Source organism: Muriventricola aceti (assembly GCF_025567565.1).
Classification (GTDB): Bacteria; Bacillota; Clostridia; order Oscillospirales; family Oscillospiraceae; genus Lawsonibacter; species Lawsonibacter aceti.
The window spans coordinates 150561-206445 of record NZ_JAOQKF010000002.1; the positions used below are offsets into that span (position 1 = coordinate 150561).

Genomic DNA, 55885 nt, shown 5'->3' on the forward strand with positions numbered 1-55885 from the left:
TCTGGGTGACCTCCAGGTGATACTCCCGCCGGTCCTCGGGGGACTGAACCTTGCGGATATACCCCTTCTTGACCAGGCTGTTAATCTTATAGGCCGCATTTGGAGGCGAGATGCGCATAAAGGTAGCAAACTCGTTGATGGTGGGACGGCCCAGGGCCTGGATAGTCTCCATGGCGAAGGTCTCCACCGTGGTCAAACTGGCCTCCCGGTCCTGAAAGCGCCGAAAGATCTCCTGGTAAAAATGGAGCTTGAATTTGGTATACACGTTAAAAAAAGCTTGGTCCAGCACAACATCGCCCGCTTTCCCGCAATGAGCGTATCAATCATTTTTGGGCTCTAAAAACCACTATTACTATATACCAGATAGGAGAAAAGGGCAACAGTTTCGCTGATCTATCGCGCCGCATCGGTGATGGCAAAGGTGAGCTCCGCCACACAGGCCACCTGTCCATCCACCAGTGCTTTACATTCCCCGATGCCAACAGGCCCCCGCCGCTTGGTCAGAACACACTCCATCTCCAGCACATCGCCGGGGACCACCTTCCGCTTAAAGCGGGCGTTTTTGATCCCGCCGAAGAGGGCCAGCTTGCCTCGGTTCTCCGGCAGAGCGAGGATGGCCACCGCCCCCACCTGGGCCATAGCCTCCAGAATGAGGACACCGGGCATCACATGCTCCTGGGGGAAGTGGCCGCAAAAATAGGGCTCCCCTACGCTGACGCACTTGCGGCCTTTGGCCCACTGGCCCGGCTCACAGTCCAGGATGCGGTCTACCAGGGCGAAAGGGTACCTGTGGGGCAGAAGCTGGGCGATCTGATCAGAATTAAGTTCCATCTCTTATTCCTCCCACTTTTTGAAGAGAATGCTGCCGTTGTGCCCGCCGAAGCCCAGAGAGTTCGACAGGGCGTACCGAATGTCTGCCGTCCGGCCGGTATTGGGCACTACATCCAGGTCACACTCGGGATCGGGGACCTGGTAGTTGATGGTGGCGGGGACGTAGCCATGATGAAGGGACAGGGCGGTGAAGATGGCCTCGATTGCCCCCGCCGCCCCCAGGGTATGGCCAGTCATGGACTTGGTAGAGCTCATCATCAGATGGTAGGCGTGGTCCCCAAACACCGTCTTGACAGCGGTGGTCTCACCCGAGTCATTGAGATGGGTCGAGGTGCCGTGGGCATTGATATAGTCTACCTGTTCTGGAGATACTCCCCCATCGGCCAGGGCCAGCGCCATGGCCTTGGCCCCGCCAGAGCCGTCGGGCCTGGGGGCGGTCATGTGATAGGCGTCACAGGTGGCTCCATAGCCCAATACTTCAGCGTAGATCTTAGCGCCCCGCGCTAAGGCGTGGTCCAGCTCCTCCAGCAGGAGGATGCCGCAGCCCTCCCCCATAACGAAACCGCCCCTCTCCTGGTCAAAGGGGATGGAGGCCCGGTTGGGGTCTTCGTTCTGGCTCAGGGCCTTCATAGAGGTAAAGCCGCCTACGGCCAGGGGGGTGATGGACGCCTCTGTGCCGCCGCAGAGCATGACCTCGGCGTAGCCGTCCCGGATATAGTGGAAGGCGTCGCCCACAGCGTTGGTGCCGCCCGCGCAGGCGGTGACGGGGCAGGTGCACATCCCCCGGAAGCCGGATCGGATAGCTACCTGGCCGGCGGCCATGTTGCAGATGCCGGTGGGAATGTAGAAGGGGGACACGCGGTCCCACCCCCGCTCCAGCCCGCGGCTGTGCTCCGCCTCGGTGATGGACAGCCCGCCGATACCGCTGGACACACTGACGCCGCAGCGGTCCGGGTCGGCGGAGGAGACATCAAAGCCAGCATCGGCCAGCGCCTCCTGGGCCGCCACGGCGGCAAACTGGGTAAAGCGGCCCATCCGTTTGGCGTCCGCCTTTCCCAGCAGCTCCTCCGGGGCGAAGCCCTTGACCTCGGCGGCCAGCTTCACCTTCAGCTCCGAGGCGTCGAATTGTGTGATGGGGGCGATGCCGCACACGCCCTCCCGGACCGCCTGCCAGCTGTCGGGACAGGTAAGGCCCAAGGGGGTAACGGCCCCCATTCCAGTGATGACTACTCTACGTCGTTCCATGTTATCTCCCCCTCTCACATGGACATGCCGCCGTCCACCGCCAGGACCTGGCCGGTGATATAGGCGGCCTGGTCGCTGGCCAGGAAGGCGACCGCCTGAGCCACTTCCTCCGCCGCGCCCAGACGCTGGGTAGGAATGGTGGGCAGCAGAGCGTCGCGGGCCGCCTGGGGCAGGGCGGCGGTCATATCCGTGTCAATAAATCCGGGGGCAACGGCGTTGACTGTGACGCCTCTGGAGGCCAACTCCTTGGCCAGGGATTTGGTCATGCCGATCACGCCGGCTTTGCTGGCAGCGTAGTTTACCTGTCCGGCGTTGCCGTGGAGCCCCACCACCGAGCTGAGGTTGACAATGCGCCCATAGCGCTGCTTCATCATGGTCCTGGCCACCGCCTTCATGGTCAGGAAGGCTCCCTTCAAATTGGTATCTAGCACCTGGTCCCAGGCGTCCTCCTTCATAGTCATGAGCAGGCCGTCCCGGGTGATGCCGGCGTTGTTGACCAGGATGTGGACGGCTCCAAATTGCTGCAGGGCGGCATCCACAAGGGCCTTGACCTCATCCGTCTTAGATACGTCGCAGCGCATGGCGGCCGCCTTAGCGCCCAGAGCCTCGCAGGCGGCTACCGTATCCAGGGCGGCCTGCTCGTTGCCGGCGTAGCACAGCATGACATTGGCCCCGCCCCGGGCCAGCTCCAGACAAATGGCCCGGCCGATGCCGCGGCTGCCGCCTGTGACGACGGCGGTCTTTCCGGTAAAATTCATTGATCTTTCTCCTTCATCAGCTGTTCCAGAGTGTTTTTCAGTCCTTCCACGTCCGCTGTACTCTCTACGGCGCAGACAGGGAGTCCAGGTACTGTCTTGCGGACAAAGCCGCTGAGGGCTTTGCCCGGACCGATCTCCACGATGGCATCCACGCCCTGGTCGGCCATGGATCGGATGGAATCCTCCATCCAAACGCTGCTCTGGACCTGTCGGACCAGCAGTTCGGGGATGGAGGGATCGTCCTCCTGGCGGGCCCGGCCCAGACAGTTGAACAGAACTGGGAACTGGGGCTGGCCGAAGGCGATCGTTTGGAAATAGTCTGCCAGCTCCTCCCCGGCGGGGGCCATCAGGGGGGTGTGGAAGGGACCGCTTACCTTGAGAGGCATGGTCCGCTTGGCCCCCAACTCCTTGGCAATGAGGGCTGCCTGTTCCACTGCGGCCCGGTTGCCGCCGATGACCATCTGGCCGGGACAGTTGTAGTTGGCGATGACCACCGTGCCCAGGGCGGAGGCCCGCTGGCAGGCATCCTGGAGGGGCGCGCGGTCCAGGCCCAGGACCGCGACCATGGCGCTCTCTCGACCGCCTGCCGCCCGCTCCATGGCCTTGCCCCGGAAGGCCACCAGCCGGATGGCGGCAGCGGCATCAAAGACTCCGGCGGCGTGGAGGGCGGAGTATTCTCCCAGTGAGAGGCCGGCGGCCAGTTCGGGGAGGATACCCCGCTCCCGCAATACCGCCGTCAGACCGGCCGCGAAGGCCACCATGCAGGGCTGGGTGTACTGGGTCTGGTTCAGCACTCCGTCGGGGTCCTGAAAGCAGACCTGCTTTAAGTCAAATTCTACGGGGGCGCTGTCAAAGACAGCGCGAAAGGCGGGATATGCCTCATAGAGGTCAGCACCCATTCCTGGGTGCTGGCTGCCCTGTCCGGCGTAAAGAAAGCCAAGCTTCATTGAGCGGCCCTCCATTCTTCCATGATTTGGTCCATCTGCCGGCTGACAGTGGATAATTGTGTGATTTCTCCGGCGTTGGAGCCGCAGAAAAACAGCCCGTTTTCCCAATCCCCCTGGACGGCGGCGATCAGGGCTCCGGAGATACAGTAAGGGGTGGTCTTGGGGTTGCAGGGCACCAGGCAGTCGATACACCGCTTTGGGCTGGGTTGAAGCCCTGCCTCCACCCGGCGGATCAAAGGACTGTGCAGAGCGCGGCCCGGCATCCCCACAGGGCTCTGGACGATGGTGATGTCCTCCGGTCTGGCCCGCAGGAGGGCCTCCTTATAGCCCTGACTGGCATCACATTCCTGGGTGGCGATAAAACGGGTGGCGAACTGGGCCCCGGCGGCCCCCTCTCTCATATAGCGGGCCATCTCGGCCCCATCCTTCACCCCGCCGGCCACAAAGACCGGGATGTCCCGCTGGTATTTCTCCCGGAAGGGGGCCAGCGCCTCCAGCACCTCCCGAAGCAGCTCGGAGAGCGGCCTGGGGCTTCCCTCCTGTGCCTGAAGGGCCTCCTCCTTGGTGAAGCCCAGATGCCCGCCGGCGAGGGGGCCCTCCAGCACCACGAAGTCGGGAATACGCTGGAAGTGGCGGTCCCAGAGCCGGCTGATGACCGAGGCTGAACGCCCGCCGCTGACCACAGGGGCCAGGGCGGCGTTGCTCTCCGGAACCTCGGCGGCGATGGCTGGCAGGTCCCTGGGCAGGCCGGCCCCGCAGACCACAGCGTCCACCCCAGCCTTCAGGGCGGTGCGGACGCTGTCGGCGTACTGGGTAGTAGCGACCATGGCGTTGATAGCCACCATGCCGGCTCCGCGGGCCAGCTCTTTGGCCCGCTTGACCTGGCGTGCCAGGGCCCGAAGATTGGCCTCCTGGGTATTGCGGTAAAAATCAGGCTCCTGGAAGCCGCAGGCCGCTGTAGAGATAGTGCCCATCCCGCCTTTGGCGGCCACCGCCCCGGCCAGCCGGTCCAGGCTGACTCCAATGCCCATCCCGCCTTGAAGGATGGGTAGAGAGAGGGTCCTCCCTCGGATCGTTACCGCCATTGCTGACCTGTCGCTTCCAGAACGGCCTTTCCGCCGGCATACAGCTCCTCAAAAATCTGGCGTAGGGGCCGGATCTCATGGAGCATACCCGCCACTTGGCCGGACATGACGCTGCCGGTCTCTACGTCGCCGTCAAAGACCGCCCGGCGCAGGCCGCCCAGGGTAACCTTCTCCAGCTCCTCCAGAGAGGCTCCCCTCTTTTCCAGAAGCAGATACTGTCTGGCCATCTTGTTCTTCAGCACCCGGACCGGACCTCCGATGGACCGGCCGGTGACGGTGGTGTCGCTGTCCTTGGCCTTGAGCAGAGCCTGCTTGTAGTTGTCGTGGATGGGACACTCCTCGCTGACCAGAAGGCAGGTGCCGATCTGGACGCCGCAGGCCCCAAGGGCGAAGGCGGCGGCCAACTGGCGGCCGTCGGCCACGCCGCCGGCGGCGACCACGGGCACGTCCACCGCGTCGATCACCTGGGGGACCAGGGCCATGGTGGTCATCTCTCCCACATGGCCGCCGGATTCCGTGCCCTCGGCGATGATGCCGTCCACCCCGTACCGGGACAGCCGTCGGGCCAGGATGGTGGCCGCTACCACGGGGAACACCTTGACCCCGGCCTCCTTCCAGGCGGGGATATACTTGCCGGGGTTGCCCGCTCCGGTGGTCACTACCTGTACCTTCTCCTGGGCGATGATTTGAGCCATCTGATCGGCGGCAGGATTCATCAGCATCAGGTTGACGCCGAAGGGCTTGTCCGTGAGGGAGCGGCACAGGCGGATCTGCTCCCGCAATTCCTCCGGCTCCCGGATGCCGCCGGCGGCGATGACACCCAGGGCGCCCGCGTTGGAGCAGGCGGCGGCGAACTGGGGAGTGGCGATGTTGGCCATGCCCCCCTGGATAAAGGGAAACTCCGTTCCCAGGATCTCGTTCAGCTTTTTCATAGTCCTTCTCCTCAAGCAAATTCCACCAGGGCTCCGCCCCAGGTAAGTCCGCCGCCGAAGCCGACCACCAGGACCCGGCTGCCGGGGCCGACGGTGCCCGCCTCCTCCAGCTCGCTGAGGACCAGGGGGATGCTGGCCGCGGAGGTGTTGCCGTATTCGGCGATATTTTTATAGTATTTTTCCGGCGGAATATGGTATTTCCGGACCACCAGGTCGATGATCCGGGCGTTGGCCTGGTGAAAGACGAAGAAATCCACATCGTCCATAGTCTTTCCAGTCCTGGCTAGTACCTGGTCCACGCACCAGGGCACCGCCTCCACGGCGAATTTAAAGACTCGGGTCCCCTCCATTTGGATAACCGAGGGCTCCCCAGTACCTGGGCCGGCGATACGCAGGATATGCTCATCCCCGTGGCAGCCCAAAACTGCGCTGATAGAGGGCCAGTCCTGCCGGCACTCTACCACAGCGGCTCCAGCCCCGTCCCCAAAGAGGATACAGGTGCTCCGGTCATTCCAGTCCACCATGCGGCTGAGTACCTCGGCTCCCACCACCAGGCCGTATTTTCTGGGGGAGGAATTGAGCAGGCACTCCATGGTGTGCAGGGCAAAGAGGAATCCGGTGCAGGCGGCGTTCAGGTCAAAGCAGATGATGTCGTTGGGCAGCCCCAGCTCCCGCTGAAGGGCGCAGGCAGCGGAGGGCACGATGGTATCCGGGCTGACGGTGGCCACGATGCAGGCCCCGATTTCCTCCGGGGCCACCCCCGCTTTGTCCAGCGCCTGCCGGGCGGCGGCGGCGCACAGGCTGTTGTGGCTCTCGGTCTCACAGTGGTGCCGCCGGCGGATGCCGGTACGGCTGCTGATCCACGCGTCGTTGGTATCCATGATCTTGGACAGATCATCATTGGTCACTACATGGGCCGGGACACACCGGCCCATGCCTTTGATCTTGATCCCGTTCATTGGCTCTCCTTCTGGGGAGCGGCCGCCCCCATTTTTCTGAATTTCTGATAGCGGTTGGCGGCCAGATCGGCGGGCTTTTTCTTCAAAAGCTCCCCCAGATGGCGGCTGATAGCCTGGTCCACCTGCTCAAAAGTGATGGCAGGGGCCAGATGGGCGCCGCCCTGGGGCTCGGGGATGACGCTGTCCACCACCCCCAGCTCCAGCAGGTCCGGGGCGGTGAGCTTCATCAGCTGGCAGGCCTCCTCATGGCGGGCGGCGTCTTTCCACAGGATGGAGGCAAATCCCTCAGGGGACAGGATGGCGTACACCGCGTTCTCCAACATAAGGACCCGGTCGGCCACCCCTAAAGCCAGAGCGCCGCCGCTGTTCCCCTCGCCGGTGATCAGGGCGATGACCGGGACAGTGAGCTGGCTCATCTCCATCAGGTTCCGGGCGATAGCCTCCCCCTGCCCTCTGGCCTCGGCCTCCAAACCGGGGTAGGCCCCGGAGGTATCAATAAAGGTGAGGATGGGGCGGCCAAATTTTTCCGCCTGCCTCATCAGGCGCAGGGCCTTACGGTAGCCCTCCGGGTTGGGCATGCCAAAGTTACACTTCAGGTTTTCCTCCAGGTCCTTCCCCTTCCGGGTGCCGATGACCGTGACAGGCCGGCCGTGGTACAGGGCGATACCGCCCAGAATGGCCGGGTCCTCACCGCACAGCCGGTCCCCTTTCTGCTCAAAAAAGTCGGTGAACAGAGCCTGGATATAGTCGTTGATATTGGGCCGCTGGGGGTGCCGGGCGATGGCGACCCGCTGGGCGGCGGTCAAGGTATCGCTCATGGGCGGCCTCCCTTCTGGTGGAGAAGGAGCAGTTGGGAGATGGTGTCCCTCAGCTTCGACCGGGGGACCACCTGGTCCACAAAGCCATGCTCCTCCTGGTACTCCGCCCGTTGGAAGCCCTCAGGCAGAGTTTGGCCAATGGTCTGCTGGATAACCCGGGGACCGGCAAAGCCAATGAGGGCTCCGGGCTCCGCCAGAATGATGTCCCCCAGGGAGGCAAAGCTGGCGGTGACCCCGCCGGTGGTGGGGTCGGTGAGGACGGAGATATAAAGCAGGCCCTTTTGTGAAAAGCGAGCCAGAGCCGCGCTAGTCTTGGCCATCTGCATCAGAGACAGGATGCCCTCCTGCATCCGAGCGCCGCCGCTGGCGGCAAAGAGGATGAGGGGCAGCTTGTTTTTAGTTGCATACTCGATGCCCAAAGTAATCTTTTCTCCCACAGCGGCGCTCATGGAGCCCATCAGAAACCGGCTGTCCAACACCCCCACCACGCACTTGCGGCCATCCACAGTGCCGGTGGCGATGACGGCAGCTTCATTGAGGCCGGTTTTTCGCCGGCTCTCCTCCAGCTTGGACTTGTAGCCGGGGAAGGATAAGGGATCGCCGGCGGGCAACTTTTCAAACAGCTCCCGAAAGGAGCCGGAGTCCAAAATGGTGCTGAGGCGGTAATAGGCTCCGATGGGGAAGTGGTAGCCGCACAGAGGACAGACAAAGAGATTCTGGGACACGGCCTGCCGCTCGCTGATCTGGGAACATTTGGGGCAGGTCATGGCCTTCTCATTGGGCACATAGCGTTCCCGCAGGGCCTTCATGGCCAGCAGGCGGGACCGGCGCTGGGCAAAGATGTTGTTCACTGGGCCCCCTCACTTTCTTCCAGCCGGCGGCTGAAGTCCAGCAGCTCGGCCAGATTCTCGTCCAAAAACGCTGTGGTGCAGCTTCCCCGAACAAAGGCCGGGTGGTACAGGATCTGATAGGACAGCTCCGCGTTGGTGGCAAAGCCCTCCAGGGCAAACTCCTCCAGACAGCGGCGCATCCGCTTGATTGCCTCCAGACGGGTGGGGGCGTGGACCAGCAGCTTGGCCGCCATGGAGTCGTAGTAAGGAGACAGGGTACATCCGTTATACAGGCAGGAGTCCACCCTAACGCCCGGCCCGCCAGGGAAGTGGAGAAACTCCACAGTTCCGGGACAGGGCTGAAAGTTTTTCCCAGGGTCCTCAGCGTTAATGCGGCATTCGATGGAATGCCCGGTGAGGCACACCTCCCGCTGGTTCACATCCAGGGGCAGGCCGGAGGCGATTCGCAGCTGCTGACGGACCAGGTCTACCCCGGTAATCAGCTCAGTGATGCCGTGCTCCACCTGGATGCGGGTGTTCATCTCCATAAAATAAAAGTGAGTCCCGTCCGAGTCCAGCAGAAATTCCACCGTACCCGCGTTCTCATAGTCCACCGCCTGGGCGGCCCGGACGGCGGCGGCTCCCATCTCTGCCCGCAATTCAGGGGTGAGGCACCAGGCGGGGGCCTCCTCGATCAGCTTCTGGTTGCGGCGCTGAACCGAGCAGTCCCGGTCCCCCAAGTGGATCACATTTCCCTGACGGTCAGCCAGGATCTGGAACTCAATGTGGCGGGGCCGCAGGATCAGCTTTTCCAGATACATCTGGTCGTCGCCGAAGCAGGCCCGGGCCTCCGCCTTGGCAGCCTGAAAGGCGGCGGGCAGCTCCTCCGGAGAGTTGCATCGGCGGATGCCCCGGCCGCCCCCGCCGGCGGAGGCCTTCAGCAGCACCGGATAGCCGACCTGCTCCGCCCAGGCCAGCGCCTGCTCCACCGTATCCACCGGCCCATCCGAGCCGGGGGTCACCGGCACGCCGGCCCGCCGCATAAGATCCCGCGCGGCGGATTTTGAGCCGGCCTTACGGATGGTGTCGCCGGAGGGCCCGATGAAGGTGATCCCCTCCCGGACACACAGGTCGGCGAAGTCGGCGTTTTCTGACAGGAAGCCATAGCCGGGATGGATGCCATCGCACCCCGTGGCTTTGGCGGCGGTGAGCAGGGCGGACTGGTTAAGGTAGCTGTCCGCGGCCTTAGCCGGTCCAATGCAGAGGGACTGGGTTGCCAGCTGGACATGGAGGGCCTCTTGATCCGCCTTGGAATAGACGGCTACGGTTTCAATACCCGCCTCCCGGCAGGCCCGGAGGATGCGCAGGGCGATCTCTCCCCGGTTGGCGATGAGCACCCGCTTCAGCATGGCTGATAGCGGAAGAGGGGCTCGTCAAAGGCCGCCAGCTGTCCGTCGGCCTTCAGCGCCTCCTCAATGACGCAGTCACAGGGAGCGGGGATCTCGCTCATCATCTTCATAGCCTCGATGAGGCACAGGGGCTGGCCCTTCTTCACCCGGTCGCCCACGGATACAAAGGGGGGCTGGCCGGGAGCCGGCGCAGCGTAGTAGGTGCCCACCAGGGGGGCGTTGACAGTGGGCCCGCTGTTCCGGTCGGGGCGAGACTCCCCCCCGGTGGGACGGAGCGCGGGGGCAGAGGGGGCTGCAGAGGCGGTGGAGACAGGCGCCCCTCCCCGGCTCAACTCTATGGAAAAGTCCTGGGTGGACAGCTTTAAGGTGTGGAGAGAGCTGTCCTCAAACCGGGAGATCAGATCAAAAATTTCTTGGTTGGTCATGAAAATTCCCTTTCATAGAAAGTGGTCCCGCCGGAAAAGAGATTGTCTTCCGGCGGGAGCCTGTCAGTTGCTGTGGTCCTTGAGGTAGTTCATGATGTCGCCGACGACCTTCATCTGGGCCAGGGAGTCGTCGTCGATGGAAACGCCGGTGGCCTCCTCCAGCGCCATGGCCAGCTCCACAGAGGCCAGAGAGTCGGCGCCCAGGTCATCCACCAAGGCGGCCTCCAGGGTCACCTGCTCCACGTCGCAGCCCAGAGATTCGGCGATGATATTACGTACCTGCTCAAAGTCCATACGGATTCTCCTCATTCTTGAAATTCAATTATTTTATTTAAAAAATTTTAACTAAAATAATTTAAACACATTGTATGCAGAGAAGGGGCGATTGTCAAGCAAAATTTTGTCGGGGGAAAAATATTTCCATCTATGCGGAAAATCCATCTGGGGATAAAGAAGGCTTTTTTGGCGCATCTATACAAGGGTAAGAAACAAAAAGAGAGGGGTGGCGTGATGTCGTCCATTTGGGAGCAGACCGTCCGGAGAGAAGATCGGCCTCCCCTGGCGGGAGATATCCAGGTCCAGGCGGTAGTGATTGGGGGCGGGATGGCAGGTATCCTGACTGCCAAAGAGCTGGCTGGGCGGGGAGTGCACACCGTAGTGTTGGAGGCTGGACGGCTGGGCGGCGGTCAGACCGGCAGGACCACCGCCAAGATCACCGCCCAGCATGGCATGATATATCAGGGCCTGATCCTCCATTTTGGAAAGGAAAAGGCTAGGCAGTATGCCCTGGCCAACCAGCGGGCGGTGGAGCGATACCGGGGGATGATAGAGCAGGCGGGTGTGCTCTGTGATTTTCAGACCTGTCCGGCCTATCTCTACTCCCGTTTGGCGGCGGAACCGCTGGAGCGGGAGGAGGAAGCCTGCCGCCGGCTGGGCCTGTCAGTGGGATTTACAACCCAAACGACTCTCCCTTTCCCAGTAAAGGCAGCGCTGCGGATGGAGGGGCAGGCCCTGTTCCATCCGCTAAAATTTCTCCACTGGGCCGCCGAGGGTCTGACTGTGTACGAGGACACTCCAGTGACGGCGGTGCGGGGGGACGAAGTATTGACGCCGAAAGGTAAAGTGAGGGCCGAACATATCGTCTTTGCCACCCACTATCCCTTTGTCAACCTGCCCGGCTTCTATTTTACCCGGCTCCACCAGGAGCGCAGCTATGCGGTCGCCCTAAAAGGGACGGGAGAACTGGACGGGGCCTATTATGGGGTAGACCCGGGCGGCCTGTCCCTTCGGCCCTTCGGCTCCATGGTGCTGCTGGGGGGCGGCGGACACCGGACCGGGGACAACCGGGCCGGGGGACAGTACCAGATGCTGGAGGACAGTGCCGAACGGCTGTGGCCAAACTGCCAGGTGGCAGCACGCTGGTCGGCCCAGGACTGCATCACACTGGACGGAGTGCCATATATCGGCACCTTTAGCCCAACCAGGCCGCGGTGGTATGTGGCCACCGGCTTTGGCAAGTGGGGAATGACATCCTCTATGGTAGCCTCAGAGCTCATCGCAGACCAGATCTGCGGCAAGGAGAATGCTCTGGCTCCTATTTTTTCTCCCCGTCGCTTCAGTATGCTGGCGGCCAGAACCATGGCGAAAGAGGGGGGCCAGGCCGCACGGGGGCTGGCCAGGGCGGTCTTTGCCCAGGGAGAGGGCTCGCTGGACGGGCTCCCTCCGGGCCACGGCGGCCTGGTATCCTGGCAGGGGAAAAAGGTAGGCGCCTACCGGGATAAGGAGGGGCAGCTCTACCTAGTGGACCCACGCTGCCCCCACATGGGCTGCCAGCTGGAGTGGAACCCAGAGGAACGGAGCTGGGACTGCCCCTGCCATGGCTCTCGGTTTGACTATGAGGGCCGCCTTCTGGACGGACCAGCCCAGACGGGACTATAAAATAAAATCCACCCGGCGCTGATGCGTCCGGGTGGATTTTTATAATGTGAAATGGCTTACAGGCCGGCAGACCGGGGTGCCTCATGGATATTGTGCTTCTTGGCGTAGCCGGTAAGCATGAGGGTCAGGGCCCCATCGCCAGTGACATTACAGGCGGTGCCAAAGCTGTCCTGGAGGGCGAAAATGGTCATCATCAGGCCCGTACCAGTATCGTCAAAGCCCAGGACACTGATGATGAGTCCCAGAGAAGCCATGACCGTACCGCCAGGAACACCAGGAGCGCCCACGGCGAAAATGCCCAGCAAAAGGCAGAACAGAACCATGGTCAGGGGCTCAGGCAGCTTTCCATAGAGCACCTGGGATACCGTCATCACGAAGAATACCTCGGTCAGCACCGATCCGCACAGGTGGATGTTGGCGAACAGAGGGATACCAAAGTCCACCATATCACGGCGCAAAACGGAGGACTTTTGGGCGCAGCGCAGAGCCACAGCCAGGGTGGCGGCGGAGGACATAGTACCCACAGCGGTGAGGTAGGCGGGGCCGTAGTGCTTCACAACCTCCATAGGATTGGAGCCGGAATAGGCACCGGCCAGGCCGTACAACACGGTCATCCAGATGAAGTGACCCACTATGACGATGAGGATAACAATGAGGAATACAGGCAGCTGTTTGGTAATGGAGCCCTCAAAGGCCAGGCCACAGAAGGTGGCGGCAATGAAGAAGGGCAGGATGGGGATGACCACCTTGGTCACGATGGAAAGTACAATCTGCTGAAACTCCTCCAGGACCTGGGTAGTGGTACGGGCGTGTGTCCAGGTGGCAGCCAGCCCTACCAGCACCGAGAAGATCAGAGCGGACATGACAGTCATAATGGGGGCGATCTCCAGGTCGAAGAGCAGTTCAGGGAGCTCCCGCAGCCCCTCGGCCGCGGACTGGATGGACAGGCTGGGGATAATAGCGTAGCCGGCCCCCATGGACATCAGCGCGGCGCACACAGAGGACGCATAGGCCAGGATCAGGGCCAGGCCCAGCATCTTAGAGGCGTTGGACCGAAGCCGTGTGATGGAGGGGGCGATAAAGCCAATGATGATGAGGGGAACACAGAAATTGATCAGAGAGCCCAGCAGGCTCTTGACTGTGAGGACCACCTGCATAATCATGCTGCCCACATCGGTCTCTCCGATATACAGATTGGCGGAGAACAGGCCCAGAGCGATACCGACGATCACGCCGATGATGAGCCGTGCGGGAAGACTGCCCAAAAATTTTTTCATAGGGAACACGTCCTTTCCGATACTTACGGCACAGCCGCAGGGGAAGCTATACTTATGCCGGAAAAATCGCTTTTATGCCTGTACGTCGGCCAGAAGCTGTGCGGCCAGAGCCGGGTCCACGTTGCCGCCCGACAGAACAAAGGCCACCTTCTGGCCCTTCTCCACAGGCAGCCGGCCAGCCAGAGCGGCGGCCACAGGGAGGGCGCCGGAGGGCTCCACCATCAGCTTGGCCTTTGTCATCAGCAGCACCATCGCCTGACGGATATGGTCGTCGTCCGCCGTGCAGAGCTCATCCACCTTATCCTGGATCATCTCAAAGTTGAACAGGGTCGCGTGGTCCGTGCGGGTACCGTCGGCGATGGTGTCCACTTTATCCAGGGTGACAGGCTGTCCGGCAGCCCGGCTGCGGGCATATCGGTCCGCCCCAGCGGGCTCTACACCAATGGTCTTGACCTGGGGAGCCAGGCCCTTGACGGCGGTAGCAACGCCGGAAATAAGTCCGCCGCCGCCAATGGGGACCGCCACAGCGTCCAAAGCGGGCTGGTCCTCGATGATCTCCAGTCCAATGGTGCCCTGTCCGGCGGCCACATAGGGGTCGGCATAGGGATGGACGTTCACCATGCCCTCCTGCTCCACCAGCTGGGCAGCTCTTCCCTCCCTCTGGGAGCCCAGAGTGCCCACCAGCTCCACCTGGCCGCCGAAAGCCTTGACACCGGCCAGCTTGACCGGGTTGGCATTGGTAGGCATAACGATGACCGCCCGGGCTCCTAGACGGTGTGCGGCACAGGCCACCCCCTGGGCGTGATTGCCAGAGGAGGCGCACACGATACCCCGGTCCAGTTCCTCCTGAGTCAGAGACAGGGCCTTGTTCATGGCGCCCCGGAGCTTAAAGGCACCCATCACTTGGAAGCCTTCAAATTTCAGATACACCTCGCAGCCCAGCGCCTCGTCCAGGGCGGGCACTCGGAGCAGTGGTGTGCGGGTAATATACGGAGCGATGCGGCTCTGGGCCGCCTGGACATCTTGAAGTGAAATCATAAAAGTTTTCCTCCTTTTTATGGTACTTTAATTAAAGCACACTATGGCGGAAAGAGCAAGGTATAACAGAGAAAAGGCAGAGAAAAACCCCGGACCCAGAGGGTCCGGGGCGGAGAGAAATCATTTTCCAGGCTTGAAACCGTCCTTTAGGCTGACAGCCCGGTTGAATACCAACGCTCCGGGCTTGGAGTCCTTGGAGTCGGCGCAGAAATAGCCCAGGCGGAGGAACTGGAACCGGTCGGCAGGCTGGGCGGCAGCCAGAGAGGCCTCCAGCTTGCAGCCCTCCAGCACCTCCAGAGAGCCGGGGTTCAGGCAGTCCAGGAAGTCCTTGTCCCCGCCGTCTGGATTCTCGTCAGCAAAGAGGTTATCGTACAGCCGGACCTGAGCGTCCACGGCGGTGGAGGCGTCCACCCAGTGGATGGTAGCCCCCTTCACCTTCCGGCCGTCAGCGGGATTCCCGCCGGAGCTGTCCGGGTCATAGGTGGCCAGGATCTCTACCACCCGACCGCTCTCGTCCTTGACACAGCCGGTGCAGGTAATCAGATAGGCTCCCTTCAGGCGGCACTCCGGGCCCTCGGGATACAGCCGCTTATACTTGGGGATGGGCTGTTCCATAAAGTCCTCCTCCTCCACATACAGGTGGCGGGAGAAGGTGACAGAGCGGGTGCCGGCGGCGGGATCGTTGGGGTTGTTCTCCACCTGGAAGGTCTCAGACTGGCCCTCAGGGTAGTTGGTGATGGTCAGCTTAATGGGGCGCAGCACGGCCATGGCCCGCTGGGCGTGGTCGTTCAGGTCCTCCCGCAGACAGTGCTCCAAAAAGCCGTACTCCACGGTGGAGGTGTTCTTGGCCACACCGATGCGGTCGCAGAAGTTCCGAATGGCGGCGGGGGTGTAGCCCCGGCGGCGCAGGCCACACAGGGTGGGCATCCGGGGGTCATCCCAGCCGGACACATAGCCCTCCTCCACCAGCTTGCGCAGCTTCCGCTTGCTCATGACAGTATAGTTGATGCCCAGGCGGGCGAACTCGATCTGCCGGGGGCGGCTGGGCACGTCGGTGTTGTTGATGACCCAGTCGTACAGGGGGCGGTGGTCCTCATACTCCAGGGAACACAGGGAGTGGGTGATGCCCTCCAGGGCATCCTGGATGGGGTGGGCAAAGTCGTACATAGGGAAGATACACCACTTGGTGCCCTGGCGGTGGTGCTCAATATACCGGATGCGATAGAGCACCGGGTCCCGCATATTAAAGTTTCCGCTGGCCAGGTCGATCTTGGCCCGGAGGGTGTACTTGCCTTCAGGGAACTCGCCGGCCCGCATCCGCTGAAACAAATCCAGGGACTCCTCAATGGGGCGGTCCCGCCAGGGGGAGCGGGCTGGGGTGTTCACATCGCCCCGGTACTCCTTAAACTGCTCCGGGGTGAGTTCACACACGTAGGCCAATCCTTTTTTGATCAGGCCGATGGCCAGCTCATAGGTCTTCTCAAAGTAGTCGCTGCCGTAAAAGAACCGGTCTCCCCAGTCGAAGCCCAGCCAGTGGATGTCCTCCTGGATGGCGTCCACGAACTCCGTGTCCTCCTTGGCGGGGTTGGTGTCGTCCATGCGCAGATTGCAGATGCCGCCGAATTTTTCAGCGGAGCCAAAGTCGATGATCAGCGCCTTGCAGTGGCCGATGTGAAGATAACCGTTGGGTTCGGGAGGGAAACGGGTGTGGACCTGCATCCCGGCGAACCGCCCTCCTTCGGAGATATCCTCCTGGATGAACTGGTGGATAAAGTTCTGGCTCTCGCCAGATTCCCCATCCGTGCCGCCGGCGGCAATCTTGATCTCTTCCGACATATGTGTCCCTCCTGTTTCTTTTCCAGGTATGAAGGTCTGGCAGACCGACATAGCATTAACTGGTTCATTCTACACCATTCTTGATATGGATTGCAAGGGTTTCCTACGGATATTCTGTCCTTCCGGGGGGAAGTTAAAAAACTTTTGGAAAAATTTGTCCCTGTGTGACAAGGTTACGGAAGAAACCGGGGGTGGCAGATAGAATCATAGCAGAAAGGGGGCCACGGAAATGACTGGGAGAAAAGCGGTAGTAGACCGGCGGCTGTGCGTAGCCTGCGGCACCTGTGTCAAGGTATGTCCCAAGGAGGCGATTGCCGTGCGCAAGGGGCTGTACGCGGAGGTTTCCCTGCAACAATGCGTAGGCTGTGGTCTCTGCGCCAGAGCCTGTCCGGCAGACATTATTCAGATTAGGGAGGTAGCAGCCGGATGAATCGGCAAAAGCGTTGGTATGATTATCTCTGGGTGGCGTCCCTGCTCTATCTGATCCTGGGATTTTTTAATATCTTGTTTGCCTGGCTGGGTCTACTGTGTTTCGCGATCCCACTGATCATGGCGGCAGCGGGCAAGGACAAGGGGTACTGCAACCGCTACTGCGGCCGGGGGCAGCTGTTTGCCCTGCTGGGAGGAAAATGGAAGCTGTCCCGCGGACTCCCGATCCCCCATTGGCTCAAGTCCAAATGGTTTCGATATGGTTTTCTAACCTTCTTCATGGCCATGTTTCTCAATATGCTCTACGTCACCTGGCTGGTGTTTGCCGGAGTCGGGGAGCTAAGGCAGGCGGTTACACTGCTGTGGACCTTCAAGCTGCCCTGGCACTGGGCCTATCCGGTTCAGGTCACTCCTTGGATCGCGCAGTTTGCCTTTGGTTTTTACAGCGTTATGTTTACCTCTACGGTGCTGGGCCTGGTCACCATGTTCCTGTTCCGCCCCCGAACCTGGTGTGTCTACTGTCCGATGGGTACCATGACACAGATGATCTGCACGGTCAAGCACGGAAGAAAGGAATAGTTTTTTCTCTTTGCAAGAACGAAAAAATGGATATAATATAGAATATATAGAAAGAAGGTGGCTCCATGACCTATGATATCATCATATTGGGCAGCGGCCCGGCGGGGCTGGCTGCCGCTGTTGGGGCCAGGGGCCGGGGCAAGCGCGTGCTGGTCATTGGCAATCGGTGGCAGGACAGCCCCCTGGCCCGGGCGGAGCAGGTAGACAACTACCTGGGCCTGCCCGGTCGGACTGGGCATGAGATGCTGGAGGAATTCCAGCGCCACGCCGAGCAGCTGGGGACCGAGTTTCTGACCGGAAAAGCCATCTCCCTCATGGCTTGGAAGGGGTTTATGGTCACGGTGGGCAGCCAGGTGTACGACAGCCGGGCCCTGATCCTGGCCCCTGGGGTCATCCGCCAGGCCAAATATCCCGGCGAGGAGGAGTATCTGGGCCGGGGTGTGAGCTACTGTGCGACCTGTGACGGAATGCTCTACCGGAACAAGCCCGTCGTGGTGGTGGGGCGTTCCCCGGACGCCCCACATGAGGCCAACTATCTGAAAAGCCTAGGGTGCCAGGTCACCTATGTCGCCGCCAGAGAGCCCCAGGGACTGGATCAGGAGATTCCCTTTGTCCGGGCCGGTCGGCTGGCGGTCAAGGGGGAGCAGGCCGTCACCGCCCTGGAGGCGGACGGAGCCTCTATTCCCTGCGCCGGCATTTTTATCCTGCGCCAGGCGGTGGCCCCCACCGATCTGCTCCCCGCCCTGGAGACGGAGGAGGGCTACATCAGGGTGGACCGCCGGATGGCCACCAATGTAGAGGGTGTGTTCGCTGCCGGCGACTGTACTGGCGGGCCCCTTCAGGTGGCCAAAGCGGTCGGAGAGGGCCACGTGGCCGCACTATCTGCCTGTGAATATCTAGACCAGATAAAATAAAGTGGTCGATATCCCCCCGCTGATGATAGGGGACAAAAAACTAATATTAAAAAATACAGGAAAGGAAGTATACAAATGACTCATTTCAACAAAGAGAGCTTCGATAAGGCCTTGGACCAAGGCAAGCTGATGATGGTGGACTTCTGGGCTGACTGGTGCGGCCCCTGCCGTATGCTGGGTCCTGTCATCGAGGACCTGGCTGACCGGTACGAGGGAAAGGCCGTAGTCGGCAAGGTAAATGTGGATGATGAGCAGGAGCTGGCTATCCGATATGGCGTCATGTCCATCCCCACTGTCATCTTCTTCAAGGATGGCAAGGAGATTGACCGGAAGGTGGGCGTCATGCCAGAGAGCGCCTTCACCGAGGTGCTGGACAAGGAGCAGTAAGAGCTCTTGTGGAAGGATTTCAGGGGAGAGGGAAACCTCTCCCCTTCCTCTTTTCTCTGCCAGGACTGGCAGGTGGCAGGGTCATTGCGTCTTATTTTTCTTTTGCCGACAAGGAAACTTCAAACATACATTTCGCGCCTTCTTTTTCGCAATCTTAAATCCGCTCAATTGGTTTTAACCGGCAATCCATATCGGCATCGGAATCTTTCTCCGCCTGTGTTGCGCTTCCCTGAAAAAAAGTTATAATAGAAGTCGAATCCTGTTGAAAGAGGGGATATATTTTGTACATTGCCGACCTTCATATCCACTCCCGGTTTTCCCGCGCCACCAGCAGGGACTGCGACGCCCCTCACCTGGACTGGTGGGCCCGGCGGAAGGGCATCCAACTGCTGGGCACCGGGGATTTCACTCATCCGGCCTGGCGGGCCGAACTGAAGGAGCAGCTGCTCCCCCTGGGGGATGGGACTTACACCCTACGGGAGTCCTTCGCCCTGCCGGATGGTCTATCCTCCCCCCCGCCCCGATTCGTCGTCACTGGTGAGATCAGCTCCATCTATAAGCGGGATGGAAAGACCCGGAAGGTCCATAACCTTATCCTTCTCCCCTCTCTGGAGGCGGCGGACCTGCTGTCCACCAAGCTGGAGGCCATCGGGAACATCCGCTCCGACGGCCGGCCCATCCTCGGGCTGGACAGCCGGGATCTGCTGGAGCTGGCCCTGGACACCTGCCCGGAGGCGGAGTTCATTCCAGCTCATATCTGGACCCCTCACTTTGCCATGTTTGGGGCCTTCTCCGGCTTTGATTCCGTGGAGGAGTGCTTTGGTCCTCTTCGCTCCCACATCCATGCCGTGGAGACCGGCCTGTCCTCCGATCCGCCTATGAACTGGCGGGTGTCCGACCTGGACGGCCTCACCCTGGTTTCCAACTCCGACGCCCACTCCCCTGCCAAGCTGGGACGGGAGGCCAACCTGCTGGATGGAGACATCTCTTACTCCGGCCTGATCCACTCCATTCGAACAGGCCAGGACTTTCTGGGCACTGTGGAGTTCTTCCCCGAGGAGGGCAAGTACCACCTGGACGGCCACCGGAACTGCGGCGTCTGCCTCACTCCGGCGGAAACGCTGGCCAGAGGCGGCCTGTGCCCAGTCTGCGGCAGAAAGCTGACCATCGGCGTGGAGCACCGGGTGGAGGCCCTGGCCGACCGGCCCGCTGGCTTTCAGCCACAGAGGGCCAAGCCCTTCGAGAGTCTGGCTCCTCTACCAGAGGTTATCGCCGCCTCCACTGGCTCCTCCCCCACGGCAAAGGGGACCATGGAGCGGTACGAGAGCCTGCTCCACGGCCTGGGCCCAGAGTTCTATATCCTGCGCCAAGCCCCTATTCCAGACATCAGCCAGCTGGCCGGCCCCTGTGTGGCCGAGGGCATCCGCCGCCTGCGGCTGGGCGAGGTAGACCGCCGTCCGGGCTTTGACGGGGAGTATGGTGTCATCTCCCTTCTGACTCCCGGTGAGATCCAGCGATTCAGCGGTCAGTTTTCTCTTTTTGCCCCTGAGGAAAAGGGAGACTTCTCCCACAAATCCCAGGTCCTCCCCTCCCCCGCTGCCACCATCAAAGCGGCTGACGTCCCTCCTCGCGGGGAGGAATTGAACCCAGAGCAGCTGGCTGCTGTCACCGCCCCAGAGCCCGTGGTGGCCGTGGTGGCGGGGCCAGGTACAGGAAAGACCAAAACATTGGTCGCCCGTGTCGCCTATCTGGTGGAGGAGCTGGGGGTCCGCCCCCAGGAAATCACCGCTGTCACCTTCACAAACCAGGCCGCCGCCGAGATGCGCCAGCGGTTGGAGCGGCGTCTGGGCGGCAAGCGGGCTGTTTCCCCCATGACCATCGGAACTTTCCACGCCATCTGCCTGAAGCTGCTGGGCCAGGTCCGCCTAATCAGCCGGGGAGAGGGGCTGACAGCGGCCAGTCAGGTTCTCCAGTCTCTGGGCCGGAAAGGTTCCCCCAAGGAGCTGCTCCAAGGGGTGTCACAGGTCAAAAATGGGTTTTCTCTGGGGGAGGCCGGGTTGGATGAAGAGGCCTACCAGGCCTACCGCTCCTATTTGGCGGCGCTGGGCGTTCTGGATTTTGATGACCTGCTGGCGGAGGGACTGAAGGTGGACACCGCCGGGCGTAAAAACTTCCGCTATCTTCTGATCGATGAGTTTCAGGACATCAACGATACCCAGTACGCCCTTGCCCGGCAGTGGTCCCAGGGCAGCCGGAGCCTGTTTGTCATCGGAGACCCCGACCAGTCCATCTACGGATTCCGGGGGGCCAGTGGCCGCTGTTTTCAGCGGCTGGCAGAAGATCTGCCCCACTTACGCCAGATTTGCCTGGTGGAGAATTACCGCTCCACGCCCCAGGTGCTCCAGGCCGCCCTCCCTGTGATCCAAGCCGGGAAGGGCGACTCCAAAACGCTCTCCCCCAACTGCCCGCCCGGTCCTCCTGTGCGGCTTATCACCGCCCCGGACGACTTTGCCGAGGGGGTGTTGATCGCCAAGGAGATTGGACGGATGACCGGAGGGGTGGATATGCTGGAGGCCCAGCGCCTAGGCGCGTCACAGGAGGCCCGCGCCTTCTCCGATATCGCCGTCCTCTGCCGCACCCACCGGCAGCTGGAGCTGATTGAGAGCTGTCTCCGCCATGACGACATCCCCTGCGTCGTCAGCGGGCGGGAGGATTTCTGGGACTCCGACCTTGTCCGGGGAACCCTGGCCTTTTTCCGCTCTGTCCAGGTTCCCTGGGACGGGCCTGCGCTAGAGTCCGCCCTTCGCCTGGTGTTCCAGTGCCCCACTGACCTAGTCCAGAAGGCCCTGGCGGTGTGCCGGCCTCTGTCCTCTCTGGAAGAGCCGGTCCTGCGGGATGCCTTCCGTGGTTACGGCCACCTGGAGGCATGGCTGGATCAGGCCCTCTCCTGGCTCCCGCAGGTTCAAAAAGAAAAGCCTTGGCGGCTGGTGGAGCACTGGATCGAGCAGCGGGGCTCCTCCCCGGAGCTGGTACGGCTGAAAGGGGCGGCTGTGTTCCACCCTACCCTGGACAGCCTGTGGAACGCCCTGATCCTGGGCCAGGAGGGGGACCTGTGCCGGGCATCCGGCAAAGGCTGGCAGTCCGGAGCTGTCCGGCTTATGACACTCCACGCCTCCAAGGGGCTGGAGTTTCCGGCCGTCCTGCTGGCTGGTCTCAAGGCCGGCTCCCTGCCGCTGGAGACCAAGGGCAGGCCAGCCGATTTGGAGGAGGAGCGCCGGCTGTTCTATGTGGGCATGACCCGCGCCAAGGAGGAGCTGATCCTTACCACCGCCGGAGAGCCCTCCCTCTTCCTGGCAAACCTTCCGACAACGGTCCGGCGGGAAAGGCTGACCGCCCGTCCCGCTCCCCCCGCGGAGCAGCTCTCCCTGTTTTAGCGGACAGCAGTCTACGTTTCTTTCTCCATATCCACACAGGAAAAGGCGGCGGCCAAGAAGCTTCTTGGCCGCCGTTGCGTGTGGTTCCTTTGCTCTAGGCTTTCTGAGTTAACAATCCTCCCCTCTCCCAGCAGAAACAATCAGGAGAATTTTTTCGTCCTATTTTCAGCCTATATTTTTTTCGGGAGCGCAACTTCTTCGGACCATTTCCGTCTTGATGGATAGAAACGAAACCGCAAGGAGGAGCTCCCTATGAAAAAACATCGCTATTTTCTTTTCGCAGCCTGCGCCGCACTGGCAGGCTGCGGCCTGTTCCTATGGATGTCATCCGCCGTAAACAGACCCTTTGCTCACCTAAACTCGGCGGATCTCGCCTCTGTCACTGTCCGTCTCTCCCCGCCGGACAAAACGCTTCTTATTACCGAACCCGGCCAGCTGGTGGAATATCTGAAGGATACCGTAATTTACCAGAGGGACGATTCCTACCAGGATTACTGTGGACAGGCCGTCACCTTCTCTCTCACCATGGCTGATGGCAGCCAGACCAGCGTCATGGCCTTCAGTCCCTTCCTTGTAATCGACGGCGTGGGGTACCGGACCAAACACGAGCCATGCGAGGCCCTCAACCGCTATGCAAATAAGCTGCTAAACGACCCAGCTGCTCCCGTGATTTTAGAAGACCCACCCGCACTGGCCGTCGTCAGCGGCGACGCATCCCTCGGCGCTCTGCTGGGCAGCTATCAATGGCAGAGGAAAGCCGACGGGGATAGCTTTGAGAACATCCTCTCAGACAGTCCCCATCCTCTGGACTGTGGGAAGCTGCTGTCTCCCCTGGACACTGGAGAGCAGACCGCTGTTCTGCGCTTTGCGGAAGCTCCGGACGAAATCTTAAACGTGCGCTGCTGGAGCGAGGCGGATCTGGGCAGCCCGGACGCCGTCGGCCAGCCCGTGGTCCTCCGCGGGAATGAGATCGAGCTGCAGCCAGGCGGCTATATCTACGAGGTCCATGCCGCCTGGGCGCCAGAGAGCGGATATGGAGGTACTGCATCCTACTCCTTTTATGTCAAATCTACCTGGTAACGCAGATGCGGGGCACCCTCTCCCACACCTACGATAAACAGGAATTTTTCAGGGAGAAACCGGCATACTATCACCTGTCGCAGAATTTCAACCGCTCTGGGAGAATGGGATATGAACTTTGGATGCAGCAGCTTTTCCTGGAAAACAAAAGATGGCCGCCACCTTTTAGGCCGGACATATGACCAGCTTGGGAATCTGAGGGCCAACCGGGTTATCTGTGTCCCCAAAGGGTCACCCTGTCTGCCTGGGCTTCAGCCAGCCGGGCGGGAGGTCACGGCACACTATGGCTATACGGGCATGGCGGTGCTGGGATATGGGGAACCCATCCTTGTAGACGGCGTCAATGAGGCCGGACTAATGGGCGCGCTGCTCCACTACCCGGAGTACGCCATTTACCCACCAAAGCCCAGGCCGGACCAGATGGCGGTACATCCAGGCCGTCTGCTGGCATATCTCTTTGGCCTCTGTTCTGGGGTGGAGGAAGTCGCCGCTCTCTTACCCACCGTCGCACTGGTAGACGATCTCTCTCTGGGCAGCCCTCTGCCGGCCCACTATATCTTCAGTGATCGAAGCGGTGAGGCTGCTGTCCTGGAGCCCGACACCGGCGGGCTGAAGCTCCACCGCCATACTATTGGAGTATTGACCAACAGCCCTGACTATCTCTGGCACAGGACCAATCTGCGGACCTATGTGGGGACCACCAACCTACCAAAACCGCCTCATTCCATCGCAGGGCATGAGATTCGCGCCTTCGGAGAGCGGCTAGGAGGTGGTTTTGGCCTGCCTGGGGACTATACCTCCCCCTCCCGATTTGTCCGTATGGCGTTTATGAAGGAGTTTGCCGTAGAAGGAATAGACGAATTGGACGGAGTATCCCGGATGTTCCGCGCCTTTTCCCCGGTGAACATTCCAGAGGGACTGTCCAGGACGTCCCCGGATGCCGAGGAGTATCAACAGACCCTCTGTATCTCAGTCATGTGCGCCGAAAGCGGCATCTACTATTTTTCCCCCGCGCAAAACCGACGCATCTCCGCCGTCCGACTACCTCGCGGCACCGGGGCCATTCGACAGTTCCCTCTGGGGGAGCACCAGGATGTGAATTATAGAAATTGAAAACCGCGCCCCCACAAGGTTAATACCTCGCAGGGGCGCTCTTTTTACGCGGCGATTACCATTTTTTCAATTGGAATCCCTCGCTCATACATCCTGACATAGATGTTCACACACTGTCGGTAGCAGGCGAAACACCGTTGGATTGTATTGGGATCGCTGTATGATTTCCAGAATCCACAGCAAGTAAAATTTTGTCCCCGGTTTTCGATGAAGCCTACCACATCCCTGAGGGGATAACCTAGAAATACACCAATCTCATGTGGAAAATCCGATTGGGCCGACAGGCGCTCCGCCAGCTGGTCCAGCATTTGCTCTGTCCCGCTCCCCCTGTACCCCATCCCCACCAGAAAACCGCGGCGATCCGTCGCTCCTAGGGACTGCTCTAGCTGGCTGCCGCGGTACACATACACCAAGGCGGAGCCGGCCTCTCTCCGCTCCAGCAGTATTCGGACAGACAGGCCGAGGACCTCCAGGCGCTGGTCCCAAAACCGCACCTTCTTCCGCACGTTCTCTAAGTCCTCCGCCGTAATACAGAACAGGCTGCCCGGCTTCAGGCCCGCCAGAGTAGGGGCGCACTGTCTAACTAGCATTTCTTCAAATGTCCGATCCATGGGGCGTCTCCTTTCACAGGCAACTCGATAGTAGTTTTCCCCCGAACGGGTCAGATATCCGCTCGGAGGAATCTGTAAGGGAAAGCGGGGAGGGATCTAAATAAGCAGAACAGCGGGGTCCAGTCCTACCAGGCAGCCAGCTTTCTGCCCAGCTCCCGGCACTTCTCCTGGGCACTTGCATCAGGAGTCTCGTTGGCAATCAATCCATTTTCGTCGTAGAGATTGGCGCCATGCTCGTCACACCGCTTGCACCAATCCCGCATCCACTGTCCATCACCCCAACCATAAGATCCAAACAGGGCAATTCTCTTACCGTTCAGGAAGCTTTCTATCCCAGAGAACATGGGATCAAATTCCATCTCCTCCAACACCTCAGCCCCCATAGCGGGACAGCCAAAGGCCACTACGTTGAACTCAGAGAGACGGGCGGTGGAAAAATCGGCCGGCCCCATCAGCGTCACCTCAGCTCCGGCCTCTTTTGCCCCTTCCGCAATACAGTTGGCCATGACCTCTGTGTTCCCGGTGCCGCTCCAATAGACGATTGCTAATTTGTTCATACTTATGCTCGCTCCTTTACTTGAGGCATTCAGACAATGGTTTGTTCTCAATAGTTAGATATAACTAACCTTCGTTTAAAAAATAAGACCTGTCCGTTTCGAGGTTAGTATATACTAACTACTCGCAAAGAATAACATAGTACATCTGATCTGTCAATCCCCTTTTCTGAAAAATTTACTTCTCCACAGAACTGTTGACGACACGCTGAAAAATGACCATATTAGCCATGCATCCTTCTCCGCTCATAGAGCGTTTCTGTTTTGAGCAGAAGTTAGTTCTTTCTAATTTGTTGCTAAATCTCTTACGCATTTTTTGAAATACAAACAAATAGGAGAGGATTTTATGGTAAAAATCATACTGGGAATCGAAGTATGGCCCGCTCTATGTATGAGGCCCATATTAATGAGGCCAACTGTAAGGCCTGCCCCATCAAAAACCATCGGAAAGGCCTGACAGATGTCATCGTCGAGGAGACCCTGAATGATGATACCCTTTGGAATGCTGTGGCGCATGCTGGGTACCGCCTGCTGTCTATGCAGAGCAAGCCATATCAAAAAAGGGGGTGTTTTCGCAAAAGTCGCCAGCCACTGTCTTCCAACTTTTTCCGAGTCTGCTCTAGGCCCTTGCCCAGCAATTCCCAATTTAAATATTTTTCTCCGGCCATATGCGGAAGCAGATCTGTCCATCCCCCTCCGGTCCCTCCATTCTCGAATATTATATGAACGAATTGTATTTCTTTTATGAATTTTAGCACTCACCCCTTGACAGTGCTAAAGTCGGGATTATAATGGGCTTGAACCTTGAGAGAGGGGGCACATGATCCCCTCCCAAAAAGTTCCTCCAGCTCTCTCCAAGGGCCGAGCAAAGTATTCGTTATTTGAATGGAGGAATGAATTATGTCTAACAACAAGTATTTGGCCGAGCGTCTGTTTGATGACTTTTGGGGGGATGGATTTCCCACCGCTCCGATGTGGACTGGTCACGACCCTCTGTATGGCAAGCACGTTAAGAATCTGATGAAGACCGACGTACGGGAAACAGAGAATTCCTATGAGTTGGACATCGATCTGCCTGGCTTCCAGAAAGAGGAAATGACTGTGGAACTTCGAGACGGCTATCTGTCCATCCGTGCCGCAAAGGGACTTGACAAGGAGGAAAAGGACAAAAAAGGCACTTATATTCGTCAGGAGCGTTATACCGGCGCATGCAGCCGCAGCTTCTACGTTGGTGATGTGGAGCCTGAGGAGGTGTCCGCTAAGTATGAAGACGGTATCCTGAAGCTGACGTTGCCCAAGAAGGAAACAAAGGAGCTCCCCCAGCACAACCGGATTGCGATTCAGTGATTCGCGCGCTTCTTAAACTTCCATTTTTCTCTTGTACCTCTCAATACAATATCTAAAAACCCTCTGCCCATTTGAAAATGGGCAGAGGGTTTTTAGATTATGAAAAAGAACACAAGGCTTTCCTCTGGCAGAATCCGCTTTTCGTCCTTTTTTCCAAAAAGGACATATGAAATGGACAATCAAACCTTAATCTGGAATGTTAAGATATATGACGGCACAGGGGGCCAGCCGATTGCCGGATGCCCCCCTCCGTTTCCGGCCACTCTCTGCCTGCCCGTTCCGCACTATTCAAAGATGGCCCGGGACAACTGCAACGGCTGTTCGCAGCGGTTGTCGATATCCATTCCATTATCAGAGAAAACTCTGCCCTGGAAATCCGGTGCGATCTCCGTGGGAACCTTGTCCAGTTGCGCCGCAGTCCCGTTATTCCGGAACAGGTTGTATGGATTGGGAAAACTCACTTCGCCACCGCCATCGCTTTCATAATTTGTAACAGGCCGGAAGATCTATTTCTTCACTGCCGATTCTCTGGCGAACCTTTTTGGAGAGAAACAGTAAAGGAACGCTCAATGCGTTCCTCAGTACGTTAAGAAAAACTGGTCTGTATGCCATTGGCGAGATTGGGCTTTGTCCCTCCGCGCAGGGATGCCGCCGGGCTGCTTTCCCAGGTGGTCTCTGACTGCTGCGAGAGGATGAGCCTCCTCATCACTTCACCTTGAGTTCATCCAGTGGAACACAGTCTTTGGGGACAACCGGCTCATCGTCTCGCTCATTGGCCGACTCATCCACTACTCCCATATCATGATCTTCTCTGGAGAGAGCTACCGCTTCATCCAGTCTACGAGCCGTCAGACGAGTGGCGCGTGGTAAGAGCAGACTGTAGGATAAGATCGCCAGTAACTGCGCATTGCAAGGCTTGTGTTCCAATATTCTGCCTGCTAATTGTTCCAGATGGGACCGGCCTTCCTCCCATATGACGTTGCCTGCTGTGCGGATGTTTCTTTCTACAGCTTTCCAATTTGTCCGATACCTCTTTGCTACATCCGGATATACCCATTTTGTTACCAGCATCAGACGGTCCGGATGTTCCGCGCACAACTGTACTGCATAGGCAGTATAGAAGAAGCCTGTATAGTTGGCGGTGACACCAAGACGGTATAGCAGTTCATAGATCTCCATGACCTTCCTCCTCTGCAATGTCTTCCTCTGGTGGGTACGGAACTTTTTTAATCACTTCCGGGCAGTCTTTCTCTATCCCGTCTACAATTTTATCAATGGTATCTGCGGTTGGATTACCTTGTTCCGTGCGATACAGATAAAGATTGGACAGTGATATGTCAAAATCTAATGCTATTTCAGTATAAGTTTTTCCTGTGATTTCCTGATATGCTTGCAGGAGTTCAGAAATATAGCGTCTGACTCTTTTCGCCACAAAAATCTCTCCTCTCGATAATTATGGCAGAAATAGACGCTATGTGACAACTTATATATCGGAATTTTTATCCTCCGGCCATCTTCTTGAAAACGTGGAATTACTACTGAAGTACAAGAAGGGGATCTTCTCTGACCTGATGTTCCCATCCCGGAGCAAGCCGGAGCAGCCCATCGATCCGGGCTATGCGCGAAAGAGGCTCCAGATCATCCTGGAGAGCGCTGGGTGCAAGGGGGCAGATTCTTCCCTGTCTGTGGTAAAATTGTGGTCAAACGAAAAATCACCGCCAAATTGGCGGTGATTTTTCTTAAAAATGGTGGACCTGATCGGATTCGAACCGACGACCCCTACAATGCGAATGTAGTGCGCTCGCGGAGTGGCAAGTTTTCTGCCAACGGACTGCGGCATGTGGGGCGCTTATATAATGTAAGAATGGACTATATTTCTTAGCAAAAATCAGAACTGTGAATGATGCTTAAAAAGTGTTGCATATAAGCAGCAGAGCAGAAAGAACGACGGTAGATCGATACGGTCTGATAAAATCCGCTCCCTTCATTTATACGGTTGGTTATAGCTAACTGCATCCCATAAGCAATGCGCAGCGGCGATTGGACTTACCATGCATCACGCACTGCGCATCGTGGGCTTATTATAGCACATGGAGTTAGCCATGTGCTACCGCGCAAAATGCACAAGCCGCAAAGTAGAAAGAATGTGTTTTTTAGCCATTCTGCGAATTGCTGCCTTGAGCAGTCTGCTTATCGGCGGTCAGCCGGCTCATGCTCCGCAGGCTGACGCCCAGAGTGGAGAGGTTGTGCAGCGTGGCCGAGGTAGCGGGCGGCAGAACTCCGGCCACACCCAGGGCGATCAGGGCGCCGTTGAAGCCGATGACAAAGCGGTAGTTGGAGTGGATGCGCACCATCAGCGCCATGGCGATACGGCGCAGCTCCACCAGCTCCCAGAGGCTGTCGGCGGCGATGGTGATGTCCGCGATCTCCCGGGCGATGGCGGCCCCGTCGCTGATGGCGATGCCCGCGTCCGCCTCGGACAGGGCCGGCGAGTCGTTGATGCCGTCGCCCACCATCAAAACGGTGTGCCCCTCCCGGCGGAGCCGGGCCACATACTCCGCTTTGTCCGCCGGAAGGACTCCGGCGCGGAAGTCGTCCACTCCCACCTGGGCGGCAATGGCCGCGGCAGTGCGGCAGCTGTCTCCGGTAAGCATGACGGTGCTGGTGATCCCCAGAGCGCGAAGCGAAGCGAGGACTTCTCTTGCTTCCTCCCGCAGCGGGTCGGAGATGCAGATCACAGCGGCCAGCTGCCCGCCCGCAGCCAGATACAGGTGGGAATACTCCGGCGGAAGCGCGTCAAAGCGCTCCTGTTCGCCCTCTGGAATGACGCAGCCCTCATCCTCAAACACGAAGTGTGCGCTTCCGATCAGGACCCGCTCCCCATTGACGGTGCTGGCGATGCCGTGGGCCACCAGATACTCCACCTTGGAGTGATACTCCTCATGGCGCAGGCCCCGGCGCCTGGCCTCCTCCACCACGGCGTTGGCCATTGAGTGGGGGAAGTGCTCCTCCAGGCAGGCCGCCAGCCGCAGCATTTCCGTTTCCTCTTTACCGCCGAAGGGCACCACCTGAGTCACCTGTGGACAGGCGTGGGTCAAAGTGCCGGTCTTATCAAACACGATGGTATCGGCAGCGGCTGCCGCCTCCAGGAACTTGCCGCCCTTGACGGTGATATGGGCGCGCCCCGCCTCCCGCATGGCGGAGAGGACGGCCAGGGGCATCGCCAGCTTCAGGGCGCAGGAGAAGTCCACCATCAGCACCGACAGAGCCCGTGTCACATTCCGGGTGAGGACGAAGCTCAGCAGGCTCCCGGCGAAGGTATAGGGCACCAGCTTGTCCGCCAGATTGGCGGCCCTGCTCTCAGCCTCCGACTTCATCTGCTCCGACTGCTCGATCATGTGGACGATCTGGTCATAGCGACTCTGGCCGGAGGCCTGTTTGACCTCCAGCACACATTCGCCCTCCTCCACCACGGTGCCGGCATAGACGGCGCCGCCGGGTCGCTTGGGCACAGGAATGGACTCGCCGGTGAGGGACGCCTGATTGACGGTGACCTCCCCCTCCAGCACCAGACCGTCCACGGGGATGATGCCGCCGGCGCGGACCACTACGGCGTCCCCCGGCTGGACCTGGGACACAGGGACCAGCACTTCGCCCTGGGCTGTGCGCAGCCAGACCCGATCCACATTCAGGGACATACACCGGGCCAGATCGGCTACGGATTTCTTTCGTGTCCACTCCTCCAGCAGTTCGCCGATTTCCAAAAGGAACATGACCATTCCGGCGGTTCCGAAGTCCCTTCGACAGGCGGAAATGGAAATGGAGAGGGCATCCAGCAGCTCCACCTTGACGCGGCGGCGCAGCAGACAGTGCAGCCCTCGCCGTACAAAGGGGATCATGTGCCAGAGGATGCGGGCGATGCGAAGGGGCGATGGGAGAAAGAGCGTGCAGGCGGCTTTGCAAAGAACCTTGCCCACCAGCTTCTCCTCAAATTCCCGGTTCAGCGCCCGACTGCTGTGGGCGGGCAGCGATATGGTCTGCTCTGCCTCCCGCCAGGAAAAGCACAGAATGTCATCCAGTACAGCTTGGCGGCTGCCGTCATAGTACAGGATGACGCAGCAGGTGCGCTCATGGACGGTGACCTGCCGGCACCAGGACCTTCTCTGGAGCCATGTCTCCAGAAGATCCGCCTGTGCCAGCGTCATTTGATTCTGGCGCAGCTGGAACCGGATGCGCCCCCGGCTCTCGTGCAATATGGTTGCGTTCATAGGTTCCTCCTTCACGAAAAGAGGGAGCCGCTGGCGGCTCCCTCTGGGTCAATCAGGCTTCTTCGCTTTCCAGATTGGCAGCGGCGGCTTCCTCCGCTTCCTTTGCCGCCCGGTCCTCGTTCAGCTCCTTGGCGGAGGCCAGAATGTCTGCGGCGTTCTCCTGCACCGTGGTCACGGTTCCCATAACCGAGTCCTTCATCCGCAGGCCGGCGGCCGTGACATGGACATAGGCCTTCTTGGCGTCCTTGCTGGACAGCAGCTTCACGCCAAAAGAGCCAAACAAAGCGCCGCCCGCAAAGCAGGCCAGTTTCGTATAAACACTCATTGCAATACTTCCTTTCCCTTATTTCCGCTTGTAGCCGGTGACCATGACCATGATCATACAGATCACAACGCCCCAAGCCCAAAAACGATGCTGTTTCATCGCCGTCACTCCTTTGATTACTTTGGAATGTCTGGATATTATAGCAGAAAACAAAGATGGCTGTCGCTGTCAAAACAGACGCAGAGTTGCGGTTTCCGACATTTTTCTGTACTGGCCGGGGGTCATGCCATATTCCCGCTTGAATGCGGTATTGAACTGGCTCATGCCCTCATATCCCACAGACTGCGCAATCTGCTGGATGGGCATCCGGGTGGTGCAGATCAGCTCCTGCGCCCGCCGCAGGCGCTGCCGGATCAAATAAGTGTGGATGGGCACGCCGTAGGCGCGGCGAAAGCCTTCCTTTAAGAAGGTTGGGGAAACGGAAAACTGCTTGCAGAGCAGGTCAATGGTGAGTTTTTCAGACAGGTGTGCCTGGATGTATGCCTTGATTTCCAACAGGCTGTGGGATACTGGGCAGCCTGTACCGGAGGGAGCTCCATCCGCTTCTTCTGCCTCGGTGCAAAGTAAATACAGCAGCTCTACTGATTTGAAAACACAGTAACGCTCCTGGGCTTCCTCAGACAGATGAAGCGCCGTTTCAAAAAACGCCTGTGTCCAGGGTGTACCGTGCAGCGCCATGCACCCGCGACTTGCCGCCATCTTCCGCTTAACGACTTTGGTATTCAACTCCATCCCCAGGGCAGAACAGACTGTCATAAGGCTTTCTTTTGCGGCTTTTGCGGCTACCGCCACCAGGATGCCGCACAGGTTTCCGCTGTATTGACAGGAATAAAGCTCGGAGCTGTCAGAAAGCAGAAAGATCTCCCGAGCCTCCACCACATAGGGCGCCCCTTTCGAGGTCTGAACCGCAAGGCGGCCGGACAGACAGAAAAGCACTTCAAATTGGAGCGGTACTCCGCATACCGGGATGGACCGTGGAGACCCCTGCTCCGGCTCCGGTAAGGAAAAACGGCAAAGCTGTACCCCCGGCATGCTTCTGCTCCAGCATCCTGTATTTTGATTGAACAAATGCTCTTTCAGCATGATTTCTCACGACCTGTTTCTCTGTGATCAAACCGGCTTTGCCTGCGCTGTCCTGGGAACAGAGAGAAGGCGGGAGACAAGCAGCTTGTCTCCTGCCTTCTGCGGTGTGTGGTCGTCAGGCCAGCGCCGCTCCCAGTTCGCGGCAGGCCGAGAGGGCCTCGTCGTCGGGGGTCTCGTTGCAGATCACACTATCGCAGACCATATTGGCCCCAGCGTCACCGCAGCGTGACTCCCAGCTTCTCATCCACTCGCCGCCGCCCCAGCCATAGGAGCCGAACAGGGCAATGCTCTTCCCGCTCAAGCGTCCTTCACAGGCAGCGAACATGGGCTCAAATTCGCTCTCCTCCAGCTGCTCCGCCCCCATGGAGGGGCAGCCGAAGGCGATGGCGCCGTAGTTGCCAATCTGCTCCGCGGTAAACTCTGCGGCGGGGATGACGGATACCTCAGCCCCTTTGCTCTTGGCGCCTTCGGCCACCGTCATGGCCATGGCCTCGGTGTTTCCCGTGCCGCTCCAATACACCACTGCAACTTTACTCATAAGACTCAACGACCTTTCTTTCTGGATTTGTTATGGCAGAAACATCAACCAGCTACGGTGAGCTGCTCGATGGATTTCCCTTGCTGCCACTGCCGAGAGTAGATTTTGCTGCACATCTCGTATTTCTCAAAGATGTTTCTGGCGGTCTGCTCGTCGCCGTAGACCTTCCAGCAGCCCACGCACTTGTGATTGCACGCCCCATTGCAGATGAAGCCCAGCACATCCTCCGGCGGATAGCTCAAAAACAGGCCAATCTCATGGGGGAACTCTCCAGCGGACTGAAGCCTGCGCATCAGCTGCACCACACAGCAGTCAGGCTTCTCCGGTGTGTAACCATACGCCGCCAATAGTTCCCTTGCGCGCAGATTGGTCAAATCGATCTCCAGTGCATTGGGGCGGTAGGCGTAGATCAAAGCGCGCCCTTTGCGAACCCTAAGCGGCAGTACACGGATTCCTCTGGGAACCAGTTTCCTGTTCAGTCGGCACAGGTCTTTCGTCAGCTCCTCCCGGCTGGAGCAGGCGCAGGAAAAGAGATTTCCCGTCTTAATCCCGGCCAGGGTGGGAGAACAATGGCGAATCAGCAGATCCTCTGACATAGGCGTTTCCCTCACAAAATCATGTCCACATGCGGACAGTGCGGGGAAATATGTAATACTGACAATTTAAGATAGGTTAGCAAAAGCTAACTAATGTGCCGAAAAGATAGCCACCGCCCGTTGGTTAGCGGTAGCTAACTAATGCAATTATATATAGGACCATTTCGCTTGTCAAGAGGATGTATGGATTTTGCTGACAAAAAAATGGCGCTTATCAGATACCTGTGTTATAATAAGCAAAACACCCGTTTCTTATGGAGGTTCCCATGGCAATTCACGAGTGTGGCCAGATGTATCTGGAAACCATCTATATTCTCTCTCAGGACAGCGCATTCGTTCGGGCTATCGATGTGGGAGAACAGCTGGGCTTTACCAAACCCAGCGTCAGCAGAGCCATGTCCATTTTGAAAAAGGACGAGTATGTGAATGTGGACGCTGACGGTGCAATCATCCTGACGGAGACCGGGCTTGCCATTGCAAAGACGATGTACACCCGCCATACGGTGTTGAGCCAGATGCTGATGGAACTGGGTGTGGGCGAGAAGACTGCGACCGAGGATGCCTGCCGGATTGAGCATGTAATCAGCGAGAAATCCGTTGCGGCGGTGCAGGCGCACTTGGCGCAGGTAACGAAAATGCGGGAGGATGCGCACGGGCAATGAGTCTATGCAAATTTGGCGGACTTTGTTATCGAGCGGCAACACGATATGTGAATACCTGTCATTTGCAGAGAATATCAAATGAGGTGGAGCCTTGATATGGACTCCACCTCATTTTTATGTGATCTGCGCTTTTGAATCAGGAGCGGCCTGCTGTGTGAGTTCACCGCCAAGCGCACCTGCTCCATAGCTCCAACCGCTCACGACAGATCACCCTTATGTGGCTGCTGTCTTTTCAAAAGATTTCGGGCGGCTTTTTTGATGTTATAGCACACGCCAAGAACGGCGATGCAGAATAGCAAAGCCGCTAATCCATATCCAAACGACTGCATTGCCATGTTCATGTTCACGCCTCTTTTCTGACTGCTGCTTCTAAAGACCGCAGCCAAACAATCCTCTTTTTTTGTACGGCTCCTTCTGGATCGTGCCGACCTCATACCCTGTGCTGCGAATGGCGTTCATAACAGTCTCCGTGTCCAGCTCTGTTTCAGAGAGGATCACGGTCTGGTTTTTGCTGCGGGAGGAGTTTACCTTTTTGACCGGACAGGCTTTGCGCACAGCGTCATTGACATGAGCCTCACACATCCCGCACATCATTCCGTTGACTTCCACTGTGTACTTCCACATAATTTCTCATTCCTCCTTGACTTTTGTATAATCGAGCTGCGCGGACCGGACGGTGGTCTGCCATGCCGCAGTCCGTTCATCCGGGATCTTCCTGACCATCAGACAGCACAGCGGCGCCAACGAACTTCCGAGAATCGGATGGCGAACGATGGAATAGCTGCGCTCGGACAGGTATGCCATCAGCTCCCCGGCAGTCCAGACATGGTACACCCGAAAGCCTGACAGCCCCATGAACCAGAGCCGGAGTCTGGCGCTTCGGCTTTTGCCCCAGACAAAGGTAGGAGCGAACAGCCATCCCCCCGGCTTCAGAACCCGCCAGGCTTCCGCCAGAGCCTTTTCCAGGTGTGGCATGACATGGAGGGCGTTGGAGATCACGACCGCATCGAAGCTCTCCGGCCCGTAGGGCAGCTTGGTGGAGTCCTGAACGGAGAAATGGAGCCGAGACGAATAAACCTGCTTTTTTGCCTGACGGATCATTTCAAATGAAAAGTCGGTTGCCTCCCAGCTCCGGACACACGGAGACAGCGGAACGGACAGCTGATCTGTTCCGCAGGCTAACTCCAACACATCCATATCCCGTTTCAGAAAAGGGCGCATTGCTTTGCAGATCTGCTGATAGGTCATCTGAGAACGGCGCATGAAACCGGAGTAATGCCGTGAAAACCGCTCCCAAAACTGCTTGTTGTCATCCATGCAATATTGTCACCTCAATGACGGTTAGCGTTTGCTAACTACATCATACTCTTTGTCGCATGAAATTGCAAGATGCCGCCATAACATCTTTCTATCAATGGATGGCCAACGCTCCAAACGAAACGATGGTGTTATATCCTCAAAGCTGATAGCCTTGTTGTCACCGGACTGCGGTGTAAACGCTGTTTGCTATGGGTTATTGCGCTGGAAAGAAAGCATGATCTGATGCGAAAATAGCTTGACTGGTTAGTTATAGCTAACTATAATCAGTCATAGGACACTACGCCTTTTGATGAGGACCTATGGAGAAATACAAGATTGAGAAGGACTCCGTGCAGGAGATCCCTATACGGTTCTTGGTTGCATCCGTCAGCCGCTGGCAAAGCTGGCCGACGGACCTATGTGCCTCCGGAGCATCCGGATAGACTTTACAGAAAACCACTACGGTAAGATTGGAGGAGAATATGCCGATTGAATTGTGGAAAGGGCTGCTGATCCCCTTCGCTGGGACAGCGCTGGGCGCGGCCTGTGTCTTTTTTATGCGGAACAGCTTGAGCGACCTGGTTCAGCGTGCGTTCACCGGCTTTGCGGCGGGTGTCATGGTCGCGGCTTCCATCTGGAGCCTGCTGCTGCCTGCGATGGAACAGGCGGCAGACATGGGCCGGTGGTCCTTTGTCCCCGCCGTTGTGGGTTTCTGGCTCGGCATCCTATTCCTGCTGGGGTTGGATCGGTTGATTCCCCATCTGCATCGTGGCAGTTCGGAGGCCGAGGGCGTCAAAAGCAGATTGGGAAAAACGACCATGCTGACACTGGCGGTTGCTCTGCACAACATCCCGGAAGGTATGGCGGTGGGTGCGGTTTATGCCGGGTGGCTCTATGGGGACAGCGGAATCACACTGGCGGGGGCACTGGCTCTTTCTCTGGGAATTGCCATTCAGAACTTTCCGGAGGGCGCGATCATTTCCATGCCCCTGAAAGCGGAGGGGTTCTCCAAATCCTGTTCCTTTCTGTACGGAACGCTGTCCGGCGCAGTGGAGCCAATAGGTGCCATCCTGACCATCCTTCTGGCTGGTATTTTAGTCCCGGTGCTGCCTTACGCCCTAAGCTTTGCTGCCGGAGCGATGGTCTATGTGGTAGTGGAGGAATTGATCCCGGAGATGTCGGCGGGAAAACACTCTAATGTGGGAACCGTTCTGTTTGCGGTCGGCTTTACCCTCATGATGACGCTGGATGTGGCTCTGGGGGCTTAAGTACAATGATATCTAACCGATTTCTTTCCGGCTTGAAATACGAGTAAATCATAGCAATAGGAGACATATGTATGAACTGGACGCGCGTTGTCTTGGACGGGTTTGCTATGGCAGCCTATTTTAACCTGTTTGCCGGGTTGGTGGCACTGTATCACCCTCGACTGATGTTCCCATGTTATCCGCCAGCCATCATCAAGGCGGCGAAAGATTCGCCCACCAGTGCGGAAAACCGCTTTTACTGGCTTTGGATCTGTTTTGGGGAGCTGCTGCCTCTCCTGCTTTATGGCGCGGTCAGTACCATGGAGAGCGGGACAACAGGGTTCTGGCGTCTGGCCCTGACCGGGTATATCCAATGGATGATGGTTAATTTCTGTGACTTGTTGTTTTTGGATTTCTGGCTGATTCAGAGAAAGGCGAAAAGCCGGTTTATCACCCCGGGAACTGAAGGGCACCCCGGCTACGGGTTCAACGCCTGGATGAAAGACTACGCTCTGCCGGAGCACTTGCTCCAGTGGCCGTTTTTGATGTGCCCTATCCTGGCGGCGGCCCAGGCAGGGCTGGGGCTGCTCATCGATATGTTTTGGTGAACAGTAAGAAAATGTGCCGCATAGGTATTTGTTCTCAAATTGTCAGACCGGTAGTCAAGATGATGGGGATGCCTTTGGGCAAAAACTGCGGGAGATGGGCTATCAGAATGTCCGACGCATGGGTACCCCAGAAGAGGCTTTTGGTCCCACCGCCGGGAGGCAAGGATGATACTGGTATCTTCCAGACAGCTTGTCGGCAGGAAGCAATCCGGAAAACAGGAGGGATGTTGTTTTGTCAAAGTTAGGCGTTGTGGAAGACACGCTGTTTGTCCCCATGCTGGGCAGGATCTATGCCAGCGAGTACTGCCCGCAGATCCTGTACGATCCAAAGGCGCTGGAACTGAAAAAGAAACTGCCTTCCGACCTGCTTGGGAAGGGCGGCCAGAGCCAGTATACTGTTGGCCTCCGCCGCCCGGTCCGCCAATGTAGATCGGTTCATCCGGACCTTTCTGGAGCGCAGACCGGACGGTGTGGTCGTTTAGCTGGGCTGCGGTCTGGAGACGACTTATTCCCGCTGCGATAACGGGCATACCCGCTGGTATGCTCTGGATATGCCCCATGTGGTGGAGTACCGGCGGGCGCTGCTGTCGGAGCCGGAGCGGGAGACCTATCTCGCCGGGGACGCCTTTGCCGAGGACTGGATCAGGCAGATCCGCGCCGATGTGCCGGATGCTCCTATTCTGGTCACCGCCGGAGGCCTGTTCCACTATTTTGAGGAAAACAAGGTTGTGGGCCTCCTGCGGATGCTCACGGGGTTTGGAGAGATTGAAATCGTCTTTGACACCGTGAGCAAAAGCGGTATGGCCATGATGCGGAAAAAGTACATGAAGCAGGTGGGCCACAGAGATGCGCAGATGTTTTTCTATGTGGATTCCGCGTCGGAGCTGACCGGGAAAATTGGCAGTGGGGTCAGGGTGCTGGCCGAGGAGCCCTATTACCGCCATATCCCCCGAACCGGATTGAAGCTGTCTACAAAAATCAGCATGTCGGTTTCGGACCGGTTTTGGATGGTCAAGATGGTCCATCTGGCAACCGAATGATGCCTTCGCCAAAAGCCGTCCGGAGTGTTCCGGCCGGCTTTTTTTGAGCGGATATGGCCACACCCTCTTGACAAATCACCTTGCCGGCTTTATTATAACGACGTTATATAACACCGTTATATGGAGGCGCACATGGAAGAAAAATCTACCGTCACGCTGGAGAAAATCCAACAGGCCGCCATGGAGGAGTTTTCCGAGAAAGGCTTCCAGGGGGCCTCCCTGCGGCAGATCGTGAAGCAGGCCGGTGTCACCACCGGCGCACTCTATGGCTATTTCTCCGGCAAGGAGGCGCTTTTTGCCTCCATTGTGGAACCTCACGCCGCCGCGCTGATGGGCCGGTTTATGGAGGCGCAGACAACCTTTGCCGAATTGCCGGAGGGAGAGCAGCCGTCGCACATGGGGATGGAGTCCAGCCAGTGCGTCCATTGGATGGTGGACTACATCTGCGACCACAGGGAGCCAGTGAAGCTGCTTTTGTGTAAGGCGGAAGGCACCAGCTACGAGCGTTTCGTACACAATATCGTGGAAATCGAGGTGGAATACACCCTCCAGTACCTGGAGGTGCTGCACCGCCTGGGGTATGAATGTCCAAAGCTGGACGAGCAGCTGTGCCACATCATCGCCAGCGGGATGTTCAACGGCATCTTTGAAATCGTCATCCACGATATGCCCAAGGAGCAGGCCATGCGTTATGTGGATCAGCTGCGGGATTTTTACACCGCCGGATGGCTGAAGCTGATCGGCCAGTCATAAGGCGCACCACTTTCCAGTAAGATTGGGGCTTGCCCCTTTCTTTTTACACTATCGGTTAGTAATCGCTAACCTAAAGGGAGGAATATTTGTGAAGCAAAAGAAACCAAGCAGCCTTGCCCGCATCCTGGGCTATGCGGGCGGGCACAAGAACCTAACAATCCTGGGCTGTATCCTGTCCGCCCTGTCGGCGGTGCTGGGGCTGGCGCCGTATCTTTGTGTCTGGCTGGTGGCCAGAAGCGTGCTGTCAGCCTGGCCCAGTCTGGACGGGGCCGGGGATCTGGGCCGCTGGGGCTGGATGGCGGTGTGGACTGCCGTTGGCAGCATCCTGCTTTACTTTGCCGCCCTCATGTCCACCCATATCGCGGCCTTCCGCACCGCCCGGAACATCCGGCGCGCCGCCATGACCCATGTACTGAAGCTCCCCTTGGGCTTTTTCACCGGGAACCAGTCGGGGCGGCTGCGCAAGCTCATCGACGACAACGCCGGGCTCACCGAGGACCTGCTGGCCCACAAGCTCCCCGACCTGGCCGCTACGGCGGTGACGCCCATCGCCGCCATCGTGGTGCTGTTCCTTTTTGACTGGCGAATGGGCCTTTTGTGTCTGCTCACCATGGTGCTGGCCCTGCTGTCCATGTGCATGATGATGGGCGGCAAAAACGCCGGCTTCTTCCACCGCTATCAGCAGGAGATCGAGCGCATGAGCGGCGAGGCAGTGGAGTATGTCCGGGGCATCCCGGTGGTGAAGATGTTCCAGCAGACGGTCTACTCCTTCAATGCCTTCTACGCGGCCATCCAGGATTACAGCGACTTGGCCAGTCAGTACGCCATGAGCTGCCGGACGGGCCAGACCTGTTTCCTTACCTTCATTAACGGGGCCTTCGCCCTGCTGATCCCGGCGGTGCTGCTCATCGCCTCCGGCGGGGATGTGCGGGCCGCGCTGGTGAACCTGATCTTCTACGCCCTGTTCGCCCCTGCCTGCGGCCAGATGATCAACCGCATCATGTATATGAGTGAGGCGGTGATGGAGGCCGACGAGGCCATTGGCCGCCTGGACGAGATCCTGAGCCAGCAGCCCATGGAGGAACCGAAGGTCCAAAAGAGTTTTGCCAGCGACGCCGTGGCCTTTGACCATGTGACCTTCACCTACCCCGGCGCGGACCGGCCCGCGCTGAAGGATGTGAGTTTCTCCGTCCAGCCCGGTGAAGTGGTGGCCCTGGTGGGTCCCTCCGGCGGGGGCAAGACCACTGCCGCCAGCCTGATCCCCCGGTTCTGGGACACAGACAGCGGCAGCGTCACCGCGGGCGGCGCGGACGTGCGGGAGCTGGAGGGCGCCGCCCTTATGGGACAGGTGGCCTTTGTGTTCCAGGATACCCGGCTGTTCAAGGAGAGCCTGCTGGAAAACATCCGGGCCGCCCGGCCGGACGCCTCCCGGAAGGAGGTGCTGGCCGCCGCCCACGCTGCCCAGTGCGACGACATCCTGGAAAAGCTGCCCCAGGGGCTGGACACGGTAGTGGGCGCCAGAGGCGTCTACCTCTCCGGCGGGGAGCAGCAGCGCATCGCCCTGGCCCGGGCCATTTTGAAGGACGCCCCTATCGTGGTGCTGGACGAGGCCACCGCCTTTGCCGACCCGGAGAATGAGCATCAGATCCAAAAGGCCTTTGAGACGCTGACCCGGAATAAAACAGTGCTGATGATCGCCCACCGGCTGTCCACGGTGCAGAACGCGGACAACATCATCGTCTTAAAGGAAGGAAAGATTGCGGAACAGGGCAGCCACAGTGCCCTATTGGAGAAAAACGGCGTCTACGCCGCCATGTGGGCGGACTATCAACGCAACGCCCAGTGGAAGGTCGGAAAGGAGGCAGCGGTATGATAAAGAAATTACAACACATCTTCGCCCTCAGCGAGAAGGGAGCCAGAGACCTGGTGAAGGCCGTGATTTGGTGCTTTGTGTGCAATCTGGCTCTTATGTTCCCTGTCGGGGCAGTCTTGTTTACAATTCAACACCTGCTTGGCTGTCTGGAGGGCGGCGGCAGTCCCACGGACGGGTTCTGGCTCTATGTGGGCTTTGCCCTGGCGGTGCTGGTTCTACTGTTCGTCCTTCACTGGTTCCAGTACGCCTCCCTCTACATCGCCACCTACCGGGAGAGTGCCAACCGCCGGGTGAGCCTGGCAGAGACGCTGCGTAGGCTTCCCCTGTCCTTTTTCGGGAACCGTGATCTCAGCGACTTGACCTCCACCATGATTGCCGACTGCTCCAGCCTGGACCAGATGTTCTCCCACTATGTGCCCCAGCTGTTTGCCTCTATCGGCTCCACGCTGGTGATCGGGGTGTGTATGTTCGCCTGCGACTGGCGCATGGCCCTGGCGGTGCTGTGGGTGGTGCCTGTGGCGGTGGCGCTGACGGCGGGAAGTAAGAAGATCCAGGACGCCTTCGGAACGAAAAACATCCTGAACAAGCGGGCGGTGGCCGACTGCATCCAGGAGGGACTGGAGACCATCCGGGACATCAAGGCCTGCCACCGGCAGGAGCGGTATCTTGGTGACCTGGAGGCAAAGCTATCTGCTATGGAAGGCAGTTCCATCCGGTCCGAGCTGGCCACCGGCGTGTTTGTGTGCTCCGCTCAGGCATTCCTGCGCCTGGGGCTTGCCACCACGGTGCTCACCGGCGGGGCGCTGCTGCTGGCCGGGGAACTCTCCTTCCTCTATTTCCTGGGCTTCCTGTTCGCCGCCGCCCGGCTGTATGATCCCCTGGGGGTGGTGCTCCAGAATATCGCCGCCACCTTCAACACCAAGCTGCAAATTGAACGGATGCGCTCCATCCTGGAGCAGCCGGTGCAGACGGGAACAGAGAACTTTCACCCTGACCGATACGACATCACCTTTGAACACGTCTCCTTTGCCTACCGGGAGGGAGCAGGGGTGCTGGAGGATGTGAGCTTCACCGCCCGCCAGGGGGAAGTCACCGCCCTCATTGGTCCCTCTGGGGGCGGGAAATCCACCGCCTGCAAGCTGGCCGCCCGGTTCTGGGATGTCACCGGCGGGAAGGTGCTTTTAGGTGGGACGGATGTGTCCACGGTAGACCCGGAGACCCTCCTGCGTTCCTACTCCATGGTGTTCCAGGACGTGGTGCTGTTCCGGGACACGGTGATGGAGAACATCCGTCTGGGCCGCCGGGGCGCCACCGATGAGGAGGTGCTGGAGGCCGCCAGGGCCGCCCAATGCGACGAATTTATCCGCAAACTGCCCCAGGGCTACCAGACGGTGATTGGGGAGAACGGTTCCACCCTCTCCGGCGGGGAGCGGCAGCGGATCTCCATCGCCCGGGCCCTGTTGAAGGACGCGCCGGTGGTGCTGCTAGATGAGGCCACCGCCAGCCTGGACGTGGAGAACGAAAGCGCCGTCCAGACCGCCCTCGCCCGTCTGCTTCAGGGCAAGACGGTGCTGGTCATCGCCCACCGGATGCGCACCGTGGCCGGTGCGGATCATATCGTGGTGCTGAAGGACGGCTGTGTGGCACAGCAGGGCACCCCGGCGGAGCTTATGGCGACGGGAGGCCTGTTCCGGCACATGGTGGAACTCCAGAGTGAAAGTGCCCAGTGGCAGTTGAGATAACTGTGTTTTGGTAGTTCTAAAGTAATCAAGAACTATATTATGCAGTATTGCTTTACCATAAAAGAACTGGGCAGTGCGGAAATAGATCCGCACTGCCCAGTTCTCATTTACTTTTGTATGGACGTCTACCAAAACGGCGATTCTGCATGCCAAGTAGCCGCAACGATCTGTGCTACAGTGTTTGTATGATATTTAATGCTTCTTCTGTGGACAGCTTCCCGGCCAGATAATCATCTCTGGCCTTGGCCGCCCGGTCCAGCCATTGGTAGTACTCCCCGTAGCTTAAATCCTTTTCAGACGGTTCCTTGTTGATAAACTCCGCCCGCTCATAGCGTTTATACATCCGCTGCTTGGCCCGGTCAAACTCCTCCACCACTCTGATCTGGGCGGCTTTCTGTCGGTGCTTGAACACCGGTCCCCACTCCTTGCAGGTCTTACCGTCCTTCAGGATCCGGTCACAGTAGAGCGTTTTCTTCTTCGTTTTCGGGATAAAATACCGCCCACAGCAATGACACCGCGCAACGGAAGGATGGTTCGTCACAAACTGCAGAAGCAGAAAATGATAATAGTCCACAGCGGAGCGGAAGTGGTATTGGGTCGTCAAGGTACTTCCATCCCAGCGCAGGACTGAACGCACAGGGACCTCCCACAGCGTGTCATACTTCTCAGAAACGATTGGTTCCCCGGCTTGCACATCATGTAATACTTCATTGACTACAAATTGGAACTGCATGACCTCAGCTAAAATGGTAAGGATATTCCGGCTGGCCAGGAAAGGATACATGGCAGTCCCGTCATCCGCTGGAACTTCATCTTCCAGCTGTGTGCGGAGCAAGGTTCCATGCAGAGGGAATTCCTCCTCCAGAGTAGATACCAGGTCCTCCACGGTGTCAAGCATGGCCTGAAACTCGGTCATGTCGGCCAGACCGCCGTGGTCATCATGCTTCAGGATCGCCTTGGCCTGGAAGCGGATCAAATCCACCACCACCGCATACGGACCAAAACTTAATTCAGAAAACAGGATTACCTCATCGGAGATCGTTGTACCTTCCAGAGAGACTTCGCCGGATACCCCGGCGAGGTCTCTCTTTATTTCTCCCTTCTACAGCAGTTCGACATACGCGCCATGTTCCGCACTCATTGACTGCCCTCCTCTGTCTCAAAGTGAACTTGTCTTAAAACGGTAAGGATCACTTGTAGATTTCGCAGTGCCCCTTTCTTCTGTATTCTAACAGAAACGGGGAACAAAACCAACCGACCACAACAGATAGGAGGCATTGATAACATGAAACTCAACACGATTGATGGGGCTTTTCTGATGAGCCAGCCTCTGCGTCCGCCCAACTTCGTGGTGGACACGCTGATCGCTCAGGGGCTGCACATCCTGGCGGGCTCGCCCAAGGTGGGCAAGTCCTGGCTGGCCCTGTGGCTGGCGGTGACCGTGGCCAAGGGTGAACTCGTCTGGGGGATGGGCGTGAAGCGGGGCACTACGCTCTACCTCTGCCTGGAGGACTCCGTCCTTCGCATCCAGAACCGGCTCTTTGAGATCACCGAGGACGCGCCAAGCAGCGTCCACTTCTGTACGGAGTGCGCGCCCATTGGTCAGGGGCTGGAGGAGCAGGTGGAAATATTCCTCGCCGCCCATCCAGATACGGTACTGGTCATCATCGACACGCTGCAGATGGTCCGTCCGGTCCACGACGCCACCTACGCCAACGACTATCGGGACCTGTCTGTGCTGAAACGGCTGGCGGACAAGCACGGCATCGCCATCCTGCTCATCCACCATCTGCGCAAGGAGAAGGCAGACGATGTGTTCCACCGGATCTCCGGCACCACCGCCATCAGCGGCGCGGTGGATTCCAGCTTCACCTTGGTGGAAGAAAAACGTGGCAGCGGCAGGGCGAAGCTCTCCTGCGTGGGCCGGGACATCGAGTACCGGGAGCTTGAGCTCCAGCGCGGCAGTGAAAATGTGTGGGAGCTGGTGTCGGACAGCGGGACGCAGGAGCAGAAACCAGGGGAGCAGATCGTCACGCTCCTCTCTGCCTTCCTGACTGGCCGGGAGAATTTTATCGGCACTCCCACGGAGCTGTCCGAGCAGATCGACCCTGACCGGAGCCGGGGCATCACGCCCAAAAAAGTAGCTCGGATGATCCTGCAAAGCGTTGACGCTCTAAGCAAAGCCGGGATCTCCACCGTGGTGCGCCGCAGCAACGGAAAGCGGCTCATCGAGCTGCACCGTGCCGATAGTGTCGATTTGGAGGGTGCCAGAGAAATCGTCCCTATCGACCCTGTGGCCGACCAAGTGCTGACAAACCAGAGTGCGAACAGGGCCGAGGATGCGGATTCCTCCCTTTTGGGAGGGCAAGCATCGCGTCCGGCTATACGCCGGCCACCGTTCCGGGGCGCTGCCCCGAACCCGGCCCCTGCGGGGGAAAAGGAGGAGCCATGCAGAGAGTAAAAAAGAGCGAGATCATCACCCTGCGGGTGACGCCCCGTATCAAGAGAATCATTCAGGAGCAGGCAAAAGCCGCTGGCCTGACGGTCACCGATTACCTGTGCTACAGCGGATTGGGAAAAGAAATCGTGCGGGTGGACGGGCTGGAGCAGGTGCTCACTGAACTGAAGGCTCAGGGACGAAACCTGAACCAGCTCACCACTCTGGCCAACATGGGAAAGGTCACCGTGGTGTACGGTGACAGGTTTGCGGAGAGTTACCAGCAAATCAGCGAGCAGCTCCGTCAGCTCCTGCGGGAGGTGACCTAAGATGGCAACCTTTACTGCCGTCAAGAACCGGGGCGGAGGCCGGGGCGCGCTGGGCGGAGTGCTGCGCTACACCCAGCAGGACGAAAAAACGCTGTGGGAAGGACAGCGGCTGGTGTCCGGATGGAACTGCATCGCTCAGTCTGTCCTCTCCGAGATGCAGCTCACCAAGGAGCGGTTTCGAAAAACGGACGGGCGGCAGTACTACCACTTTGTCCAGTCCTTCGCAGAGACGGATGACCTGACGCCCCAGAAGGCCCACGCCATCGCTCTGGAACTGGCCCAACGGGAGTTCCCCAATTTCGAGGTGCTGGTCGCTACTCACATCGATACAGACCATCTGCACAGTCACCTCATCGTGAACAGCGTCAGCTTCCGGGACGGAAAAAAGCTCCACCAGAGCGCCGCTGATCTGCAAGCTCATCGGACCGTCAACGATGAGATCTGCGCTGCCCACGGTCTGGCGATCCTGCCTCCGCCGGAAAAGCAGGTCAAGCAGAAGCGGATGAGCAGTCGGGAATATCGCTCCGCCGCCAAGGGTGAGAGCTGGAAGTTCCGGCTGATGAACACCATCGACCAGTGTATGCGGTACGCCTCCACCAAAGAGGAGTTTCGCTCCCTGATGGAGAGCGAGGGGTACCAAGTGCGCTGGACGGACGGCAGGAAGAACATCACCTACACAACACCGGGCGGCATGAAGTGCCGGGACGACCGGCTCCACGATATAAAGTACACCAAGGAGGTCATGGAAAATGAATTCCGAATCCGGGCAGAGATTGTCCGTGGAAGAACTGAAACGGCTGAACCTGCCGCCGCAGTCAGCCCCTATGCTCCCAGCGCATCCGCCCCAGCAGGAGTGGAGCGAACAGCTGGCACGGCTGGAGCGCTTGGAAGCCAGCGCTGGCGCACAGGAGGCCATGCTTCGGGCATTGAGCCGACAGGTGGGGCAGCTACCCACTCAGGAGCAGTTGGAGACACTGTCGCGGGAGGTGGGCCAGCTGCGGGCGACAGTGCGACAGGCTGGGAAAAGGAAAGAGCTCTCTATCTCGCCGCCCGGTTTGGATACGGCGCTGTCTGTGCTGGCCTGGCTGATCTTGCTCCTGCTGGGGACTATGGTGGGCATGGTGGTCTTGCGGACCATCTGGTCCGGCTTGGCCTCAGTCTGGAACGCGGTCAAGGTGCTGATCCCGTGATAGACAGTACCACTATGCACCGCCGCTCCGACCGCAAGACTTTGCGCAGAGAGCAGGAAAAGAAGATCGCCCTCGGCCATAAGGAAGACGATCATGAGGAAGAACAGACTTGGCAGCAGACCATGTAAAGGAGAACGAATACATGAGTTACCAGCAGGCGATGTATGACCGGTATCATCCCAGGTACTCGGAACCAACAGAGTACATTACGATGGAGGTGGACGGCCTTGTCGTTGCACTCCGTTTCAAAAACACCAGTACGCAGTCTGACACGGTGTCCAAGATCGAACAGACGCTGTTGATGACACAGAACTTTGAAAATCTCAACGAATCTGCTTGATTCAGTAGACTTTTTCACCTCGGTGTGGGATACTGTGTGTGCATATGTACCTTGACAATAGAATCGAAGCAAACCATATGCACCGCAGTCCTACATCAGAAAGGACAAGGTGTGATCATGGAAAAACAGAACCGAGTATACTGCCTCTACCGTGTTTCGACCAAGGGACAGGTAGACAAAGATGATATCCCCATGCAGAAGCAGCGCTGCCGTGAGTTTGCAGAGAGCCAGGGGTGGACGATCCTCAAAGAATTTGCGGAAAAGGGTGTCTCGGGCTTCAAGGTAGCTGCTGCTGACCGCGATGCCATTCAGGAGATCCGCAAGGATGCCGAGGAGCGGAAGTTTGACATCCTGCTGGTGTTCATGTTCGACCGCCTGGGGCGGCGGGATGATGAAACACCTTTCGTGGTGGAGTGGTTCATCCGCAACGGCATTGAAGTATGGAGCGCAATGGAAGGGCAGCAGAAGATGGATGACCACATCGACAAGCTGTTGAACTACATCCGCTATTGGCAGGCATCCGGAGAGAGTCTCAAGACCTCGGTGAGAACGAAGACCCGCCTGTCGCAGATCGTGCAGGAAGGACGCTTCCGGGGTGGCACTGTTCCCTATGGATACCGCTTGGAAAAGCAGGGGCGCTTCAATAAAAAGAACCACGAAGTCAATGAAATCCTAATCGACTCGGACGAAGCAGCGGTGGTGCGCATCATCTTTGAAAAATATGTCTATGAGGGATTCGGCGCGCAACGGTTGTCCCGGTAGCTGTACAGCAATGGTTACCTCAACCGAAAAGGGACAAACTTCGCAAATACCACCATCATCAAGATGCTGAAGAACATTATGTATGTAGGGATCTTGCGCAGCGGGGAAACGCGCTCGGAGATCTTTCCGGAACTTCAAATCGTTCCGCTGGAGCTATATGAGCATGCACAGAAGATCATGGAGGACAGGACGATGCGCCACAATGAGGTTCCCTTCAACTCCAAGGGGAAATCCCTGCTCTCCGGGATGGTCTATTGTGCTCACTGCGGTTCTAAGTTGGTGCTGACCACCAGCAGCGGCAGACGCGCCAAAGGTGAGCCTAAGCGGGAGACTCGTATCCGCTATGCCTGCCACTACAAGATCCGCCATCCTCAGGACTGTGACGGTCAGACCGGATATTCAGGTGAGAAACTGGACGGAATTATTGATAAGATCGTCATTCAACTCTTTGAGCGGATGAGAACCGCTCCCAAAAGTCAGCTGATTCAAAGGCAGTGGGAGAAGGAAATTCAGCTGGCCAACAGCTCTGTGGCGAATTTAGAAAAGCTCTATACTGCCACGGAACGGGAACTGGAGAGCTACAAAAAGGAGATCATCAAGACCATCAACGGCACCGGCAGCTTTGGCGCAGATATCCTTGGGGAAATGATTGAGGAAACCCGGAACAGACTGACTGCTCTGACACAGGAATTGGAACAGGCCAAGGAGAAAGCGGCTGATTTGAAAAACTCTGCTGTTGCGGTCCAAAAGGAATACGACAAGATCATGTCCTGGGCGGATCTGTATGCCGGAAGTAGCATTGAGGGGAAAAAGATGATCCTGCGGCAGTTGATCGACAGGGTGAACATCGGACGGGATTTTGAGATTGAAGTGGAATTCAAGATCAGCGTCACACAATTCTTCGACTTCCTGCATCCGGAGGGAGACAAGAGTGTGTACTATCGCGCATCCTGAAAGTATGAAAAAACTCGGGAAATCTCAAAACGAGATCTCCCGAGTGTGGTGGACCCGAAGGGGATCGAACCCTCGACCTTACGGATGCGAACCGTACGCTCTCCCAGACTGAGCTACGGGCCCAAATCAACCGTTCCCAAAAGGGAACAAAAGAAAAATATGAAGTTATAAGTTTGGCAGAAAACTGAACCCTTTGCGCTCCCAACTGCGCTACAGGCCCATACTCAAATCTGGTCTTCACTATCTGTACAATTGATAGCAGGCTCCTTCTGGAACTATAGCCTGCCAAGCTTTATGATACATCACTTATGTGGCTTTCTTATTATATCAAAATTTTTCCCGTTGTAAAGCCCCAAAATTTCTTTTCTCTTTCTTCCGCTTTCAAGGCACCCAGGCCTCACGCACAAAAAGCAGATCCGCACTATCTTCGTTTTTGTCCAGAATCACTGCCAAAGTTTACAATTTGCTCTTTTTTATCCGTGCGGAGTGTGATATACTAATTAAGATTGTAAATCAATTCTCAGAGCATATCATACACAGAACCGAGAGGTGTTTATCCATATGAGCCTGTTTACCAAACTATTCGGCACTTCCTCCCAGCGGGAATTGAAGTCGATCTATCCCATCGCTGACAAGGTTGACGCCCTGGAGGACGAGTACAAAGCCCTCACCGACGCCCAGCTCCAGGCCAAGACCCCGGAGTTGAAGCAGCGGCTGGCCAACGGGGAAACCCTGGACGATATTCTGCCTGAGGCTTTTGCTGCCTGCCGTGAGGCTGCTTGGCGTGTTCTTGGGATGCGTCCCTACCGGGTCCAGGTAGTAGGCGGCATCGTCCTGCACCAGGGCCGTATCGCTGAGATGAAAACCGGTGAAGGCAAGACCTTGGTGGCCACCCTGCCCGCCTATTTGAACGCCCTGGCCGGAAAGGGCGTCCATGTGGTTACGGTCAATGACTATCTGGCCAAGCGTGACTCCGAATGGATGGGCAAGGTCTTCCGTTTCATGGGCCTTACCGTCGGCCTGGTCATCCACGGGGTCATGGGTGAGGAAAAAAAGGCCGCCTACCGGGCTGACATCACCTATGGCACCAACAACGAGTTCGGCTTTGACTACCTGCGGGACAACATGGCCATCTATTCCCAGGAGCTGGTCCAGCGGGGCCACGCCTTTGCTATCGTGGACGAGGTGGACTCCATCCTCATCGATGAGGCCCGCACCCCCCTGATCATCTCCGGCCAGGGAGAGAAGTCCACCCAGCTCTACACTGTGGTGGACCAGTTTGTCTCCCGGCTAAAATGCCAGCGCATCGCGAAGGTGGATGAAAAAGAGGAAGAGGACGCGGATATCGACGCGGACTATATCGTGGATGAAAAGGCCCGGACCGCCACCCTCACCGCTCCCGGCATCAAAAAGGCGGAGGCCTTCTTCAACATTGAAAACCTGGCTGATCCGGAGAACACCACCCTGTCCCACCACATCAACCAGGCTATCAAGGCCCGGGGCGTGATGAAGAAGGACATCGACTATGTGGTCAAGGATGGCCAGGTCATCATTGTGGACGAGTTCACCGGCCGTCTGATGTTTGGGCGCCGCTACAATGAGGGGCTCCACCAGGCCATCGAGGCCAAGGAGCACGTGGAGGTGGCCAACGAGTCCAAGACTCTGGCTACTATCACCTTCCAAAATTATTTTCGACTGTATGATAAGCTGTCCGGCATGACAGGCACCGCCATGACTGAGCAGGAGGAGTTCGGCACGATCTACGAGCTGGACATCGTGGAGATCCCCACCAACAAGCCTCTGGCCCGTATTGACGACCCCGATGTGGTATATAAAAACGAGGCGGGCAAGCTGAGAGCCATCGTGGCTCAAATCGAGGCCTGCCACGCCAAGGGCCAGCCAGTGCTGGTAGGCACTATCTCTATCGAGAAATCGGAAGAGCTGTCTGAAATCCTCAAGCGTAAGGGCATTAAACACAATGTGCTCAACGCCAAGAACCATGAGAAGGAAGCGGAGATCGTCGCCCAGGCTGGCAAATTTGGCGCTGTCACCGTAGCTACCAATATGGCTGGCCGCGGCACTGACATCATGCTGGGCGGCAATGCCGAGTTTTTGGCTAAGGCTGATCTGCGTAGGGCTGGCATGACCGATGAGCTCATCGCTGAAGCCACCGGCTTTGCTGAGACAGACAATCAGGATATTTTGGACGCCCGCAAGCAGTTCTCCCAGGCGGAGGCCAAGTACAAAGAGGAGATCCGGGATGAGGCGGACAAGGTCCGTCAGGCGGGCGGCCTGTTCATCCTCGGTACCGAGCGCCACGAGTCCCGGCGCATTGACAACCAGCTTCGTGGCCGCGCTGGTCGTCAGGGTGACCCCGGCGAGACCCGCTTCTTCCTGTCCCTGGAGGATGACATCATGCGCCTGTTCGGCTCTGAGCGGGTGATGAACATGATGGAGAAGCTGGGCGTGGACGAGGACACCCCCATCGACGCCAAAATGCTGTCCGGCGCTATCGAAAACGCTCAAAAGCAGGTGGAATCCCGGAATTTTCAGACTCGTAAAAACGTTCTGCAATATGACGACGTGATGAACACCCAGCGTGAGGTCATCTACAAACAGCGCCGTCAGGTCCTGGACGGTGAGGACCTACAGAATTCCATTCAGAACATGCTCCACTCTATGGTAGAAGGGGCTATCCAAGGCCATATGGGAGAACAGCGCCACATGACTGCCCAGGACTTCCACGAGGCCACTGCCCCCTTCCGCACCATGTTCCCTCTACCCCAGCTGTCTGACCAGGATCTGGAACAGTATGACGCCCAGGGGCTGGTAGAGTTGGTATCCAACACCGCCCGTGAGTTTTACGCCCAAAAGGAGCAGGAATTTGGCTCCCCTATTATGCGGGAGTTGGAGCGGGTCATTATGCTCCGGGTGGTGGACGAGTACTGGATGGACCACATCGACGCCATGACCGAACTGCGCCAGGGCATCGGACTGCGGTCCTACGCCCAGACTGATCCCGTGGTGGCCTATAAGAAGGAAGGCTACGAAATGTTCGAGGCCATGGTGGCCGCTATCCAGGAGGAAACGCTCCGCCGCCTGTTCCTGGTCCGCCTGCGCAAGAACGAAGAAGTCAAGCGGGAGCGGGTGGCCAAAGTCACCAGCGAGAGCGGGGCCGACGACGGCACCGTCCAGAAGCGCCCGGTGAAAAAGGTCATCAAGATCGGCCGCAACGACCCCTGCCCCTGCGGATCTGGGTTGAAATGGAAGAAGTGCACCTGTAAGGAGTATCACCCCGATCAGCAGTAAGTCATCGGTATTTGGTCTGAAAGGAAAACAGCATAAGTAGCATTACCCAGAGCGGCTATCTCAAAAAAGCAAAAACGAGGCCCGGAACCGACGGTTCCGGGCCTCGTTTTTGCTTATTCTTTTCTCTCATCTACTCCCTGTTTTCTAATCCACGCCGTAGCGGCAGACAGCAGGGACAGCATGAGCAGGTTTGGCGGGATAAAAAGATTGACCGCTGGATTTGACAACCCAAACGCCACCAGAAAAAAGGCCAACAGGCCGGTGTACATCCCCCATGTCCCCCAGAAGCAGGCCAGAACAGGGTGCTTTTTACACCGGAGCGTCAGCCAGCCCCACACCCAGAAGGGCACACTGTATACCAATGCGTCGTCCAGCCCCCATCCCTTGAGGAAAAAAACCAGCATAAAACAGAGCAGTCCAAATACGATTAAAATCAGCCCGATTATGGTCCGCACATCTCGGCGACTGTTTTCCCGCTGGATGACGACGGTGGGCTGGGATAGGTCTGCCGTCGGTTCCGCACCCCGGACAAGTTGGTCCAGGGAGGTTTCGAACAGTTCGCACATCTTGACCAGCTTATCCAGGTCAGGTACACTGGCGTCTGTTTCCCACTTGGACACACTCTGTCTTGAAACCCCCAGGGTGTCGGCCAGGTCGGTCTGGGACAGGTGGTGGGCGGTGCGCTGGGCACAGATGCGCTCCCCCAACGTCATATGACATCAAACCTTTCCTATGAGATGGTCTCAGTTTACTCCAGTCGGAGGGGATATGTACACCAAGTTGGCTTGGAAAATACGCAACTGCCAGTTGCACCGTCCTCGCAAGCCCCACATCCCTCGCTTTGCCCATCGGCCAGAGCTCACTCATTCCGCTGTTCCTTCTCTCCAAACCGCGACCACTTTGTTGGGCCGCGGTTTGAGGTCGCCTTCGGTATCCCAAAGCCAATGCTACGTCAATTTCGTTCCCACGCCGGGGATGAGACTGACCAGCCAGGCGAATGGGATAGACAGCAGGAAGAACACCAATGCAAAGAAGGGCACCGAAATCACCGGAGAGAAGTCCAGAACAGAAAACCCGAACCAACGGAACACCAGCACCCACAGCTGATGGAACAGATAGATGCCAAAGGCGTAGGAACCAAGCTCATACACCGAGCGGCGGCGGGATCGCTCCTCGCTGATGCCCAGCACATAGCGAAACAGGACACAGAGGGCCAAGGCGGTGAGGACCACATTGGGTGAAGTGTAGAGATACCACAGCTCCCTTCCTCCCCCGAAAAGGGTATTCCCCATCAGGGTGAACACCATGCCCAAAATACCCAGGAGATAGAGGATAAACTCCGGCACTCGCCCGATGGTATAATGGCGCAGATACCAGCCCGCCACATAGCAGCCCACCCACCCCAGCACCAGATGGACCCGTAGGCGCTCCAGCTGGGCCGCGAGCAAGCTATTCGGATGGTAGGCCGACCACAGAGGGAGCAGGGAGGCAAAGAGGAAGCACAGAATTAGGAAGTACCGGACCTCTCCCCTGCTGGCGGACGAGGTAAACCGGTGGATCACCGGGTGAACCAGGTAGAGGCCAATGAGGGGGTAGAGCACCCAAAGGTGGTGGTAGGTATTCCCCTTAGCGGCGGATACCAGAGCGGCCCATACTCCCGACCAGGACAGCGCACCGCCCCCCAGCAGGTGGGCAGCCACCGCATACAGGGCCCCCCAGAATACCAGCAGGCAGAAGGCCGGAAGGGCCAGTCCCAGCATCGACGAGGCGAGACGGGGCTTCCCCTCCTCCAGAGCGAACATCCCCCAAAGCATGAACAGGGCTGGGACCGTCCAAGATGTGAGGCCCTCATAGACGGACAAGATCTGCCACGGGCCGGAGCCCACGGCCACACCTCCCTGCCCCTCCTGAGCCAGCAGGAGCATGATGGCGCACAGCACAGTGAAGGCCCGGAAAAAACCGGGCCAGCCCAGATTGCAATCTCCCTTCGCCATCACTTTGCCTCCGGCACGATCTCGATCCAATACCCGTCCGGGTCGGAGATGAAATAGATGCCCATGGCGGGATTCTCAAAGCAGATGCAGCCCATCGCCTTGTGCTTTTCATACATGGCGTCATAGTCGTCTGCGCGGAAGGCCAGGTGGAATTCGCACTCCCCCAGATCATAGGGTGTGGTCCGGTCCCGGAGCCAGGTCAGCTCCAGGGTGAAATCGCTGCCGGCCTCGTCCCCCAGGTAGACCAGCTTGAAGGAGCCGTCAGCTCCCTCCTTCTCCCGCACCGGGGTCAGATTCAGCGCCTGTTTGTAAAAGGCCAGGCTCCTGTCCAAGTCCAGGACATTGAAATTGAAATGATAAAATTTTGTCACGCAAATTCCTCCTTGATAGGGGCCAGCAGGCCCGGATACACTCACTTTGCCTTCTTATCGATCCATTCGGTTCTAAATTTCGAATAGACGATTTTCTGCTCGCTGTACAGTCCATAGTAGCCGGACAGCATATAGGCCACTCCGATACACAGGGCGTGGAGGGAAAGGCCCTCGCCCCCGAAAAGCTCAAAGGCCAGCATCAGGGCGCTCATGGGGCAGTTGGTAGCTCCACAGAAAACGGCCGCCATCCCCAAGGCCCCGGAAAAACCGTGGGGCAGTCCCAGCAGCGGTCCGGCCCAAGTACCAAAGGCGCAGCCGGTAAACAGGACAGGTACGATCTCTCCGCCTCGAAATCCGGCCCCCAGGGTAAGAGCGGTAAACAATATTTTAAGTAAAAAAGCCTCCGGAATGGTTTCTCCAGCCAGCATCCGCCGGATGACCGGGTCCCCCGCTCCGTTGTAGTCCTGATTGCCCACCAGCAGTGTCAGGGCCAGCACCAGCAGGGCCCCCACGGTCACTCGAAGCATGGTGCTGGGAAAATACTTCTGATACAGGCGGGGGGAGGCGTGCATCACTTTGCAGAACAGGATGGAAACCAGAGCGCACAGCACCCCCAGAACGGCTGTCTGGACCATAGTGGCGGGCCCCAACAGCGCCGCCGGACCGATCTCATACCCATGGCTGTGGATGCCGCAGAGCTGGGCTACCTGGAGGGACACCAGGGCGGCAGACACACAGGGGACAATGGCGGCGTAGTACATCACACCCACACTGACCACCTCCATGGCGAAGATGGCTGCCGTCAGCGGCGTGCCAAACAGGGCGGAGAAGGCGGCGGCCATGCCGCACATAACCATCACCCGGCCGTCCTTCTGGTCCAGCCTTATCTGCCGGCCCACAAAAGCGGCCAGGGAGCCGCCCAGTTGGAGAGCTGCCCCCTCTCTGCCGGCGGATCCCCCCACAAGGTGCGTGATGATGGTGGATAGGAAGATCAGGGGGGCGGTGCGCAACTTCATAGGCTCCGCCTCCCGCACGGCCACCAGCACCAGGTTTGTCCCCCGGTCCCGCTCCATGTGACAGATGCGGTAGATCAGTACGATGGACACACCACCTGCGGGCAGCAGCCATACCACCCGCGGCACCTCTCCCCGCAGCTGGGTGGCCCAGTCTATCCCATAGTAAAAGGCCACGCCCACCACGCCCACCAGCACCCCGATGGAGCAGGCGTACAGGAGCCACTTCAGGAAGGAGATCCCCTCCTCTATGTGCCCCCTGACCCGGTCTGACGGCTGATACACTTCTTTCTCCCCCCTGGAGCGGCCTACATACCACCTGCCGCTTCCCGCTCGATACTCCAAATTATATCATAGAACATCGGCTTTTGCATCG

At 58.3% G+C, this 55885-nt stretch carries 58 protein-coding genes, 1 tRNA gene and 2 pseudogenes; 26 read left to right on the forward strand and 35 right to left on the reverse strand.

What is annotated here, in order from left to right; translation table 11 throughout:
• From OCV64_RS02800 to OCV64_RS02860, 13 genes are all read right to left on the reverse strand, one after another.
• Window positions 1–289 (reverse strand): MarR family transcriptional regulator (locus tag OCV64_RS02800; RefSeq protein WP_147571137.1); only part of this gene is annotated, 289 nt, incomplete at its 3' end.
• 104 nt (window positions 290–393) lie between these two features.
• Window positions 394–831 (reverse strand): 3-hydroxyacyl-ACP dehydratase FabZ, encoded by a 438-nt coding sequence (fabZ, locus tag OCV64_RS02805; protein WP_147570738.1) that lies wholly within the window; start codon window positions 829–831, stop codon window positions 394–396.
• A gap of 3 nt (window positions 832–834) precedes the next feature.
• Window positions 835–2076 (reverse strand): beta-ketoacyl-ACP synthase II, encoded by a 1242-nt coding sequence (fabF, locus tag OCV64_RS02810; protein ID WP_262669258.1) that lies wholly within the window; start codon window positions 2074–2076, stop codon window positions 835–837.
• A gap of 14 nt (window positions 2077–2090) precedes the next feature.
• A complete protein-coding gene (gene fabG, locus OCV64_RS02815; protein ID WP_262669259.1) occupies window positions 2091–2834 on the reverse strand; it encodes a 3-oxoacyl-[acyl-carrier-protein] reductase in 744 nt (247 codons plus the stop codon).
• Window positions 2831–3781 carry an ACP S-malonyltransferase gene (gene fabD, locus OCV64_RS02820; RefSeq protein WP_262669260.1) on the reverse strand — a complete coding sequence of 317 codons (951 nt, stop codon included), beginning with the start codon at window positions 3779–3781 and terminating at the stop codon, window positions 2831–2833. Before fabD ends, fabG begins: the two co-directional genes overlap by 4 nt.
• Window positions 3778–4866: an NAD(P)H-dependent flavin oxidoreductase gene (locus tag OCV64_RS02825; protein WP_262669261.1), complete on the reverse strand. Its 1089-nt coding sequence runs from the start codon at window positions 4864–4866 to the stop codon at window positions 3778–3780. Before OCV64_RS02825 ends, fabD begins: the two co-directional genes overlap by 4 nt.
• Window positions 4857–5798, reverse strand: coding sequence for a nitronate monooxygenase (locus tag OCV64_RS02830; RefSeq protein ID WP_262669262.1), 942 nt, complete (start codon window positions 5796–5798; stop codon window positions 4857–4859). Before OCV64_RS02830 ends, OCV64_RS02825 begins: the two co-directional genes overlap by 10 nt.
• A gap of 11 nt (window positions 5799–5809) precedes the next feature.
• Window positions 5810–6757, reverse strand: a complete 948-nt coding sequence (locus OCV64_RS02835; RefSeq protein ID WP_240287047.1) for a beta-ketoacyl-ACP synthase III — start codon at window positions 6755–6757, stop codon at window positions 5810–5812.
• Window positions 6754–7575: an acetyl-CoA carboxylase carboxyltransferase subunit alpha gene (locus OCV64_RS02840; protein WP_186852757.1), complete on the reverse strand. Its 822-nt coding sequence runs from the start codon at window positions 7573–7575 to the stop codon at window positions 6754–6756. Before OCV64_RS02840 ends, OCV64_RS02835 begins: the two co-directional genes overlap by 4 nt.
• Window positions 7572–8426 carry an acetyl-CoA carboxylase, carboxyltransferase subunit beta gene (gene accD / locus OCV64_RS02845; protein WP_262669263.1) on the reverse strand — a complete coding sequence of 285 codons (855 nt, stop codon included), beginning with the start codon at window positions 8424–8426 and terminating at the stop codon, window positions 7572–7574. The genes OCV64_RS02840 and accD overlap by 4 nt, the downstream gene beginning before the upstream one ends.
• On the reverse strand, window positions 8423–9814 hold the full coding sequence (gene accC / locus OCV64_RS02850) for an acetyl-CoA carboxylase biotin carboxylase subunit (protein ID WP_262669264.1): 1392 nt from the start codon (window positions 9812–9814) through the stop codon (window positions 8423–8425). Before accC ends, accD begins: the two co-directional genes overlap by 4 nt.
• A complete protein-coding gene (locus OCV64_RS02855) occupies window positions 9808–10239 on the reverse strand; it encodes an acetyl-CoA carboxylase biotin carboxyl carrier protein (protein ID WP_262669265.1) in 432 nt (143 codons plus the stop codon). Before OCV64_RS02855 ends, accC begins: the two co-directional genes overlap by 7 nt.
• Before the next feature lie 63 nt (window positions 10240–10302).
• Entirely contained in the window at window positions 10303–10533 is a 231-nt protein-coding gene (locus OCV64_RS02860; RefSeq protein ID WP_147570749.1) for an acyl carrier protein, read from the reverse strand.
• 216 nt (window positions 10534–10749) lie between these two features.
• On the opposite strand from OCV64_RS02860, the gene OCV64_RS02865 reads away from it, so the two are divergent.
• Window positions 10750–12177 carry an FAD-dependent oxidoreductase gene (locus OCV64_RS02865; RefSeq protein ID WP_262669266.1) on the forward strand — a complete coding sequence of 476 codons (1428 nt, stop codon included), beginning with the start codon at window positions 10750–10752 and terminating at the stop codon, window positions 12175–12177.
• Window positions 12178–12233: 56 nt separating this feature from the next.
• On the opposite strand, the gene OCV64_RS02870 is transcribed toward OCV64_RS02865, so the two are convergent.
• The 3 genes from OCV64_RS02870 to OCV64_RS02880 all read right to left on the reverse strand — a co-directional run bounded on the left by OCV64_RS02870 (window position 12234) and on the right by OCV64_RS02880 (window position 16328).
• Window positions 12234–13454 carry a dicarboxylate/amino acid:cation symporter gene (locus tag OCV64_RS02870; RefSeq protein ID WP_147570750.1) on the reverse strand — a complete coding sequence of 407 codons (1221 nt, stop codon included), beginning with the start codon at window positions 13452–13454 and terminating at the stop codon, window positions 12234–12236.
• A gap of 72 nt (window positions 13455–13526) precedes the next feature.
• A complete protein-coding gene (locus tag OCV64_RS02875) occupies window positions 13527–14492 on the reverse strand; it encodes a threonine ammonia-lyase (protein ID WP_262669267.1) in 966 nt (321 codons plus the stop codon).
• A 120-nt stretch (window positions 14493–14612) separates the two neighbouring features.
• Complete coding sequence (locus tag OCV64_RS02880; protein WP_147570752.1) at window positions 14613–16328, reverse strand: glutamine--tRNA ligase/YqeY domain fusion protein; 1716 nt, start codon at window positions 16326–16328, stop codon at window positions 14613–14615.
• Window positions 16329–16557: 229 nt separating this feature from the next.
• Here OCV64_RS02880 and OCV64_RS02885 point away from each other — a divergent pair, with 229 nt between their 5' ends.
• The 7 genes from OCV64_RS02885 (at window position 16558) to OCV64_RS02915 (ending at window position 24264) form a co-directional block, all read left to right on the forward strand.
• Complete coding sequence (locus OCV64_RS02885) at window positions 16558–16758, forward strand: 4Fe-4S dicluster domain-containing protein (RefSeq protein ID WP_147570753.1); 201 nt, start codon at window positions 16558–16560, stop codon at window positions 16756–16758.
• Window positions 16755–17336 (forward strand): 4Fe-4S binding protein, encoded by a 582-nt coding sequence (locus OCV64_RS02890; protein WP_240287037.1) that lies wholly within the window; start codon window positions 16755–16757, stop codon window positions 17334–17336. The genes OCV64_RS02885 and OCV64_RS02890 overlap by 4 nt, the downstream gene beginning before the upstream one ends.
• 65 nt (window positions 17337–17401) lie before the next feature.
• Window positions 17402–18250 (forward strand): NAD(P)/FAD-dependent oxidoreductase, encoded by an 849-nt coding sequence (locus tag OCV64_RS02895; protein WP_262669269.1) that lies wholly within the window; start codon window positions 17402–17404, stop codon window positions 18248–18250.
• A gap of 75 nt (window positions 18251–18325) precedes the next feature.
• Window positions 18326–18637: a thioredoxin gene (gene trxA, locus OCV64_RS02900; protein WP_262669271.1), complete on the forward strand. Its 312-nt coding sequence runs from the start codon at window positions 18326–18328 to the stop codon at window positions 18635–18637.
• A gap of 281 nt (window positions 18638–18918) precedes the next feature.
• Entirely contained in the window at window positions 18919–22071 is a 3153-nt protein-coding gene (locus tag OCV64_RS02905) for a UvrD-helicase domain-containing protein (protein WP_262669273.1), read from the forward strand.
• A gap of 252 nt (window positions 22072–22323) precedes the next feature.
• On the forward strand, window positions 22324–23151 hold the full coding sequence (locus tag OCV64_RS02910) for a hypothetical protein (protein WP_262669274.1): 828 nt from the start codon (window positions 22324–22326) through the stop codon (window positions 23149–23151).
• Between the two features lie 111 nt (window positions 23152–23262).
• Window positions 23263–24264 (forward strand): linear amide C-N hydrolase, encoded by a 1002-nt coding sequence (locus tag OCV64_RS02915; RefSeq protein ID WP_262669275.1) that lies wholly within the window; start codon window positions 23263–23265, stop codon window positions 24262–24264.
• A gap of 44 nt (window positions 24265–24308) precedes the next feature.
• Here the strand turns inward: OCV64_RS02915 and OCV64_RS02920 are convergent, their stop codons facing one another.
• Together OCV64_RS02920 and OCV64_RS02925 are read right to left on the reverse strand one after the other, a co-directional pair.
• Window positions 24309–24875, reverse strand: coding sequence for a DUF3793 family protein (locus OCV64_RS02920; RefSeq protein ID WP_147570759.1), 567 nt, complete (start codon window positions 24873–24875; stop codon window positions 24309–24311).
• A gap of 125 nt (window positions 24876–25000) precedes the next feature.
• Window positions 25001–25432, reverse strand: coding sequence for a flavodoxin (locus OCV64_RS02925; RefSeq protein WP_240287027.1), 432 nt, complete (start codon window positions 25430–25432; stop codon window positions 25001–25003).
• Window positions 25433–26329: 897 nt separating this feature from the next.
• Here OCV64_RS02925 and OCV64_RS02930 point away from each other — a divergent pair.
• Complete coding sequence (locus tag OCV64_RS02930) at window positions 26330–26776, forward strand: Hsp20/alpha crystallin family protein (RefSeq protein WP_147570761.1); 447 nt, start codon at window positions 26330–26332, stop codon at window positions 26774–26776.
• A gap of 284 nt (window positions 26777–27060) precedes the next feature.
• Here OCV64_RS02930 and OCV64_RS02935 read toward each other — a convergent pair whose 3' ends face one another.
• A complete protein-coding gene (locus OCV64_RS02935; RefSeq protein WP_240287025.1) occupies window positions 27061–27237 on the reverse strand; it encodes a hypothetical protein in 177 nt (58 codons plus the stop codon).
• A 310-nt stretch (window positions 27238–27547) separates the two neighbouring features.
• On the opposite strand from OCV64_RS02935, the gene OCV64_RS16125 reads away from it, so the two are divergent.
• On the forward strand, window positions 27548–27646 hold the full coding sequence (locus OCV64_RS16125; protein WP_366460989.1) for a hypothetical protein: 99 nt from the start codon (window positions 27548–27550) through the stop codon (window positions 27644–27646).
• A 69-nt stretch (window positions 27647–27715) separates the two neighbouring features.
• Here OCV64_RS16125 and OCV64_RS16130 read toward each other — a convergent pair.
• From OCV64_RS16130 to OCV64_RS02970, 7 genes and pseudogenes are all read right to left on the reverse strand, one after another.
• Window positions 27716–27955 (reverse strand): annotated as a pseudogene (locus OCV64_RS16130) (sporulation initiation factor Spo0A C-terminal domain-containing protein); the annotation flags it as partial.
• A complete protein-coding gene (locus OCV64_RS02945; RefSeq protein WP_240287021.1) occupies window positions 27942–28208 on the reverse strand; it encodes a hypothetical protein in 267 nt (88 codons plus the stop codon). The gene OCV64_RS02945 and the pseudogene OCV64_RS16130, both read right to left, overlap by 14 nt.
• A 721-nt stretch (window positions 28209–28929) precedes the next feature.
• Window positions 28930–31044: a heavy metal translocating P-type ATPase gene (locus OCV64_RS02950; RefSeq protein WP_262669276.1), complete on the reverse strand. Its 2115-nt coding sequence runs from the start codon at window positions 31042–31044 to the stop codon at window positions 28930–28932.
• A gap of 52 nt (window positions 31045–31096) precedes the next feature.
• Window positions 31097–31369: a DUF6110 family protein gene (locus OCV64_RS02955; protein ID WP_087238102.1), complete on the reverse strand. Its 273-nt coding sequence runs from the start codon at window positions 31367–31369 to the stop codon at window positions 31097–31099.
• 168 nt (window positions 31370–31537) lie between these two features.
• Window positions 31538–32401, reverse strand: coding sequence for a helix-turn-helix domain-containing protein (locus OCV64_RS02960; RefSeq protein ID WP_262669277.1), 864 nt, complete (start codon window positions 32399–32401; stop codon window positions 31538–31540).
• Between the two features lie 166 nt (window positions 32402–32567).
• The gene (locus OCV64_RS02965; RefSeq protein WP_262669278.1) at window positions 32568–32990 is read right to left on the reverse strand and encodes a flavodoxin; all 423 of its coding nucleotides are present in this window, start codon (window positions 32988–32990) and stop codon (window positions 32568–32570) included.
• Window positions 32991–33034: 44 nt separating this feature from the next.
• Window positions 33035–33586 carry a DUF3793 family protein gene (locus tag OCV64_RS02970; protein ID WP_262669280.1) on the reverse strand — a complete coding sequence of 184 codons (552 nt, stop codon included), beginning with the start codon at window positions 33584–33586 and terminating at the stop codon, window positions 33035–33037.
• A 266-nt stretch (window positions 33587–33852) separates the two neighbouring features.
• Here OCV64_RS02970 and OCV64_RS02975 point away from each other — a divergent pair, with 266 nt between their 5' ends.
• Window positions 33853–34248 carry a metal-dependent transcriptional regulator gene (locus tag OCV64_RS02975; protein ID WP_262669282.1) on the forward strand — a complete coding sequence of 132 codons (396 nt, stop codon included), beginning with the start codon at window positions 33853–33855 and terminating at the stop codon, window positions 34246–34248.
• A 197-nt stretch (window positions 34249–34445) separates the two neighbouring features.
• Here the strand turns inward: OCV64_RS02975 and OCV64_RS02980 are convergent, their stop codons facing one another.
• Genes OCV64_RS02980 through OCV64_RS02990 form a run of 3 tightly spaced genes read right to left on the reverse strand, consistent with a single transcriptional unit; the run spans window position 34446 to window position 35565 of the window.
• Window positions 34446–34589: a hypothetical protein gene (locus tag OCV64_RS02980; protein ID WP_262669283.1), complete on the reverse strand. Its 144-nt coding sequence runs from the start codon at window positions 34587–34589 to the stop codon at window positions 34446–34448.
• 28 nt (window positions 34590–34617) lie between these two features.
• Entirely contained in the window at window positions 34618–34872 is a 255-nt protein-coding gene (locus OCV64_RS02985) for a heavy-metal-associated domain-containing protein (protein WP_262669285.1), read from the reverse strand.
• Between the two features lie 6 nt (window positions 34873–34878).
• Window positions 34879–35565 (reverse strand): class I SAM-dependent methyltransferase, encoded by a 687-nt coding sequence (locus OCV64_RS02990; RefSeq protein WP_262669286.1) that lies wholly within the window; start codon window positions 35563–35565, stop codon window positions 34879–34881.
• A 464-nt stretch (window positions 35566–36029) separates the two neighbouring features.
• Here OCV64_RS02990 and OCV64_RS02995 point away from each other — a divergent pair, with 464 nt between their 5' ends.
• From OCV64_RS02995 to OCV64_RS03020, 7 genes are all read left to right on the forward strand, one after another.
• Window positions 36030–36815 carry a ZIP family metal transporter gene (locus OCV64_RS02995; RefSeq protein ID WP_262669287.1) on the forward strand — a complete coding sequence of 262 codons (786 nt, stop codon included), beginning with the start codon at window positions 36030–36032 and terminating at the stop codon, window positions 36813–36815.
• A gap of 71 nt (window positions 36816–36886) precedes the next feature.
• The gene (locus OCV64_RS03000) at window positions 36887–37402 is read left to right on the forward strand and encodes a hypothetical protein (protein WP_262669289.1); all 516 of its coding nucleotides are present in this window, start codon (window positions 36887–36889) and stop codon (window positions 37400–37402) included.
• 232 nt (window positions 37403–37634) lie between these two features.
• Entirely contained in the window at window positions 37635–37925 is a 291-nt protein-coding gene (locus OCV64_RS16135) for a hypothetical protein (RefSeq protein ID WP_394803815.1), read from the forward strand.
• Window positions 37897–38442: a class I SAM-dependent methyltransferase gene (locus OCV64_RS03005; protein ID WP_394803817.1), complete on the forward strand. Its 546-nt coding sequence runs from the start codon at window positions 37897–37899 to the stop codon at window positions 38440–38442. The genes OCV64_RS16135 and OCV64_RS03005 overlap by 29 nt, the downstream gene beginning before the upstream one ends.
• Before the next feature lie 132 nt (window positions 38443–38574).
• A complete protein-coding gene (locus OCV64_RS03010) occupies window positions 38575–39195 on the forward strand; it encodes a TetR/AcrR family transcriptional regulator (protein WP_262669290.1) in 621 nt (206 codons plus the stop codon).
• Window positions 39196–39283: 88 nt separating this feature from the next.
• On the forward strand, window positions 39284–41068 hold the full coding sequence (locus OCV64_RS03015; RefSeq protein WP_262669292.1) for an ABC transporter ATP-binding protein: 1785 nt from the start codon (window positions 39284–39286) through the stop codon (window positions 41066–41068).
• On the forward strand, window positions 41065–42810 hold the full coding sequence (locus OCV64_RS03020) for an ABC transporter ATP-binding protein (protein ID WP_262669293.1): 1746 nt from the start codon (window positions 41065–41067) through the stop codon (window positions 42808–42810). Before OCV64_RS03015 ends, OCV64_RS03020 begins: the two co-directional genes overlap by 4 nt.
• A 172-nt stretch (window positions 42811–42982) precedes the next feature.
• Here OCV64_RS03020 and OCV64_RS03025 read toward each other — a convergent pair whose 3' ends face one another.
• Entirely contained in the window at window positions 42983–43786 is an 804-nt protein-coding gene (locus OCV64_RS03025) for a DUF6076 domain-containing protein (RefSeq protein WP_262669295.1), read from the reverse strand.
• 309 nt (window positions 43787–44095) lie between these two features.
• On the opposite strand from OCV64_RS03025, the gene OCV64_RS03030 reads away from it, so the two are divergent.
• The 7 genes and pseudogenes from OCV64_RS03030 (at window position 44096) to OCV64_RS03055 (ending at window position 48822) form a co-directional block, all read left to right on the forward strand.
• Window positions 44096–45271, forward strand: a complete 1176-nt coding sequence (locus tag OCV64_RS03030; RefSeq protein WP_262669296.1) for an AAA family ATPase — start codon at window positions 44096–44098, stop codon at window positions 45269–45271.
• Window positions 45259–45576: a DUF1778 domain-containing protein gene (locus OCV64_RS03035; RefSeq protein WP_262669297.1), complete on the forward strand. Its 318-nt coding sequence runs from the start codon at window positions 45259–45261 to the stop codon at window positions 45574–45576. Before OCV64_RS03030 ends, OCV64_RS03035 begins: the two co-directional genes overlap by 13 nt.
• 1 nt (window position 45577) lies before the next feature.
• A complete protein-coding gene (locus OCV64_RS03040) occupies window positions 45578–46894 on the forward strand; it encodes a relaxase/mobilization nuclease domain-containing protein (protein WP_262669298.1) in 1317 nt (438 codons plus the stop codon).
• Between the two features lie 14 nt (window positions 46895–46908).
• On the forward strand, window positions 46909–47106 hold the full coding sequence (locus OCV64_RS03045; protein ID WP_262669299.1) for a hypothetical protein: 198 nt from the start codon (window positions 46909–46911) through the stop codon (window positions 47104–47106).
• Between the two features lie 117 nt (window positions 47107–47223).
• A complete protein-coding gene (locus OCV64_RS03050; RefSeq protein WP_262669300.1) occupies window positions 47224–47868 on the forward strand; it encodes a recombinase family protein in 645 nt (214 codons plus the stop codon).
• A 63-nt stretch (window positions 47869–47931) separates the two neighbouring features.
• Window positions 47932–47997 (forward strand): annotated as a pseudogene (locus OCV64_RS16075) (hypothetical protein); the annotation flags it as partial.
• A gap of 63 nt (window positions 47998–48060) precedes the next feature.
• Entirely contained in the window at window positions 48061–48822 is a 762-nt protein-coding gene (locus OCV64_RS03055) for a zinc ribbon domain-containing protein (RefSeq protein ID WP_262669302.1), read from the forward strand.
• A 46-nt stretch (window positions 48823–48868) separates the two neighbouring features.
• Here the strand turns inward: OCV64_RS03055 and OCV64_RS03060 are convergent.
• Window positions 48869–48945 (reverse strand) — tRNA-Ala (locus tag OCV64_RS03060).
• A 438-nt stretch (window positions 48946–49383) separates the two neighbouring features.
• Between OCV64_RS03060 and secA the strand changes: the two genes are divergently transcribed.
• Complete coding sequence (gene secA / locus OCV64_RS03065) at window positions 49384–52131, forward strand: preprotein translocase subunit SecA (protein ID WP_186852769.1); 2748 nt, start codon at window positions 49384–49386, stop codon at window positions 52129–52131.
• Between the two features lie 113 nt (window positions 52132–52244).
• On the opposite strand, the gene OCV64_RS03070 is transcribed toward secA, so the two are convergent.
• The 4 genes from OCV64_RS03070 to OCV64_RS03085 all read right to left on the reverse strand — a co-directional run bounded on the left by OCV64_RS03070 (window position 52245) and on the right by OCV64_RS03085 (window position 55794).
• On the reverse strand, window positions 52245–52844 hold the full coding sequence (locus tag OCV64_RS03070; protein WP_262669303.1) for a helix-turn-helix domain-containing protein: 600 nt from the start codon (window positions 52842–52844) through the stop codon (window positions 52245–52247).
• 234 nt (window positions 52845–53078) lie between these two features.
• Window positions 53079–54125, reverse strand: coding sequence for an acyltransferase (locus OCV64_RS03075; RefSeq protein ID WP_262669304.1), 1047 nt, complete (start codon window positions 54123–54125; stop codon window positions 53079–53081).
• Entirely contained in the window at window positions 54125–54496 is a 372-nt protein-coding gene (locus OCV64_RS03080; RefSeq protein WP_147570798.1) for a VOC family protein, read from the reverse strand. The genes OCV64_RS03075 and OCV64_RS03080 overlap by 1 nt, the downstream gene beginning before the upstream one ends.
• 41 nt (window positions 54497–54537) lie before the next feature.
• Window positions 54538–55794 (reverse strand): chloride channel protein, encoded by a 1257-nt coding sequence (locus tag OCV64_RS03085; protein WP_262669306.1) that lies wholly within the window; start codon window positions 55792–55794, stop codon window positions 54538–54540.
• Window positions 55795–55885 lie beyond the last annotated feature (91 nt).

What these genes read in the sequence shown, in the direction of transcription:
- fabZ (WP_147570738.1), bottom strand. Translation starts at nt 831, where the DNA reads ATGGAACTTAATTCTGATCAGATCGCCCAGCTTCTGCCCCACAGGTAC.
- fabF (WP_262669258.1), bottom strand. Translation starts at nt 2,076, where the DNA reads ATGGAACGACGTAGAGTAGTCATCACTGGAATGGGGGCCGTTACCCCC.
- fabG (WP_262669259.1), bottom strand. Translation starts at nt 2,834, where the DNA reads ATGAATTTTACCGGAAAGACCGCCGTCGTCACAGGCGGCAGCCGCGGC.
- fabD (WP_262669260.1), bottom strand. Translation starts at nt 3,781, where the DNA reads ATGAAGCTTGGCTTTCTTTACGCCGGACAGGGCAGCCAGCACCCAGGA.
- OCV64_RS02825 (WP_262669261.1), bottom strand. Translation starts at nt 4,866, where the DNA reads ATGGCGGTAACGATCCGAGGGAGGACCCTCTCTCTACCCATCCTTCAA.
- OCV64_RS02830 (WP_262669262.1), bottom strand. Translation starts at nt 5,798, where the DNA reads ATGAAAAAGCTGAACGAGATCCTGGGAACGGAGTTTCCCTTTATCCAG.
- OCV64_RS02835 (WP_240287047.1), bottom strand. Translation starts at nt 6,757, where the DNA reads ATGAACGGGATCAAGATCAAAGGCATGGGCCGGTGTGTCCCGGCCCAT.
- OCV64_RS02840 (WP_186852757.1), bottom strand. Translation starts at nt 7,575, where the DNA reads ATGAGCGATACCTTGACCGCCGCCCAGCGGGTCGCCATCGCCCGGCAC.
- accC (WP_262669264.1), bottom strand. Translation starts at nt 9,814, where the DNA reads ATGCTGAAGCGGGTGCTCATCGCCAACCGGGGAGAGATCGCCCTGCGC.
- OCV64_RS02855 (WP_262669265.1), bottom strand. Translation starts at nt 10,239, where the DNA reads ATGACCAACCAAGAAATTTTTGATCTGATCTCCCGGTTTGAGGACAGC.
- OCV64_RS02860 (WP_147570749.1), bottom strand. Translation starts at nt 10,533, where the DNA reads ATGGACTTTGAGCAGGTACGTAATATCATCGCCGAATCTCTGGGCTGC.
- OCV64_RS02865 (WP_262669266.1), top strand. Translation starts at nt 10,750, where the DNA reads ATGTCGTCCATTTGGGAGCAGACCGTCCGGAGAGAAGATCGGCCTCCC.
- OCV64_RS02870 (WP_147570750.1), bottom strand. Translation starts at nt 13,454, where the DNA reads ATGAAAAAATTTTTGGGCAGTCTTCCCGCACGGCTCATCATCGGCGTG.
- OCV64_RS02875 (WP_262669267.1), bottom strand. Translation starts at nt 14,492, where the DNA reads ATGATTTCACTTCAAGATGTCCAGGCGGCCCAGAGCCGCATCGCTCCG.
- OCV64_RS02880 (WP_147570752.1), bottom strand. Translation starts at nt 16,328, where the DNA reads ATGTCGGAAGAGATCAAGATTGCCGCCGGCGGCACGGATGGGGAATCT.
- OCV64_RS02885 (WP_147570753.1), top strand. Translation starts at nt 16,558, where the DNA reads ATGACTGGGAGAAAAGCGGTAGTAGACCGGCGGCTGTGCGTAGCCTGC.
- OCV64_RS02890 (WP_240287037.1), top strand. Translation starts at nt 16,755, where the DNA reads ATGAATCGGCAAAAGCGTTGGTATGATTATCTCTGGGTGGCGTCCCTG.
- OCV64_RS02895 (WP_262669269.1), top strand. Translation starts at nt 17,402, where the DNA reads ATGACCTATGATATCATCATATTGGGCAGCGGCCCGGCGGGGCTGGCT.
- trxA (WP_262669271.1), top strand. Translation starts at nt 18,326, where the DNA reads ATGACTCATTTCAACAAAGAGAGCTTCGATAAGGCCTTGGACCAAGGC.
- OCV64_RS02910 (WP_262669274.1), top strand. Translation starts at nt 22,324, where the DNA reads ATGAAAAAACATCGCTATTTTCTTTTCGCAGCCTGCGCCGCACTGGCA.
- OCV64_RS02915 (WP_262669275.1), top strand. Translation starts at nt 23,263, where the DNA reads ATGAACTTTGGATGCAGCAGCTTTTCCTGGAAAACAAAAGATGGCCGC.
- OCV64_RS02920 (WP_147570759.1), bottom strand. Translation starts at nt 24,875, where the DNA reads ATGGATCGGACATTTGAAGAAATGCTAGTTAGACAGTGCGCCCCTACT.
- OCV64_RS02925 (WP_240287027.1), bottom strand. Translation starts at nt 25,432, where the DNA reads ATGAACAAATTAGCAATCGTCTATTGGAGCGGCACCGGGAACACAGAG.
- OCV64_RS02930 (WP_147570761.1), top strand. Translation starts at nt 26,330, where the DNA reads ATGTCTAACAACAAGTATTTGGCCGAGCGTCTGTTTGATGACTTTTGG.
- OCV64_RS02950 (WP_262669276.1), bottom strand. Translation starts at nt 31,044, where the DNA reads ATGAACGCAACCATATTGCACGAGAGCCGGGGGCGCATCCGGTTCCAG.
- OCV64_RS02955 (WP_087238102.1), bottom strand. Translation starts at nt 31,369, where the DNA reads ATGAGTGTTTATACGAAACTGGCCTGCTTTGCGGGCGGCGCTTTGTTT.
- OCV64_RS02960 (WP_262669277.1), bottom strand. Translation starts at nt 32,401, where the DNA reads ATGCCGGGGGTACAGCTTTGCCGTTTTTCCTTACCGGAGCCGGAGCAG.
- OCV64_RS02965 (WP_262669278.1), bottom strand. Translation starts at nt 32,990, where the DNA reads ATGAGTAAAGTTGCAGTGGTGTATTGGAGCGGCACGGGAAACACCGAG.
- OCV64_RS02970 (WP_262669280.1), bottom strand. Translation starts at nt 33,586, where the DNA reads ATGTCAGAGGATCTGCTGATTCGCCATTGTTCTCCCACCCTGGCCGGG.
- OCV64_RS02975 (WP_262669282.1), top strand. Translation starts at nt 33,853, where the DNA reads ATGGCAATTCACGAGTGTGGCCAGATGTATCTGGAAACCATCTATATT.
- OCV64_RS02980 (WP_262669283.1), bottom strand. Translation starts at nt 34,589, where the DNA reads ATGAACATGGCAATGCAGTCGTTTGGATATGGATTAGCGGCTTTGCTA.
- OCV64_RS02985 (WP_262669285.1), bottom strand. Translation starts at nt 34,872, where the DNA reads ATGTGGAAGTACACAGTGGAAGTCAACGGAATGATGTGCGGGATGTGT.
- OCV64_RS02990 (WP_262669286.1), bottom strand. Translation starts at nt 35,565, where the DNA reads ATGGATGACAACAAGCAGTTTTGGGAGCGGTTTTCACGGCATTACTCC.
- OCV64_RS02995 (WP_262669287.1), top strand. Translation starts at nt 36,030, where the DNA reads ATGCCGATTGAATTGTGGAAAGGGCTGCTGATCCCCTTCGCTGGGACA.
- OCV64_RS03000 (WP_262669289.1), top strand. Translation starts at nt 36,887, where the DNA reads ATGAACTGGACGCGCGTTGTCTTGGACGGGTTTGCTATGGCAGCCTAT.
- OCV64_RS03010 (WP_262669290.1), top strand. Translation starts at nt 38,575, where the DNA reads ATGGAAGAAAAATCTACCGTCACGCTGGAGAAAATCCAACAGGCCGCC.
- OCV64_RS03020 (WP_262669293.1), top strand. Translation starts at nt 41,065, where the DNA reads ATGATAAAGAAATTACAACACATCTTCGCCCTCAGCGAGAAGGGAGCC.
- OCV64_RS03030 (WP_262669296.1), top strand. Translation starts at nt 44,096, where the DNA reads ATGAAACTCAACACGATTGATGGGGCTTTTCTGATGAGCCAGCCTCTG.
- OCV64_RS03035 (WP_262669297.1), top strand. Translation starts at nt 45,259, where the DNA reads ATGCAGAGAGTAAAAAAGAGCGAGATCATCACCCTGCGGGTGACGCCC.
- OCV64_RS03040 (WP_262669298.1), top strand. Translation starts at nt 45,578, where the DNA reads ATGGCAACCTTTACTGCCGTCAAGAACCGGGGCGGAGGCCGGGGCGCG.
- OCV64_RS03045 (WP_262669299.1), top strand. Translation starts at nt 46,909, where the DNA reads ATGAGTTACCAGCAGGCGATGTATGACCGGTATCATCCCAGGTACTCG.
- OCV64_RS03050 (WP_262669300.1), top strand. Translation starts at nt 47,224, where the DNA reads ATGGAAAAACAGAACCGAGTATACTGCCTCTACCGTGTTTCGACCAAG.
- OCV64_RS03055 (WP_262669302.1), top strand. Translation starts at nt 48,061, where the DNA reads ATGCGCCACAATGAGGTTCCCTTCAACTCCAAGGGGAAATCCCTGCTC.
- secA (WP_186852769.1), top strand. Translation starts at nt 49,384, where the DNA reads ATGAGCCTGTTTACCAAACTATTCGGCACTTCCTCCCAGCGGGAATTG.
- OCV64_RS03070 (WP_262669303.1), bottom strand. Translation starts at nt 52,844, where the DNA reads ATGACGTTGGGGGAGCGCATCTGTGCCCAGCGCACCGCCCACCACCTG.
- OCV64_RS03075 (WP_262669304.1), bottom strand. Translation starts at nt 54,125, where the DNA reads ATGGCGAAGGGAGATTGCAATCTGGGCTGGCCCGGTTTTTTCCGGGCC.